This window comes from Arthrobacter sp. R3-55, assembly GCF_054161505.1.
Genome location: NZ_CP096423.1, coordinates 3,552,255 through 3,607,230, shown reverse-complemented (window position 1 = coordinate 3,607,230; position 54,976 = coordinate 3,552,255). Strand labels below are relative to the sequence as shown.

Annotated in this window: 58 protein-coding genes and 1 pseudogene (2 of these 59 only partly in view); 30 read left to right on the top strand and 29 right to left on the bottom strand. The window is 62.5% G+C overall.

What is annotated here, in order from left to right:
• On the top strand, positions 1-195 hold the 3' portion of the coding sequence (locus M1D51_RS16505) for a CBS domain-containing protein (protein ID WP_172322066.1). The gene continues 240 nt to the left of window position 1, outside the view; the window shows 195 of its 435 coding nt (coding positions 241-435); its start codon lies off the left edge, out of view; it ends in the stop codon at positions 193-195.
• 37 nt (positions 196-232) lie between these two features.
• Here the strand turns inward: M1D51_RS16505 and M1D51_RS16500 are convergent, their stop codons facing one another.
• Complete coding sequence (locus M1D51_RS16500) at positions 233-529, bottom strand: hypothetical protein (protein WP_172322067.1); 297 nt, start codon at positions 527-529, stop codon at positions 233-235.
• Positions 530-617: 88 nt separating this feature from the next.
• On the opposite strand from M1D51_RS16500, the gene M1D51_RS16495 reads away from it, so the two are divergent.
• Complete coding sequence (locus tag M1D51_RS16495) at positions 618-3,152, top strand: Tex family protein (protein WP_458107259.1); 2,535 nt, start codon at positions 618-620, stop codon at positions 3,150-3,152.
• A 117-nt stretch (positions 3,153-3,269) separates the two neighbouring features.
• On the opposite strand, the gene M1D51_RS16490 is transcribed toward M1D51_RS16495, so the two are convergent.
• The 3 genes from M1D51_RS16490 to M1D51_RS16480 all read right to left on the bottom strand — a co-directional run bounded on the left by M1D51_RS16490 (position 3,270) and on the right by M1D51_RS16480 (position 5,683).
• Positions 3,270-4,310 carry an alpha/beta hydrolase gene (locus M1D51_RS16490; RefSeq protein WP_458107258.1) on the bottom strand — a complete coding sequence of 347 codons (1,041 nt, stop codon included), beginning with the start codon at positions 4,308-4,310 and terminating at the stop codon, positions 3,270-3,272.
• Complete coding sequence (locus M1D51_RS16485) at positions 4,307-4,669, bottom strand: DUF1622 domain-containing protein (protein WP_458107257.1); 363 nt, start codon at positions 4,667-4,669, stop codon at positions 4,307-4,309. Before M1D51_RS16485 ends, M1D51_RS16490 begins: the two co-directional genes overlap by 4 nt.
• A 102-nt stretch (positions 4,670-4,771) precedes the next feature.
• Positions 4,772-5,683 carry an MSMEG_6728 family protein gene (locus tag M1D51_RS16480; protein ID WP_458107256.1) on the bottom strand — a complete coding sequence of 304 codons (912 nt, stop codon included), beginning with the start codon at positions 5,681-5,683 and terminating at the stop codon, positions 4,772-4,774.
• 83 nt (positions 5,684-5,766) lie between these two features.
• Here M1D51_RS16480 and M1D51_RS16475 point away from each other — a divergent pair, with 83 nt between their 5' ends.
• The 3 genes from M1D51_RS16475 to M1D51_RS16465 all read left to right on the top strand — a co-directional run bounded on the left by M1D51_RS16475 (position 5,767) and on the right by M1D51_RS16465 (position 8,234).
• Entirely contained in the window at positions 5,767-6,798 is a 1,032-nt protein-coding gene (locus tag M1D51_RS16475; protein WP_458107255.1) for an adenosine deaminase, read from the top strand.
• A gap of 147 nt (positions 6,799-6,945) precedes the next feature.
• Positions 6,946-7,854 carry a pullulanase X25 domain-containing protein gene (locus M1D51_RS16470; protein ID WP_458107254.1) on the top strand — a complete coding sequence of 303 codons (909 nt, stop codon included), beginning with the start codon at positions 6,946-6,948 and terminating at the stop codon, positions 7,852-7,854.
• Between the two features lie 95 nt (positions 7,855-7,949).
• Positions 7,950-8,234, top strand: coding sequence for an acylphosphatase (locus tag M1D51_RS16465; RefSeq protein WP_458107253.1), 285 nt, complete (start codon positions 7,950-7,952; stop codon positions 8,232-8,234).
• A gap of 4 nt (positions 8,235-8,238) precedes the next feature.
• Here M1D51_RS16465 and M1D51_RS16460 read toward each other — a convergent pair whose 3' ends face one another.
• From M1D51_RS16460 to M1D51_RS16445, 4 genes are read right to left on the bottom strand one after another with little or no spacing between them, the layout of a single operon-like run.
• A complete protein-coding gene (locus tag M1D51_RS16460; protein WP_458107252.1) occupies positions 8,239-8,640 on the bottom strand; it encodes a type II toxin-antitoxin system VapC family toxin in 402 nt (133 codons plus the stop codon).
• Entirely contained in the window at positions 8,637-8,903 is a 267-nt protein-coding gene (locus tag M1D51_RS16455) for a type II toxin-antitoxin system Phd/YefM family antitoxin (protein WP_026548047.1), read from the bottom strand. Before M1D51_RS16455 ends, M1D51_RS16460 begins: the two co-directional genes overlap by 4 nt.
• Before the next feature lie 44 nt (positions 8,904-8,947).
• Positions 8,948-9,832, bottom strand: coding sequence for a PfkB family carbohydrate kinase (locus M1D51_RS16450; protein WP_458107251.1), 885 nt, complete (start codon positions 9,830-9,832; stop codon positions 8,948-8,950).
• A 33-nt stretch (positions 9,833-9,865) separates the two neighbouring features.
• Complete coding sequence (locus tag M1D51_RS16445) at positions 9,866-10,639, bottom strand: GntR family transcriptional regulator (RefSeq protein WP_458107250.1); 774 nt, start codon at positions 10,637-10,639, stop codon at positions 9,866-9,868.
• A gap of 135 nt (positions 10,640-10,774) precedes the next feature.
• Here M1D51_RS16445 and M1D51_RS16440 point away from each other — a divergent pair, with 135 nt between their 5' ends.
• Together M1D51_RS16440 and M1D51_RS16435 are read left to right on the top strand one after the other, a co-directional pair.
• Positions 10,775-12,259, top strand: a complete 1,485-nt coding sequence (locus M1D51_RS16440) for an MFS transporter (protein WP_458107249.1) — start codon at positions 10,775-10,777, stop codon at positions 12,257-12,259.
• Between the two features lie 124 nt (positions 12,260-12,383).
• Positions 12,384-13,385 (top strand): nucleoside hydrolase, encoded by a 1,002-nt coding sequence (locus tag M1D51_RS16435; RefSeq protein ID WP_458107248.1) that lies wholly within the window; start codon positions 12,384-12,386, stop codon positions 13,383-13,385.
• A gap of 83 nt (positions 13,386-13,468) precedes the next feature.
• Here M1D51_RS16435 and M1D51_RS16430 read toward each other — a convergent pair whose 3' ends face one another.
• Entirely contained in the window at positions 13,469-14,221 is a 753-nt protein-coding gene (locus M1D51_RS16430) for an ArsR/SmtB family transcription factor (protein ID WP_458109603.1), read from the bottom strand.
• A gap of 510 nt (positions 14,222-14,731) precedes the next feature.
• Between M1D51_RS16430 and M1D51_RS16425 the strand changes: the two genes are divergently transcribed.
• From M1D51_RS16425 to M1D51_RS16405, 5 genes are read left to right on the top strand one after another with little or no spacing between them, the layout of a single operon-like run.
• Complete coding sequence (locus tag M1D51_RS16425) at positions 14,732-16,807, top strand: beta-galactosidase (RefSeq protein WP_458107247.1); 2,076 nt, start codon at positions 14,732-14,734, stop codon at positions 16,805-16,807.
• Positions 16,807-17,787 carry an ABC transporter permease gene (locus M1D51_RS16420; protein ID WP_172322080.1) on the top strand — a complete coding sequence of 327 codons (981 nt, stop codon included), beginning with the start codon at positions 16,807-16,809 and terminating at the stop codon, positions 17,785-17,787. Before M1D51_RS16425 ends, M1D51_RS16420 begins: the two co-directional genes overlap by 1 nt.
• Positions 17,788-17,843: 56 nt before the next feature.
• On the top strand, positions 17,844-18,713 hold the full coding sequence (locus M1D51_RS16415; protein WP_172322087.1) for a carbohydrate ABC transporter permease: 870 nt from the start codon (positions 17,844-17,846) through the stop codon (positions 18,711-18,713).
• Between the two features lie 5 nt (positions 18,714-18,718).
• Positions 18,719-20,368, top strand: coding sequence for an ABC transporter substrate-binding protein (locus tag M1D51_RS16410; RefSeq protein WP_458107246.1), 1,650 nt, complete (start codon positions 18,719-18,721; stop codon positions 20,366-20,368).
• An 8-nt stretch (positions 20,369-20,376) separates the two neighbouring features.
• Complete coding sequence (locus tag M1D51_RS16405) at positions 20,377-21,123, top strand: DUF624 domain-containing protein (RefSeq protein WP_458107245.1); 747 nt, start codon at positions 20,377-20,379, stop codon at positions 21,121-21,123.
• Here the strand turns inward: M1D51_RS16405 and M1D51_RS16400 are convergent.
• The 4 genes and pseudogenes from M1D51_RS16400 to M1D51_RS16385 all read right to left on the bottom strand — a co-directional run bounded on the left by M1D51_RS16400 (position 21,120) and on the right by M1D51_RS16385 (position 25,799).
• Positions 21,120-22,457 carry an amidohydrolase family protein gene (locus M1D51_RS16400; RefSeq protein WP_458107244.1) on the bottom strand — a complete coding sequence of 446 codons (1,338 nt, stop codon included), beginning with the start codon at positions 22,455-22,457 and terminating at the stop codon, positions 21,120-21,122. The genes M1D51_RS16405 and M1D51_RS16400 overlap by 4 nt on opposite strands.
• Before the next feature lie 382 nt (positions 22,458-22,839).
• Positions 22,840-24,833, bottom strand: a pseudogene (locus tag M1D51_RS16395) (DUF222 domain-containing protein).
• Positions 24,834-24,876: 43 nt separating this feature from the next.
• The gene (locus M1D51_RS16390; RefSeq protein ID WP_458107243.1) at positions 24,877-25,371 is read right to left on the bottom strand and encodes a DinB family protein; all 495 of its coding nucleotides are present in this window, start codon (positions 25,369-25,371) and stop codon (positions 24,877-24,879) included.
• Positions 25,368-25,799 (bottom strand): VOC family protein, encoded by a 432-nt coding sequence (locus tag M1D51_RS16385; RefSeq protein ID WP_172323652.1) that lies wholly within the window; start codon positions 25,797-25,799, stop codon positions 25,368-25,370. The genes M1D51_RS16390 and M1D51_RS16385 overlap by 4 nt, the downstream gene beginning before the upstream one ends.
• Positions 25,800-26,059: 260 nt before the next feature.
• On the opposite strand from M1D51_RS16385, the gene M1D51_RS16380 reads away from it, so the two are divergent.
• From M1D51_RS16380 to M1D51_RS16370, 3 genes are read left to right on the top strand one after another with little or no spacing between them, the layout of a single operon-like run.
• Positions 26,060-26,425: a hypothetical protein gene (locus M1D51_RS16380; RefSeq protein ID WP_458107242.1), complete on the top strand. Its 366-nt coding sequence runs from the start codon at positions 26,060-26,062 to the stop codon at positions 26,423-26,425.
• 54 nt (positions 26,426-26,479) lie between these two features.
• A complete protein-coding gene (locus M1D51_RS16375; protein ID WP_458107241.1) occupies positions 26,480-27,169 on the top strand; it encodes a hypothetical protein in 690 nt (229 codons plus the stop codon).
• A 59-nt stretch (positions 27,170-27,228) separates the two neighbouring features.
• Positions 27,229-27,855, top strand: a complete 627-nt coding sequence (locus M1D51_RS16370; RefSeq protein WP_458107240.1) for an SDR family NAD(P)-dependent oxidoreductase — start codon at positions 27,229-27,231, stop codon at positions 27,853-27,855.
• 159 nt (positions 27,856-28,014) lie between these two features.
• Here M1D51_RS16370 and M1D51_RS16365 read toward each other — a convergent pair whose 3' ends face one another.
• Both M1D51_RS16365 and M1D51_RS16360 read right to left on the bottom strand, forming a co-directional pair.
• Positions 28,015-28,527 (bottom strand): GNAT family N-acetyltransferase, encoded by a 513-nt coding sequence (locus M1D51_RS16365; RefSeq protein WP_458107239.1) that lies wholly within the window; start codon positions 28,525-28,527, stop codon positions 28,015-28,017.
• A 130-nt stretch (positions 28,528-28,657) separates the two neighbouring features.
• Entirely contained in the window at positions 28,658-31,018 is a 2,361-nt protein-coding gene (locus M1D51_RS16360) for a glycoside hydrolase family 3 N-terminal domain-containing protein (RefSeq protein ID WP_458107238.1), read from the bottom strand.
• A 202-nt stretch (positions 31,019-31,220) separates the two neighbouring features.
• Here M1D51_RS16360 and M1D51_RS16355 point away from each other — a divergent pair, with 202 nt between their 5' ends.
• From M1D51_RS16355 to M1D51_RS16340, 4 genes are read left to right on the top strand one after another with little or no spacing between them, the layout of a single operon-like run.
• The gene (locus M1D51_RS16355) at positions 31,221-32,327 is read left to right on the top strand and encodes a Gfo/Idh/MocA family protein (protein ID WP_458107237.1); all 1,107 of its coding nucleotides are present in this window, start codon (positions 31,221-31,223) and stop codon (positions 32,325-32,327) included.
• Between the two features lie 26 nt (positions 32,328-32,353).
• Positions 32,354-33,367 carry a DUF6807 domain-containing protein gene (locus tag M1D51_RS16350; RefSeq protein ID WP_458107236.1) on the top strand — a complete coding sequence of 338 codons (1,014 nt, stop codon included), beginning with the start codon at positions 32,354-32,356 and terminating at the stop codon, positions 33,365-33,367.
• Complete coding sequence (locus M1D51_RS16345; protein WP_458107235.1) at positions 33,354-34,115, top strand: cupin domain-containing protein; 762 nt, start codon at positions 33,354-33,356, stop codon at positions 34,113-34,115. The genes M1D51_RS16350 and M1D51_RS16345 overlap by 14 nt, the downstream gene beginning before the upstream one ends.
• A gap of 24 nt (positions 34,116-34,139) precedes the next feature.
• On the top strand, positions 34,140-35,162 hold the full coding sequence (locus M1D51_RS16340; protein ID WP_458107234.1) for a LacI family DNA-binding transcriptional regulator: 1,023 nt from the start codon (positions 34,140-34,142) through the stop codon (positions 35,160-35,162).
• Positions 35,163-35,257: 95 nt separating this feature from the next.
• Here the strand turns inward: M1D51_RS16340 and M1D51_RS16335 are convergent, their stop codons facing one another.
• A complete protein-coding gene (locus M1D51_RS16335; protein WP_458107233.1) occupies positions 35,258-35,707 on the bottom strand; it encodes a hypothetical protein in 450 nt (149 codons plus the stop codon).
• A 265-nt stretch (positions 35,708-35,972) separates the two neighbouring features.
• Here M1D51_RS16335 and M1D51_RS16330 point away from each other — a divergent pair, with 265 nt between their 5' ends.
• On the top strand, positions 35,973-36,710 hold the full coding sequence (locus M1D51_RS16330) for a GAF and ANTAR domain-containing protein (RefSeq protein ID WP_458107232.1): 738 nt from the start codon (positions 35,973-35,975) through the stop codon (positions 36,708-36,710).
• Positions 36,711-36,717: 7 nt separating this feature from the next.
• On the opposite strand, the gene M1D51_RS16325 is transcribed toward M1D51_RS16330, so the two are convergent.
• Positions 36,718-37,485, bottom strand: coding sequence for a tyrosine-protein phosphatase (locus M1D51_RS16325; protein WP_458107231.1), 768 nt, complete (start codon positions 37,483-37,485; stop codon positions 36,718-36,720).
• Positions 37,486-37,630: 145 nt separating this feature from the next.
• On the opposite strand from M1D51_RS16325, the gene M1D51_RS16320 reads away from it, so the two are divergent.
• The gene (locus M1D51_RS16320) at positions 37,631-38,995 is read left to right on the top strand and encodes an MFS transporter (RefSeq protein ID WP_458107230.1); all 1,365 of its coding nucleotides are present in this window, start codon (positions 37,631-37,633) and stop codon (positions 38,993-38,995) included.
• A gap of 25 nt (positions 38,996-39,020) precedes the next feature.
• On the opposite strand, the gene M1D51_RS16315 is transcribed toward M1D51_RS16320, so the two are convergent.
• Together M1D51_RS16315 and M1D51_RS16310 are read right to left on the bottom strand one after the other, a co-directional pair.
• The gene (locus M1D51_RS16315; protein WP_458107229.1) at positions 39,021-40,124 is read right to left on the bottom strand and encodes a hypothetical protein; all 1,104 of its coding nucleotides are present in this window, start codon (positions 40,122-40,124) and stop codon (positions 39,021-39,023) included.
• A gap of 149 nt (positions 40,125-40,273) precedes the next feature.
• Positions 40,274-40,486 carry a hypothetical protein gene (locus M1D51_RS16310; RefSeq protein ID WP_458107228.1) on the bottom strand — a complete coding sequence of 71 codons (213 nt, stop codon included), beginning with the start codon at positions 40,484-40,486 and terminating at the stop codon, positions 40,274-40,276.
• A 189-nt stretch (positions 40,487-40,675) separates the two neighbouring features.
• On the opposite strand from M1D51_RS16310, the gene M1D51_RS16305 reads away from it, so the two are divergent.
• The 3 genes from M1D51_RS16305 to M1D51_RS16295 are packed head-to-tail and all read left to right on the top strand — an operon-like array spanning position 40,676 to position 43,195.
• Entirely contained in the window at positions 40,676-41,671 is a 996-nt protein-coding gene (locus tag M1D51_RS16305) for an NADP-dependent oxidoreductase (protein ID WP_458107227.1), read from the top strand.
• Between the two features lie 28 nt (positions 41,672-41,699).
• Positions 41,700-42,551, top strand: a complete 852-nt coding sequence (locus M1D51_RS16300; RefSeq protein ID WP_458109602.1) for an alpha/beta fold hydrolase — start codon at positions 41,700-41,702, stop codon at positions 42,549-42,551.
• A 41-nt stretch (positions 42,552-42,592) separates the two neighbouring features.
• The gene (locus M1D51_RS16295; protein WP_458107226.1) at positions 42,593-43,195 is read left to right on the top strand and encodes a TetR/AcrR family transcriptional regulator; all 603 of its coding nucleotides are present in this window, start codon (positions 42,593-42,595) and stop codon (positions 43,193-43,195) included.
• A 20-nt stretch (positions 43,196-43,215) separates the two neighbouring features.
• Here M1D51_RS16295 and M1D51_RS16290 read toward each other — a convergent pair whose 3' ends face one another.
• Positions 43,216-44,403, bottom strand: coding sequence for a TerC family protein (locus M1D51_RS16290; RefSeq protein WP_223944851.1), 1,188 nt, complete (start codon positions 44,401-44,403; stop codon positions 43,216-43,218).
• 180 nt (positions 44,404-44,583) lie between these two features.
• Between M1D51_RS16290 and M1D51_RS16285 the strand changes: the two genes are divergently transcribed.
• Positions 44,584-45,027, top strand: a complete 444-nt coding sequence (locus M1D51_RS16285; protein WP_458107225.1) for a hypothetical protein — start codon at positions 44,584-44,586, stop codon at positions 45,025-45,027.
• The gene (locus M1D51_RS16280; RefSeq protein ID WP_223944853.1) at positions 45,024-45,329 is read left to right on the top strand and encodes a winged helix-turn-helix domain-containing protein; all 306 of its coding nucleotides are present in this window, start codon (positions 45,024-45,026) and stop codon (positions 45,327-45,329) included. The genes M1D51_RS16285 and M1D51_RS16280 overlap by 4 nt, the downstream gene beginning before the upstream one ends.
• Before the next feature lie 50 nt (positions 45,330-45,379).
• On the opposite strand, the gene M1D51_RS16275 is transcribed toward M1D51_RS16280, so the two are convergent.
• From M1D51_RS16275 to M1D51_RS16260, 4 genes are all read right to left on the bottom strand, one after another.
• Entirely contained in the window at positions 45,380-46,450 is a 1,071-nt protein-coding gene (locus tag M1D51_RS16275; RefSeq protein WP_458107224.1) for a hypothetical protein, read from the bottom strand.
• 64 nt (positions 46,451-46,514) lie between these two features.
• Positions 46,515-47,090 (bottom strand): hypothetical protein, encoded by a 576-nt coding sequence (locus tag M1D51_RS16270; RefSeq protein WP_458107223.1) that lies wholly within the window; start codon positions 47,088-47,090, stop codon positions 46,515-46,517.
• Positions 47,091-47,180: 90 nt separating this feature from the next.
• Positions 47,181-47,420, bottom strand: coding sequence for a PLDc N-terminal domain-containing protein (locus M1D51_RS16265; RefSeq protein ID WP_458107222.1), 240 nt, complete (start codon positions 47,418-47,420; stop codon positions 47,181-47,183).
• A gap of 108 nt (positions 47,421-47,528) precedes the next feature.
• A complete protein-coding gene (locus tag M1D51_RS16260; RefSeq protein ID WP_458107221.1) occupies positions 47,529-48,362 on the bottom strand; it encodes an FG-GAP repeat domain-containing protein in 834 nt (277 codons plus the stop codon).
• A 388-nt stretch (positions 48,363-48,750) separates the two neighbouring features.
• Here M1D51_RS16260 and M1D51_RS16255 point away from each other — a divergent pair, with 388 nt between their 5' ends.
• Both M1D51_RS16255 and M1D51_RS16250 read left to right on the top strand, forming a co-directional pair.
• Complete coding sequence (locus M1D51_RS16255) at positions 48,751-49,101, top strand: hypothetical protein (RefSeq protein ID WP_458107220.1); 351 nt, start codon at positions 48,751-48,753, stop codon at positions 49,099-49,101.
• A complete protein-coding gene (locus M1D51_RS16250; RefSeq protein ID WP_223944857.1) occupies positions 49,098-49,292 on the top strand; it encodes a hypothetical protein in 195 nt (64 codons plus the stop codon). Before M1D51_RS16255 ends, M1D51_RS16250 begins: the two co-directional genes overlap by 4 nt.
• Before the next feature lie 42 nt (positions 49,293-49,334).
• Here M1D51_RS16250 and M1D51_RS16245 read toward each other — a convergent pair whose 3' ends face one another.
• Positions 49,335-49,928, bottom strand: coding sequence for a PhoX family protein (locus tag M1D51_RS16245; RefSeq protein ID WP_223944858.1), 594 nt, complete (start codon positions 49,926-49,928; stop codon positions 49,335-49,337).
• A 30-nt stretch (positions 49,929-49,958) separates the two neighbouring features.
• Positions 49,959-50,462, bottom strand: coding sequence for a MarR family winged helix-turn-helix transcriptional regulator (locus tag M1D51_RS16240; RefSeq protein WP_458107219.1), 504 nt, complete (start codon positions 50,460-50,462; stop codon positions 49,959-49,961).
• Between the two features lie 201 nt (positions 50,463-50,663).
• On the opposite strand from M1D51_RS16240, the gene M1D51_RS16235 reads away from it, so the two are divergent.
• On the top strand, positions 50,664-51,464 hold the full coding sequence (locus M1D51_RS16235; RefSeq protein WP_458107218.1) for an EamA family transporter: 801 nt from the start codon (positions 50,664-50,666) through the stop codon (positions 51,462-51,464).
• Positions 51,465-51,537: 73 nt separating this feature from the next.
• Here the strand turns inward: M1D51_RS16235 and M1D51_RS16230 are convergent, their stop codons facing one another.
• A complete protein-coding gene (locus M1D51_RS16230; protein ID WP_458107217.1) occupies positions 51,538-52,119 on the bottom strand; it encodes a hypothetical protein in 582 nt (193 codons plus the stop codon).
• 424 nt (positions 52,120-52,543) lie between these two features.
• Between M1D51_RS16230 and M1D51_RS16225 the strand changes: the two genes are divergently transcribed.
• Complete coding sequence (locus M1D51_RS16225) at positions 52,544-53,707, top strand: TRAFAC clade GTPase domain-containing protein (protein WP_458107216.1); 1,164 nt, start codon at positions 52,544-52,546, stop codon at positions 53,705-53,707.
• Positions 53,708-54,064: 357 nt separating this feature from the next.
• On the opposite strand, the gene M1D51_RS16220 is transcribed toward M1D51_RS16225, so the two are convergent.
• Together M1D51_RS16220 and M1D51_RS16215 are read right to left on the bottom strand one after the other, a co-directional pair.
• Positions 54,065-54,757, bottom strand: coding sequence for a DUF6308 family protein (locus tag M1D51_RS16220; protein WP_458107215.1), 693 nt, complete (start codon positions 54,755-54,757; stop codon positions 54,065-54,067).
• A gap of 28 nt (positions 54,758-54,785) precedes the next feature.
• Positions 54,786-54,976: the 3' portion of a sigma-70 family RNA polymerase sigma factor gene (locus tag M1D51_RS16215; RefSeq protein WP_458107214.1), read on the bottom strand. It continues 2,320 nt past the right edge of the window; only the last 191 of its 2,511 coding nucleotides appear in the window; the start codon falls outside the window, past its right edge; the stop codon is at positions 54,786-54,788.

The following is a 54,976-nucleotide window of genomic DNA, read 5'->3' as shown; positions in this document are numbered from 1 at the left end:
GTGGACGCCGATGCCTCCGTGGACGAGGCCGTCACCATGATGGAGGAGCGTCAAGTACGCCGCCTGCCCGTCATCAGCGATCACAAGCTGGTAGGCATCATCAGCCAAGGCGATATTGCCCGCAACCACTATGCCGAACAGCGCCTCGGCGAAATGGTGGAGCACATCTCCGCCAAGGAGCGCATGTCCCACTGAGGACGAGCACCCAATCCAGCCGCCGCGAGGCCCTCCTTTAGAGGAAGGCCTCGCGGCCCGTTCCTTCACGCATGACGAGTTCGCCTTCTTCGATGGAGACGATCAGGCTCTTCGGTTTTCCCACGAGCTTCCTCGTTGCGCTAAGTTTCCGGCTCCTTACTTCCACCCCTACAGTGGCGCCCTTCGCGGGCAGTTCCACGGTGACTTCATCGGCCATCCCCAGAAGCATCTTGGTGGAGATGCCACGCTCGGACGCGGCTTCCTTGCCGTTGACGGTCACGGTCACGTCGTCGGAATCAAACCCGTCCTGAAGGATGATGAGCAGTTCCTGCATGCTCCAACTACAGCACTAACAGCGCCCGCGGGATAGGCCTCCGTGGTACCTGCCTTCGGAAACTGTCGGCCGGGTGAGGCAAACTGTCATGGTGACTTCAAATCTCCAACACCAGTCCGTCGACTCCGCCATCCATGCCCAGATCGCCGCCGAACTCGGCGTCAAGGCCTGGCAAGTCAAAGCCGCGGTGGAACTGCTCGACGCCGGATCCACCGTCCCCTTCATCGCCCGCTACCGCAAGGAAGTCACCGGGACGCTCGATGACACCCAGCTGCGCGACCTCGAGGAACGGCTCAGATACCTGCGTGAGCTCGAGGAACGGCGCAAGGCTGTCCTGGAGGCAATTGCCGCCCAAGGCAAGCTGACCCCGGAACTGGAAGCCGCCGTCGTCGGGGCCGATACCAAGGCGCGCCTGGAGGACATCTACCTCCCCTTCAAATCCAAGCGCCGTACCAAAGCCCAGATCGCCCGGGAAGCCGGGCTGGAGCCGTTGGCCGATGTCCTGCTGGCCAACCCGCAACTGGACCCCACCACTGAGGCCGCCAAGTACCTGAACGCCGAGCACTTCATCGACGACGCCGCAGCGGCGCTCGCAGGAGCCCGCGCCATCCTGGTGGAGCGCGTCGGGCAGGACGCCGACCTCGCCGAGGACCTGCGCGAACGGCTCTGGAAGCAGGGCCGCATGGTGTCGCGGGTCAAGAAGGGCATGGAGGCTGAGGGCCAGAAGTTCAAGGACTACTTCGAATTCACGCAAGTGCCCGCCGGAATGCCGTCTCACCGAGTGCTGGCGCTGTTGCGTGGTGAAAAGGACGGTGTCCTTGAGCTGGACCTCGCCGAATCAGACCCCGCCGACGACGACGCCCTGGCCGCCGCCCGCGGTAAGTACGAAAACGCTGTGGCCAAGTGCCTCGGCGTCTCCCAACAAGGGCGGCCCGCTGATACGTGGCTGATGCAAACCGCGCAGCTCGCCTGGCGGGGCCGTATCCTGGACCGGCTGACCACCGACCTTCGCGGACGCATGTTTGCCGACGCCGAAGATGAAGCGGTTCGGGTCTTTGCCGCCAACCTGCGCGATGTCCTGCTGGCCGCACCTGCCGGCAACCGGGCCACGCTGGGCCTGGACCCCGGACTCCGGACCGGCGTGAAAGTGGCCGTGGTGGACGGCACAGGCAAAGTGGTCACCACGGACACCATCTACCCGCACGCGCCGGCTAAAAAGTGGGACGAAGCCCTGGCCACACTGGGCCGGCTCGCCAAGCAGTACAACGTGGAACTGGTGGCGATCGGCAACGGAACAGCCTCACGCGAAACGGACAAGCTGGCCACCGAGCTCATCAAATCCCTCGAAGCTGCCGGTTCCAAGGGAGTCCAGAAGCTGGTGGTGTCCGAAGCCGGAGCGTCCGTGTATTCGGCCTCTGCCCTGGCGGCTTCTGAACTCCCGGGGATGGACGTCTCCTTGCGAGGAGCAGTGTCCATTGCCCGGCGTCTCCAGGACCCCTTGGCCGAACTGGTCAAGATCGAGCCAAAGTCCATCGGCGTGGGTCAGTACCAGCACGACGTCACTGCAGCGAAGCTGGACCGTTCTCTGGATGCCGTGGTGGAGGACTGCGTGAACGCCGTGGGCGTGGACGTCAACACAGCGTCTCCGGCGTTGCTAAGCCGGGTTGCCGGTGTGGGGCCTTTGCTGAGCGAAAACATTGTGGCGTATCGGAACGAGAACGGGCCGTTCGCCAAGCGCAGTGACCTCAAGAAAGTGCCCAGGCTAGGCGCCAAAGCGTTCGAACAGTGCGCCGGCTTCCTCCGCATTACCGGGGGAGCGGAGCCGTTGGACGCCTCCAGCGTGCACCCCGAGGCATACTCCGTGGCCCGCAAGATCCTGGTAGCGGCCGGCGGCGGTCCCGCTACTTCCCTGGATCCGCAGGCCTTTGTGGACGGCACCTTCGGCCTGCCCACCGTCAAGGACATCATGTCCGAACTGGAAAAGCCGGGGCGCGATCCCCGTCCTGCTTTCAAGGCGGCATCGTTCTCTGAGGGCATCGAGAAGATCTCCGACCTCAGGCCCGGCATGATCCTTGAGGGGACAGTCACCAACGTGGCAGCGTTCGGCGCGTTCGTGGACGTGGGAGTGCATCAGGACGGCCTGGTCCACGTGTCCGCCCTGTCCAACAAGTTCGTTTCCGATCCCCGCGAAATCGTGAAATCCGGCCAAGTGGTCCGGGTCAAGGTCCTGGAGGCCGACCCCGAACGGAAGCGGATCTCCCTGACTTTGAGGCTCGACGACGAACCCGGCACTGCAGGCGGACGCGGCCCGGGCGGGCGTGCTTCGGGCGAGGGCGCTTCGGGTGGCAGGACTTCGGGCGGGCAACGTGGGGGCCAGCCGGGCCAGCGCGGTGGTCAGCCCGGGCAACGTGGGGGTCAGCCGGGCCAGCGCGGTGGTCAGCCCGGGCAACGTGGGGGCCAGCCCGGTCAGCGCGGTGGTGGCCAGTCCGGTCAGGGGGCGACGCGGCAGGGACAGAGTGATCGCGGGCAGGGCGGCTCGCGGCAAGGAAGGCCCCAGCAGTCCCCGGAACCCGCGAACACTGCCATGGCAGAAGCTCTCCGCCGGGCCGGACTCGGGAAGTAGCGCCGGACTCGGGAAATTACTGCGGCCGCGCAGGCCACGAATCCCCGCCTTGTTCGCCTGACAGGCCGCACTACGGTGAGTCGGGCGAACAAGGGCGGGTTCGTCCGGCGCGCGTGGCTACAAACCCGCGGTCCTGGCTTCCCACAACACTGCATCCGAAGGTTGCAAAGCCATGGGAAGCCAGCGCCCGATCCGTGCGAAGGCCTCCCTTCGGATGGGTTCGGGTGACAGGAAGATGTCGTGGAAGGCGTTCGGAAGCCGGCTGATGATGACGGTGTCCGCCAAGGACAGTGAACGGTGGGCCACGGCGTCCACGTTGAGGGCGACGTCGGCGGTGAGTGCATCAGCGGACCACTTGGGCTGCAGGTAGCTCTTGTCCGAGAGAAGCACGAGCACTGGGACGTCGATCCCCAAGCCTGCCGCGACGGTGGCTTGGCCGCGGAAGACGGCGTCGAGGAACGCCGGCGTGATGGGGAAGCCCCGGTCCGGCCGCCACTCGAGGTTGTAGTCCCATTCGCCGTCGAGGGTGGCAGACACAGCGCGGGTATAGATGCCCGGATCTACAGGAGGCAGTGGCGCCAAGGGGTGGAGACGGGCGTGCAGCCCCACCAGGGGAGCGATCGCGCGCCGGCCGAGCTCGGTCGCCTGGAATTCCAACCAGGGGCTGTTGAGGATCAAGGCCGACGCTGTTCCAGGATGGCGGGCAGCCCACAGGCTGAGCGTGAGTCCGCCGGTGGAGTGGCCCAGCAGAATGAGCGGCCGATCCTCGCCGGGAACACCGGAGCGGCCCATGGCTGAGAGAGCAGCTTCGATGTCGGCGTCGTAATCGCTAAGGCTGGTGACGAAGCCCGGGACGAGCCCCGGGCTCAGGCTGCGCCCGTAGTTGTGCAGGTCCAGGGCGTAGAAGCGTGCACCGGCCCGGTGCCAGAATTCGGCCACGTGGCGTTGGAAGAAGTAGTCGGACCAGCCGTGGACGTAGAGGACATCGGCGTCGAAGCCAGGCCCGTCTGCAGCGTCCAGCCACGGGGCGTCGTCGCCCAACTCCTGAGTGCCAGCGCCGAGGTACCTGACCAAGGTGGCGACAGCACCGTCGTCGAGCTCCAGCGTTTGTTGCTCAAAGCCGTCACCAAGAATGTCCGGGATCCACGGCCGGGTCATGCTTCCTTTTCCTTCTGCCATGGCCAGCGGCCGGTGATTTCCAGCTCGAGGGAGAAGCTCAGGAAGGTCCGGATGAGCACAATGATGGCCAGGACTCCGACGCTCTCGAAGGTGGGAGTGACAGCGACGGTGCGGATGATGTCGGCGGCCACCAAGAGCTCCAGGCCCAGCAGTATGGACCTGCCCAGCAGTTGCCGGTAGGAGCGGTACGGAGAGAAGGGAGCCAAGCCACGGGCCCGTTTGGGCTGGTACCCGCGAAGGGCGATTGGAACCGAAACCAAGGCTCCGACCACCATGACTGCCACTCCGGCAAAGTCCATGTACCGGCCGACTTCTTCAATGATGTGCTGGAAATCCATGAAACTCCCTGCCTAGGTGCGGGCTACCGCCGTCGAATCCTGGCCTTGTTCCCCTGTCAGGCCGCACTACGGTGTGACAGGCGAACAAGGCCGGGTTCCAAGCTACAGCGCAGGCGCCGGGACCGGGAAGAACACCCGGGGATCCTGCAGGAGCGCGGGGTAGTCGAAGTCCGAGCGCTTGATCACGTTGGTGACCTCGAAGTTACGGGCAAAGCGGCCGTCCACCGTGATGGGCCGGCCCTGGATCAGGCCGACAGCGAACGTTTGTCCGCCGTCGAACGGAACGGCCAGCTCTGTCTTGCCGGGCAAGGTGTTGAAGGCCTGTTCCTGTGCCTGGCGCTTCCGTGTGGGCTTCTTCTCGCGGGGCGCCACCGGACGCTTCTTGGGACCGCCCACTTGGCGGCGGGATTTCTCCTCGGCGTACACAAACTGGTATTCGTCGGGGTCCGCGGGGGCTGCCTTGGCCTTGCCGTGCGGCGGCATGCTGACGGTGGTGAGCTGCTCCGGGCGGAGGTCTTCGACGTTGGAGCGCAGGATCAGGAGGCGATCCTCTTCAGGGTCCACCGGGTGGAACTCGTGCTTGGGCTCAGGCCACACATATTCCAGTTTTTCCTCGGTGCCGGGAAAAATCTGTGCGTAGTGCTTGGGATCCTTGCTGAGCAGCTTGGAGCGGTGGCTGAGGTGCAGGTCCTCGTGACCGAGCCACGGCGGCATGACGATCCGGGAGGCATAGTCCGGGTGGGCTGCCTGCGGGGCGAACTCCGCGATGTTCGCGCGCGTGTTGTCCGGGTGGCCGCGTTCCATCCATTCGTCGGCCATGGCCAGGCCGTACATGGTGAGTGCCGGGACGTGGCCCATCCACATGCGCACGGCGGGGTGGGACTGCCAACCGTACTCCGGGATCACCAATGCGCGGAGGACTTGGAGTGCTTCGACGCGCTGCTTGCCGAGCCTTGAAGTGTCGAGGGCTTTGGCACTCTCACGGAAATCGGCGAAGGGGAGGAAAGTCTGCATCCTTTCAGTTTGAGGGTGCCGGGCGCGAGAACCAAGTTGAGTGCTCCGGGACACGTGCCATTGTTGGGGCCTAGAGTTGCAGGGTGGAAACTTTTGACGAGAAAACTGTCACCACGGCGCCCCCGGTTGCCGAACTGCACCTGCACATCGAAGGGACTCTCGAGCCAGAGCTGATCTTTGCCCTGGCTGAACGTAACGGCATCGAGCTGCCGTACCAAGACATCGCCGAACTCCGGGAAAAGTATGAATTCACGGACCTGCAATCCTTCCTGGACCTGTATTACGCCAACATGGCTGTGCTGCAGACGGAGCAGGATTTCACGGACATGACGCGTGCCTACCTGAAGCGGGCTGCCGCCGGGGGAGTGCGCCACGCGGAAATCATGATGGACCCCCAGGCCCACGTCTCCCGGGGTGTGGCGCTGGAGACCTGCGTCAACGGCGTGGCCAACGCCCTGGCCACTTCAGAGGAAGACTTCGGCGTCTCGACCCTCCTCATCGCAGCGTTCCTGCGGGACATGTCCGAGGACTCAGCCTTGGAGGTATTGGACCAACTTATTGCCATGCACGCACCGATCGCGGGCATCGGGCTGGACTCCGCTGAGGTGGGTAATCCGCCGTCGAAGTTTGAGCGCCTGTACCAGCGCGCCGGCGAGGCCGGACTGCGCAGGATCGCCCATGCGGGCGAAGAAGGCCCCGCCAGTTACATCACCGAGGCGTTGGACGTGCTTCACGTCGAGCGGATCGATCACGGTATCCGCTGCATGGAGGACACCGACGTGGTGCAGCGGCTGGTTGCCGAGCAAGTCCCGCTGACTGTGTGTCCCCTGTCCAACGTGAGGCTCCGCGCCGTGGACAAACTGGCCGACCACCCGCTGCCTGAGATGCTCGCCATCGGCTTGAACGTCTGCGTGAACTCGGACGATCCCGCCTACTTCGGTGGTTATATGGACGACAACTATAAGCAGTTGGTCAAGGTCCTGGAATTCTCCGTGCCGGAGCAGGCCACGTTGGCTGCCAACTCCATCCGTTCCTCGTTCGCCAGTGATGCCCGCAAAGCGGTGCTGCTGGATGAGGTCACCGAGTGGGTCAAGTCCTCCGTGACGCCCGCCTGAAAGCCGCCAGCTGAGACCTGTACATCACTTGCCGTGTCCCGAATGTCACACTCGGTCACGACACACGGTGTTTACCTTCTGCAGTCGCGGGAATTAACAATTCATTGGCAAACTGCAAAGAGAGTATTCACCCGTTGAAGGAGAAGCATGGGCGCAAACACCGCCGAGAACACCAACCTTCGTCTGAAGGCCGTACTGGACATCCTCGCCGAAAGCGTGTGGTCCGAGACAACCCTCAACGCCGGCGAAGTCCTGGCCGAAGCGATCGTCCGCGTACCTTTCAATGAACACGAGGCCGAACTGCTCAGTGGCGGCATCCCGCGTGGGCACAAGACCCTGACGTCGGCATCGGCCAAGCTGGTCAAGGCCGGCTGGCTGGTCAAGGGCCGTTCGGGCTGGACCATTCCGGAGGACGGCTTGCGTGCCACCGTGGCCTTCCCGGATGCGGCAGCTTTCGGAGCAGCGCTCGACGCCGGAACGCCGGTTCCAGCCGATGTGGCCGTTCCGACGGCCCCGCCGGTGAAGCCTGCGGCGAAGAAGGCAGCTACCAAGCGGGCTGCAGCCAAAAAGGCGACCGATCCCGCGGTCGCCGCAACCGACGTCGCGGAACCAAAGGTTGCAGCAGCAAAGGTGTCCGCGCCCAAGGCCAGGGCCGCTACAGCCAAGGCTGCGCCCGCGGAGAAGGCTGCGGCACCGAAGAAAACCACGCGTAAGGCGCCGGCCAAGGCAGCGGCGAGTCCCGCCGTCGAAACCTTGCCGCAGCCGGATGCGGTGGCGGTGGCCGGGGACTTCAACAAGATCCTGGGTGCTCCCGAAGATTGGGCGCCGCAGTACGACGAAGCGCAGATGGAGTTCAACCCGCTGGTTCAGGTGTGGACCATCACTGCTGAACTTCCTGCAGGTTTTTACACGTACAAGATCGCGCTGAACCGTTCGTGGGATGAGAACTACGGTGCGTTCGGTGCCCGTGATGGCGCCAACCACGAGTTGAACCACGACGGCGGCCCCGTCACCATCACGTACAGCCACGCCACACGGGACATCGTAGTCAGCTAAGTTCCTTTGCCGGTTCGAAACCTGCCCTTGTTCGCCCTGCGAGCCGTTGAACGGTGAGCGGGACGGACAAGGGCGGGTCTGGTTAAAGTGGTTCCATGACTGACGAAGCCCAGCGCGTCACTGCCCGCATTACCGGCGTTGTTCAAGGCGTGGGTTTCCGCTATTGGACTGCCCGGAAAGCGGACGAGCTGGGGCTGAGGGGCACGGTCCGGAACAGCCTTGACGGCTCCGTGGAGTTGGTGGCCGAGGGCAATGCCGCGGACGTGGACCGCATAGTGAAATGGCTCCACTCCACCCGCGCGCCCGGCCGCGTGGAGAATGTTGACGTTGAGCTCTCCGAAACAACAGGGGAGTTCAGCGACTTCCGGATTGTCGACTAGCGGGTCAGTCGCTGCTACGCCCCGGCGACGTGGTGGTCAGGCCTGACTCTGTAGCGGCCAGAAGCAATTCATGGTCATAAGCAACCAACGTGTCGGTCTGGAGCCGAATGGCTGTCGACAAATGAATGGCATCCGCGCTGGGAAGTTGTCCCGGAAGGGCAGCTGCATACATGAGATCTGATCGGGTTACGTCCACCAGATTGATGCCAGCCAAAACGGCATTGACAACGTCGAACGGCATGTTCCTGCGACGGGCCGCGCAGTGAAGCTCTGTGTAGAGGAGCATGGAGGCTACCAGGTGGCCTCCGGAGGCTGCTACCTCTACCAAGTAAGCGGCAGCGGCCGAGGACTCGCGTTCATTGACCACCAACTTCATGGCGGCCGAAGTGTCGACGTAGGCGATCACCGATCGCCACGCAGATCGGCCAGGATCTCGGCTGTGGTCATGTCGCTGCTGATGCGAGGCAGAAGAGTGAAGTCCACAGGCGACTCACTGGCGGGCCGGACGCTGCCTGCTTGGAGCAGCCGCTCAAAAGGCGAAGCTGATGGAGGAATAAGGGTAGCCGTCACCTCGCCATTGTTGGTGACGTCAATGACTTCCCCATTCTTGACCCGTTCCAGAATCTTACTGCTCTGGTTGCGTAGCTCCCGGTGCGGAATAGTTGTCATGTTTTGCCTCCGTAGCAATCGTAGCACGCAGGTTTTGGATCCCCTCAGGCCGGCCGGCCAACAGAACTTGTCGCCTCGATGTAATGCTCCAGCGGCTTCAGGGCAGGCTGCGAGGCGCTGTCCCTGACGGCGTCGGCACCAACTGCATTGGCTGCAGCGAGGGCGTGTGTGTACTCAAGACCGGACGTCAGTGCCAGGACCAGCGCGGCACAGAAGGCGTCCCCGGCTCCGATGGTGTTGGCAATGTCGTTCACCCGCAGGGCCGGAGCCTCGGCGACCCGTTCGCCGTCGACAAAGATGGCCGAACCGTCGCCACCGTAAGTCACGGCAACCAGCGGAGCGTCGCGAAGGGCGGGGATCAGCTCATACTCCGTCTCGTTCACAATCACCAGGTCACAGAGCTCCAGAAGTCCGGGAATGAGCGGTGCGGCAGGGGCGGCGTTCAGGGCAAAGAAACCCGATGTGCGGCGGGCAGTTTCGAGCACCACGTCCTGGTCCACTTCGAGCTGGCAGAGGACGGCCTCGTTGTCGGCGAACAAGACACCCTCCACGCTCACCGTCGCGTTGGCGCCGGGGCACACCATAATTTGGTTCTCCCCCTCGCTGTCCACCAGTACCAGCGCAGTGCCAGTTGCCGCGTCAACCCGGGCAATGTCCTGGACGTCGACGCCGGCACCCGCCATCGCGCTGATGAGGCCGAGCCCGGCGTCGTCCTGGCCTACAGCCCCCACCATGCGGGAGGAACCTGCAAGCCGGGCCGCGGCCACGGCTTGGTTGGCGCCTTTTCCGCCGGGCTGTTGGCGGAGAACACCGCCGCCCACTGTTTCACCGGGGGAGGGGAGCCGGGTGGCTGTGGCGGTGATGTCGAGGTTGATGCTGCCCACGACGGTCAGGGACGAGGGCGCGGCAGACTGAAGGGACGTGCTCATGGAAGGTCCTTTACGGAAGTTCGGGGAGGGAAATCAGGAGGATTGGATGACGGAGAGGTGGCCGGCTTTGGCAGCCACCAGGCATTTGGCGAGGTAGAACGCATTGCCGTTGCGGCGGACGTATTGGGTGAGGACCAGCACGGGGTCGGACGGTCGCAGTCCCAGCAACTTTGCACGGCTGGGTCCGGCGGTGCTGAGGCTGATCTGGCATTCGCCGGGGCCAAGGGCTGCGCCCGGGAGGCCGCTGAGGACTTCCAGCAGCGTTGAGGCGGAGAGTGTGGGAGCTTCTGCGGCCTCGGCGAGGGCTTCGGCTTCCGGTATGCCTTGGGCCACGTTTTCCTGCAGGTGGGCAACGGGTTCGCCGTTGCGGATGAGCACGCTTTCCCAGAACCACACGTCCTCGTCGGGCTGGACGCCAATGCCTGGTGCCACGAATTCCGACGCCGGTTGTTTGATGGCCGCTACCCGTTTGACCTGGATGTCTTGCTCGGTTCCGCCAAGGAGTTGATCGAACGGGCGGATGTGTTCAATGCCGATCCGGGGGAGGGAGTCGGCAACAAAGCGGCCCACTCCGCGTCGTGCCCGGGTGAGGCCGTCTTCTTCGAGCAGCATCAGCGCTTCCCGGATCACGGTTCGGCTGACGTCCATCATGGAGCCCAGTTCCGTCTCTGTGGGGAGCAGGGATCCCGGCGGCAGGACTTTGGTCCGGATGGCTTCGGCGATGCGCGAGTAGGCTGCTACGCGCAAAGGCTGCCCGGGCTGGGCGGCGATGGGTCGTGACAGGAACTGGACGGCGTTGTCGGTCAAGGGTGCCTCACTTGAGATGGGTTACGGACACTGTACCGGATGACTGTGATAGGTTGCACAAGCTCGTAATACATGCTTGTATAACAACTCACATCTCGTGGCGCCGCCCCGCGCCCTCGGACAAAGGAGTTTGATGTGAACATCCCCACCGCGGCAGGACCCCAAGCTGAAGATTCGCAGACGGCAGACGCGCTTGCTGCAGACCCGCAGGCCCTGTCAGCAACGGAAACACCAGCCTCGAAGTCGGACGAAGGTCGCTTCCACGGCAAAGCCGCCGCGCTGCTGATCACTACGCTGGTCCTGGCAGTGCTGGCCTTCCAGCTCAATGCCAGCATGATCACCCCCGCGCTGCCCCACATCGGTTCCTTCTTCGGAGAAACTCCGGAAGCGGTGGCCCAAGTGCAGTCAATGTTCTTCCTGGCCGGCGCCATCGCCGGCCCTGTGATCGGACGGTGGAGCGACTTCATCGGACGCCGCAACGCACTCCTCCTGGTCCTGGCCATCATGGGCGCGGGAACCGTGCTGTGCATCTTCGCACCCACCTTGCCATTGCTGGTCGCGGGCCGCTTTATGCAGGGCGTCTCCAGCGCCATCTTTGCGCTCTCTTACATTGTTCTCAACGAGTACCTGCCCGCCCGGCTCTTTGGTACGTCCATCGGCATCATCGCGGCCATCAACGGCGGCGTTGGCGGGGTGGACGGCTACTTCGGCGGGCTCATGGCCGAGACCCTGGGCTTCCAGTCGATCTTTGTTGCCGTCCTGGTCCTGGCCGCGATCGCCGTCGTGTGCGTCATCAAAGTGGTTCCCGGCGGAAAATCCGCTGTCGCTCCCGGCCGGATGGACTGGTGGGGCGCAGGCTCGCTGTCGGTGTTCCTGGTCTTCATCACCTACTTCGTGTCCACGGGCTCCTCGGCCGGCTGGACCTCACCTGCAGCACTAGGCCTGCTCGCGGGCAGCATCGCTTCCTTCACCGCCTTCTGGCTCATCGAGAAGAAGCGCGAAACGCCGCTGGTTGCCGTCCACCATCTTCGCTCCCGCCAGGTTTGGCCGGTCATTGCCACTACCGTGCTGACACTCGCCGGAATCTTCGCCATCATCAACTTCACCGTGGTGCTCCTGAGCCAGGACAAGGCGAACGGCTTTGGCCTTTCCGCATCTGTTGCCGCCCTGCTGTTCCTCACACCTGCAGCACTCATCGGCGTCTTCGCCGCACCGCTGGCCGGCTGGATCGCCGACCGCCGCGGCTGGATCAAGACCGTCCGCGTCGGCACCGCCACCAGCCTTGCCTGCGCAATCGTCGCTGCACTGTTCTCGCACAACCAGGTGGCTGTCCTCATAGCCATCGCCGCCCTGGGCATCTTCTACAACGGCTTCTTCCTCACCGCCATCAACGGCCTGTCCGTGCTGCTCTCGCCCAAGGAAGCGCCCGCAGCATTGCCGGGAATCAACGGGGCCTCGTTCGGAATCGGGGCGAGTCTCGGCGTCGTGATCGTGGCTCCCTTCGCGGGCCAGGGCACCGCTGCCGGATACTCCACAGCCCTCTGGATTTCGGTGTCCATCACGGCACTTGCCTTCGTCGTCAGCCTCTTCATCGCGGCACCCAAGGGCGAAAAGATCTAACGCACGACGCCGGCACCAGGCTTAGGCGCTTGGCGCGCCCCACATGCCACTCCGCACGCCCCACGCGCCCCACACACCACTCCGCACACCAAGCAGTCAGCTACACCTGAAACGAGAGACCACCATGACCCAGTCCGCACCCTTCTTCCTCGACTGCGATACCGGCATAGACGACGCCCTCGCCCTGGCCTACCTCCTGGCTTCCCCGCGGGCTGACCTCGTGGGCATCGGCACAGTGAGCGGCAACGTCAGTGCTGCCGGTGGCGCCCGGAACACCCTGGACTTGCTGAACCTGGCCGGCCACCCGGACATTCCGGTGGCGATCGGTGCGCACGATCCCCAGGTTGGTACTTTCCACGGCGGCGCCCCGCACGTCCACGGTGACAACGGCATCGGCGGGGTGGACCTCGTTCCCTCCCACCGCGAACCCGTCACGGCCACTGCGGCGGAACTGTTGGTCCAGTTGGCGCACCGGTATGCGGGGGAGTTGCGCCTCGTGGCCATCGGCCCGCTGACCAACATAGCCGAAGCCTTGCGGTTGGAACCCAGGCTTCCTGAACTGATCGCCGAGGTCACCATCATGGGTGGGGCGGCGCTGGCTCCCGGAAACATCACGCCGGTTGCCGAGGCCAACATTGCCAACGACCCCGAGGCTGCCGCCGAGGTCCTGGCTGCGGACTGGAACGTGACGCTGGTACCCCTGGATGTCACCATGACCAACGTGCTGGAGGAAAACCACCGCCAGGAACTGCTCGCCACCGAGCACCCGGTCTCGCAGGCACTGGGTGAAATGCTGGGCTATTACTTCGGCTTCTACGTCGATATTTTCGGCCGGGCGTGCTCTGCCATGCACGATCCCCTTGCTGCGGCCATCGCCGTCCAGGGAGTTGAACTCACAGTTGCGCCAACCGTCCGCGTCCAGGTGGACACCACCAACGGACCGGGCCGCGGCCAGACAGTGTGCGATCTCCGGGGACTCTATGCCGGGTACCCGGATCAGCGTGGCGCGCGTTGCCGCGTGGTCCTGGAAATCGGCGAGGACTTCGCGCCTCATTTGTTGGGAACCTTGCAGGCGGCCTGGCTTACGGAATCTGAAGCAATAAGGGCAGTGGAACCCGTCGCCTGACTGGCGGAAGAGTGAGGAGGACGACGACGGCGGCAGCGGACCGCCGTCGTCGTTCGCCTTTCAGCGGCTGGTATCCAGGCTGCCTACGCGTACATTAGCGAGCCGGGGGTGGTGAGGGTTTCGCCGGTTTCCAGCCAGGTCTTGAGGCCGGAGAGGATCATGGGCCAGCCGCCGTAGAGTTGGTCGTTTGCGCCTTCGCGGAGCTGATCATGCGTGACGGTCAGGTGGCAGGAGTCGCCCACAGCTTCGATCTCCCAAGTGACGCGCGACGTACCCTCGGCCTTCACGTCATCGCCCCAGAGTGCCCGCATGGTTTGGACGAGCCGGCGTGGGGGATCAACCTCGATGTTCTCGCCCTCGCCCAGCGGAGCATCGGCCTTGGGGTTGCGCATTTCGAAGCGACTGCCCGGCGTCCAATCCGAGCTCAGCGTGTTCCCAAACTGGTACTTGCTGCGGATCTCGCTATTGGTGATGGCTTCCCAGAGCCGCTCCGGGGTGGTCTTGATGTAAATCTCGAAGATCTTTTCCATGGGACTTTCCAATCTGGATTTGAGGTCGCTGAGGGCAGCGGCCCATGGTTCTGAGTATTTACTCACCCAGCGGTCGTGGATGAGGCGGATGGGTACCGGGTTCAGGAAGTGCAGCTTTTCGCGCCCCCGACGGCGGGTGACCACCAACCCTGCATCCTCGAGCAGCTTGAGGTGCTTGGCGATGCCGAAACGGGTCATCTCGAACCGGGCTCCCAAAGCGGAGGCAGACTGGCCGTCCTCGCGGAACAGTTCATCCAGCAATTCCCTGCGGGTGGGGTCTGCCAAGGCCTTGAACACGGTGTCCATGGAGTCAGAATAGGTGACCTTTTGGTCACGTGTCAACGGGTTCACGGACGTGGGCCTTGTGCGTGGGAAGCGTGCGGGATGGCGCGGCGAGATCGTGGGAAGCGTGCGGGGGTGGCTCGGCGAGATCGTGGGAAGCGTGTGAGATCGCCGTTCCTGTCCCAGTGATTCCGAAGGCTTCCCGCGAACTCGGCATGCGCCCGGCAACGTAGCTTGCCCGGCAACGTAGCACCCCACCTGAGATGCGCGGCTACGACCCAGCGCGGCTCCGATAGTTTCCATGAAGAGTCGGAAACTTAACTGAATTCAGGTTCATTTCCACCCGTCGTTACTGCGATCCAACGGCCCGAAACCCCGTCAATCCCGTGGCCACACCTTATTTTTCGTGTCTCCAGGTTACTCGCGGGTTTCCGATACTCACCTGTTGTTATTGCGTAAACTTTACGATAGTTTCTCTGTGTGATGTGCGTCGCACTGTTGTTCAGGGCGACGAAGGCCGAGTGAAGGACAATGATGACCATCCACCCTGAGGACTTGCGGACAGCCGAGGTGCGGCTGCGGCAACTGCACCAACGAATAGGCGGGATAGCCTACGGCGGGGATTACAACCCCGAGCAATGGCCCCGCGAAGTGTGGCTCGAGGACGCCAAGCTCATGCAACAGGCCGGGGTAAACCTGGTGACCTTGGCGGTCTTCTCGTGGAGCCGGCTGGAAACCAGCGACGACGTTTTTGATTTCGGCTGGCTGGATGACGTCATGGACCTCATGCACTCTCACGGCATCGGCGTGGATCTGGCAACACCGGACGCCGTACCGCCGGCCTGGTTGGTGGAGCAGCACCCGGACATCATGCCGGAGCGGCCGGACGGCAGTATCTTCGGATTCGGATCCAGGCAGCACTTTGACGTCTCCCACCCGGTATACCGGGCCAAGTCATTGGCGCTGGCGGAGAAGATGGCCGAGCGCTACGCCAGCCATCCTGCGCTGCGGATGTGGCACGTCGGCAACGAATACGGGCCTGTGTCCTACGGTCCGTGGGCGGAGAAAGCGTTCCGCGAGTGGCTCCAGCAGAAGTATTCGTCGTTGGATGAGCTCAACCAGGCCTGGAGCACTACGGTCTGGGGCCAGATCTACACCGACTGGAACCAGGTCCGCGTCCCTGCCCAACCCCGCACTTGGTCCAACCCGTCACGACGCCTGGACTTCCACCGCTTCACCTCGGACAGCATGCTGGAGCATTTCAAGGCCGAGCGGGATGTCCTCCGCCGGCACAGCCCTGACCTGCCGATCGTCACCAACTTCATGCGCTTTTACAAGACCAACGACTACTGGGCGTGGGCGGCCGAGGAAGACGCAGCAGCGCTGGACATTTACCCGGACCCGCGGGAGGAAGACGCGCACATTGCGGCGGCGCTGAACTTCGATCTCATGCGTTCACTCCGTCACGGCCAGCCGTGGATGGTGATGGAGCAAGCTACCGGCGCGGTCAGCCAGTGGTCCGTCAACGTCTCCAAGCTTCCGGGCAAGATGCGCCTCGGCTCATACCAGGCCATAGCCCAGGGCGCTGATTCCATCCTGTTCTTCCAATGGCGCCAGGCCAAGGGCGGCACGGAGCGTTACCACTCGGCCATGGTGAACCATGCCGGACCCAACACCCGGATTTTCCGGGAAGTCTGCGAGCTCGGCCAAGAACTGAAGTCCCTCGGAGATCTGACGGGCACCAGGTCCACTGCCAAGGTGGGCATCGTGTTCGATTGGGATTGCTGGTGGGCCTTGGAGCTCGGCAACTCACCGAGATCGGACCTGAACTACGCGGAGGAAGTGCTGCGCTTCTATCGGCCACTGTTCGATGCCAACATCACCGTTGATTTCGTCAACGCCAACAGCGACCTTTCCGGGTACACCCTGGTGATCATGCCGGCGTCGTACCTGCTGACTGATGACGCCGCCGACCGGTTTGAGAACTACGTGTCCGACGGCGGACGGCTGGTGGTCTCCTATCTTTCGGGCATCGTGGACCAGGACAACACCATCCGGCTGGGTGGCTACCCCGGGGCATTGAGGAACGTCCTGGGCGCGTGGAGCGAGGAAATGCACCCGCTCGCCGGAGCGGATGAGCAAGTAAAGCTCTCAACGCCCGACGGCGGTACCTCCTCCGCGAGTTACTGGACCGAGCACCTGCACGCTGAATCGGCGGAGGTCCTGGCCAGCTACTCCTCGGGCCGCCTAGCCGGCGCTCCGGCCGTCACCCTTAACTCCTTTGGACGCGGCACCGCACTGTACGTCTCGGCCCGTGTTGATGACGGATTGCTGAACCAGCTCCTCAAGGACCAACTCCGGGCGGCCGGGGTGGAGCCGGAACTGAAGACGCCCGCGGGAGTCCAGGTCCGGCGTCGTACTGGCATCACAGCTGAAGGCACCGCCGGAAGTTTCCTCCTGGTGCTCAACCACAACGACGCTCCCTCCAGCGTGGACGTGCTCGACGGCGGCACGGACCGCCTCAGCGGACGCGCGGTCAGCGGGCTGGTTGAGCTCCCTGCCAACGGTGTCCTGATCCTGGACGAAACTGCGGGACGGGCGGCGGACTGATGGCACTACGACTCGATGTTCCGCCCAAGGCAGTGGCCGGCCCCGAACCGGGCACCGGCAAGAAGCGCCGCGACAAGCCCGGAAGCTGGAAACTGGCCCTCAAACGCGACTGGCGCCTGTACACGTTGCTGGCGCTGCCCCTGCTGTACTTGCTGATCTTCAGGTACCTGCCCATGGCCGGGAACGTGATTGCCTTCCGGCAGTTCCAGCCCGGCGGCAGCATCTTCGGCGAGAAGTGGGTGGGTTTCAAATACATCACCCTGTTCATCAACGATCCCAGCTTCTGGCAGGCCTTCCAGAACACCATCATCCTGGGTGTACTGACCCTGGTGTTCTGCTTCCCGATGCCCATCATCTTCGCCCTGATGCTCAACGAGCTGAGATCGCAGAAGTTCAAGAAGTTCGTCCAGACCGTGGCCTACCTGCCGCACTTCATGTCCGTGGTGATCATCGCCGGCATGATCCTGCAGAACTTCTCCATGACCGGCACCGTCAACCAGATCGCGGAATCGTTGTTCGGAACCACCGTGAACTTCACGCAGGATCCGGGCTGGTTCCGCCCCATGTACATCAGCTCCGAGGTGTGGCAAACCATGGGCTGGGGCGCCATCCTCTATCTTGCAGCGCTGACACGGGTGGATGAATCCCTGTACGAGGCAGCCAGGATCGACGGCGCCAACCGCTGGCAACAGACCTGGCACGTGACCCTCCCGGCCATCAGGCCAACCATCATCACCTTGCTGATCCTGAACATCGGCACATTCATGGCGGTGGGCTTTGAGAAGATCCTCCTCATCTACAACCCGCTCAACTACGCAACCTCAGACGTCATCTCCACCTACCTGTACCGGGTAGGCCTGGAATCCAGCAACTTCAGCTACGCGGCCGCAATCGGAATGTTCGAATCCGTCATCGGCCTCACGCTGATCCTCTCAGCGAACGCGATCTCCAAGCGCCTCGCAGGAACGAGCCTGTGGTGAACAAAACAGCTACTGCGATCAAGGGCGGCGCAGCCCAAGGGGTCCTGATAAAGGACATGAAAGTCTCCCGTGCCATGCGCATCTTCCGGGCGTTCAACCTGGTGTTCCTGCTGCTGGTGGTCTTCCTGACCGTGTACCCGTTCCTGAACATCATTGCCCAGTCGTTCTCCAGCGAAGGCTTCATCAACGCGGGGCAGGTCAACCTGTTTCCCATGGGCTTCAATACGGAGACGTACAAGCTGATCCTGGCCGACTCCACGTTCTGGAACAACTACGGCAACACCGTCCTGTACACCGTGGTGGCGACGGCCATCTCCATGGTCCTCACTACTGCATTCGCGTACGCCATTGCCAAGAAGGACCTCAAAGGAAGGAGCGTCTTCATTGGCCTGGCCGTGTTCACCATGTTCTTCAACGGCGGCCTGATTCCCAACTACGTGCTCATCAGTTCTTTGGGCATGCGGGACTCCATCTGGGCTGTGGTGCTGCCGAACGCCATCAGCGTGTTCAACCTGCTCATCATGAAGTCCTTCTTCGAGAACATGCCGCGCGAACTGGAAGAAGCAGCATCGATTGACGGCCTCACGCAATACGGGGTGCTGTTCCGGGTGGTGCTGCCGCTCAGCAAGGCGATCGTGGCCACCATGGTCCTGTTCTACGCCGTTGCCAACTGGAACTCCTGGTTCCAAGCCTTCCTCTACCTCGACAATCCTGACCTTTTCCCGGTCACCATTTACCTGCGCAACATGATCGCCGGAGTCACCACAGCGGGCTCAGCCGGCGGAACAGCGGAGAACGTCGGCCAGATCGCCGCCAACATCCAATCGGTCACCATCGTCCTGACCGTCATCCCCATCCTTTGCGTCTACCCCTTCGTGCAGAAGTACTTCTTCTCGGGCGTCATGCTCGGTTCCGTCAAGGAATAACCCTTATGAAAGGACATCCAATGATCCACAAACCTGAGCTCCGGAGACGAGATTTTCTTGGACTCGCATCCGTTGTCACCATCGGACTCATACTGACCAGTTGCGACGCCGAGACCACCGAAAAGGTGGACACCTCCAAGTCCCGCAACGGTGCGATGGACAGCTTCGGCGTCGGTGACACGTTCAAGGCGACGGTGCCGCTGACGTTCACGTTCCTGTTCTCCGACCAGCCGACCTACCCGTACAAGAAGGACTGGCTGCTGTTCACCAAAATGGCCAGTGACAACAACGTCACCCTGGAACCCACCATCGTGCCCAACAGCGACTACGAGCAAAAGCGCAGCCTGCTCATCAGCTCCGGCAGTGCCCCGGAAATCATCGCCAAAACCTATCCGGGACAGGAAGCGGCGTTCGTTTCCGCCGGGGCCGTCCTGCCCGTCAGTGACTATGTTGACCTGATGCCGCACTTCCAGGAAAAGGTGAAGAAGTGGAAGCTCGAGCCCGAGATTGAAGGACTGACCCAGGAAGACGGCAAGTACTACGTCCTCCCGGGCCTCCACGAGGAACTCTGGCCCGACTACTCCCTGTGCTTCCGCAAGGATGTGCTGAAAAAGGAAGGCCTCGAGGAGCCCACAACGTGGGACGAGTTCCGGGAAGTCCTGCGCTCGCTGAAGAAGGCCTACCCTGACGTGGTGCCCTACTCCGACCGGTTCAAGGGCGACAGTGTCCTGAACATCTCCAGTGCGGCTTTCGGGACGCAGGCGGGGTGGGGGCTGGTGGACGGCCTGCAGTTCGATGAGGACAAGAAGGAGTTCGGCTTCGCCGCCGGTTCGGACAAGTTCAAGGACCTGGTGACCTACTTCAATTCGCTGGTTTCCGAGGGCCTGATGGACCCCGAAAGCTTCACCCAGACCGACGATTCAGCCATCCAAAAGTTTGTGTCCGGCAAGTCGTTCGTCATCAGCGCCAACTCCCAGAATGTCATTACCTACCGCACCTCCATGGAGCAGTCCCTGGGCAAGGGCAACTTCGAGATCGGCAAGATCACGGTTCCCGGAGGCCCGGAAGGTGACGTCATTGGGGGAACCCGGCTGGAGAACGGCATCATGCTGAACTCCTCCGTGAAGGACAAGGACAGCTTTGTGGCACTGATCCAGTACATCGACTGGTTGTTCTACAGCGACGCCGGACAGGAGTTCAGCAAGTGGGGTGTGGAGGGAACCACATTCACCAAGTCCGGAGGCAAACGTCAGCTCGCCTCCGACATCAACTTCCAGGGCCTCAACCCCGCAGGCACCAAAGATCTCCGGGTGGAGTACGGCTTCTCCGGTGGCAACTTCGCCTACGGTGGCGCCACGGAACTGTTGCACTCCACGTTCAATGAGGAGGAGCTGGCGTTCCAGGAAGCCATGAAGTCCAAGAAGCCGCGCCCCGTGCCCCCGCCCGTGCCGTTCAACGATATTGACCGGGAACAGGCAACCCTGGCTTTGACCCCGCTGAAGGACCACGTCAAACAAAACACCCTCAAGTTCATCACCGGACAGCGTGCCCTCAGTGAGTTCGACGCTTACGTCAAGGAGCTCGACAGCAAGGGCCAGAGCAAATACGTGGAGCTGGCCAATAAGGCATACAAAGCCTACGCGGACAAGAAGTAGCTCTCCTGATGGCTGCGAAGGAGGCACAGTTCGGTTCCGGTCCCTTATTCAGGGTGGCCGGGGTTGTGTACGGGGTCATGGTGGGCGGGGCATTGCTGGTGCTGGCCAACGTGCTGGTGGTGCTCATGCCCTTGCTGTCCGGGCTGGTGGGTCCTGCCGCCTTGTTGGGTTTCGTGCTGGTGGGCCCGTCAGTGGTGGCTTCCTGCTACGCCTTTAACCGACTTATCGCCGGGGCGGACACGGGGGTGTTCCACGACTTCTTGAAGTCGTACCGGAGCAACTTTGGCCAGGCCTTAGTGGTCTGGTTGCCCTACGCAGCCCTCCTTGCAGTCGTCGTCGCGAATCTCACCAGCCTGCCGGGCAGCAACCTTCAAACTGTTGCTGCCCGGATCGGGCTGGTGGGGTTCGGCCTCGTGGTGGGCACCGCTGCTGTTCACGCGATGCTGTTGCTGGCCCGCTTCGATTTCCGGAGCGTGGACATCTATCGGTTGTCGATCTACAGCATTGGAGCCCGGAGACGGGTGGCCCTCGGGAACGTAGGGATCCTCTTTGTTGCGGGGTTCGTGCTGATCTCCACCAGCGTGTGGTTGCTCCTGTTTGTGGGCGGCCTAATCCTGTACCTGCTGTGCTTGAACTCCCGGCCGCTACTGGCGTTGGTAGAGGAACGGTTTACCGTGGCTGCAGACGGTTGCCCAGCCGGCTCCCCGGCCGGTTCCTCAGCCAGTTCCTCAGCCAGTTCCTCACCGGTGGCCTAAAGGCTGGTGCGCACCACAACACCTTGGGCGATCACTGTGCTGACCTTTTCCAGGGCCGAACCATCGGTCAGGGGATCTGAATCCACCACCACGACGTCCGCCATGGAGCCGCGGACCAAGCGACCAACATTTTCGCCACGGCCCAGCAAACGTGCCGCATTGGTGGTGGCTGCCTGCAAAGCTTCCAGGGGTGTCAGTCCTGCTTCGGCAAGCAAACGCGCTTCGGTGCCAATGGGCGTCACATCCGTTCCGAAGGAATCGGTGCCGGCCACGATCGTGACTCCCGCGTCCTTGGCTGCCCGCACTGCGGCCTGAAGAATGGGTGTGTACTCGGTTCCGCGCGCGGCCAGGATGGGGTTGGCGGAGCGGGCCATGCTGGTAATGGCGTCCATGGTGGGTGTGAAGAAGGTACCGCGCCGGGCCATTTCCTGGATGGTCTTTTCCGCCATGAAGACGCCGTGCTCAATGCTGCGAACCCCGGCCCGTACAGCGCCGTCGATTCCTTCGGCGCTGTAGGCGTGGCAGAGGACACCGGCTCCCTTGGCGGCCTTGACGATCGCTCCGAGCTGGTCCACGTTGTAGACCAACTCACGGGGATCCTGTTCAGGAAGGCCAGCCCGCGGATTAGCGCGTGTTTTGATGACTTCGGCGCCCCGTTTGAGGTTGATGCGGGTGAGGTACGCGAGGTCCTGCGGTTCCGTCACGCCACCACTGAGAGTTGCCAGTGGCGCCAAGTCCGGATCAGCCAAAAGTGAATCCCCTTGATCCGGTGAGATAAACAGTCCCGCCGGCGTCATCCTCGGTGAGAGACCAGGCGCCCACGATGGCAGGGCGGCGAGGGCAATGTCCTGGTAAAACGTGCTCGAACCGCTGCGTACGCTGGTGGCTCCGCCTTGCAGGAGGGCTCGGGCATCGGCCAGAGCGTTGGCGTGGACGTGGGCATCGACGAGTCCCGGGAGGACCCATTTCCCCGAAGCATTGAGTTTGCGGGCACGGTTCGCGACTGCGGCAACAGCCTTCCGCGTTTCGTCCCGGGACCCGACGGCGGCGACCTTGCCGCCGTCGAGCACTACCACTCCATCGGCCACAGCATCGCCGGTTTTTGGGTCCACGACGGTTCCGCCCTCGATGATGAGCGCTTGGGTGTTCAATGGCCGGCCCGGGTAGTTTGGAGCCGACTGCGTGTTGTCGGCGAGGGCAGCCGGCGCTGAAGCCAGCTGCGCGGCAATGCCGGCCACGGAGATTCCGGCCAATGCTGCAGCTCCGGCGAGGATGCCACGGCGGGGCAACTGACCCTCGGGTTTGGGTGCTGAGGTGTGATCGTGAAGGCACATGATTGGACTCCTGGGGAACGAACTGCTTGGCCGCTACTTGCCTGCAGCTAAGCGTTTGGTATTCCAGAGTGCCTTAGTCCCGATGTGTGACGCAAGCAATATCTGCAAATTTCTCTCTTGAGTTTTTGGCTTGGTATGCCAAAGAGCAGTACTCCGAGGCACCGCGTGCCCAGCATCGCCGGCTTCGGTGCAGGCTTCTACCAGCGGGCGGTTGATCTTGTACGCCGGCGCCCCGCTGGTCTCCTCGGTGGCATTCGTAGGTCGCATGTCGCGGGCACGGGGAAGCGGCCCGAAAGCAAACATCGCGTCGCTGGCCCTCCCAAAATTCGACCCCCAAAAGTTGACGCTCACCCAAGGTCGCGGCGCATCCCGTGCAAAACCCTTATGTTCTGTGGGGTGTGTGGTGGTGGTTGCGTCGGGGTGTTTGTTGGGGGTCGATGTGGGGTGGGGGGATGAACTACGGGACGCCGGTTGTCATGTTGATGCGCCATTGTTCTTTGTGGATGAGGTGGTGGTGGTGGCTGCAGAGCAGGGTGCCGTTGTCTGTCGAAGTGGTGCCGCCGTTGGACCAGTAGGTGGTGTGGTGGGCTTCGCACCAGGGTGCGGACATGGTGCAGTCGGGGAAGGCGCAGCCGCCGTCGCGGGCGGTGATGGCTTTGCGGATGTGGGGTGGGAAGATCCGGGTGGTGCGGCCGATGTCCAGGACGCGGGAGTCGCTGCCGAGCAGGACGGGGGTGATGTCGGCGTCGCAGGCTATTTTGCGGATGGTGTTGGGGTGGATCGGTCCAAGGAATGTTGCGGTGCCGGTGCCTGTCCTGGCGTCATTGCCGGGCGGGTTGTGTTGGGTGAGTTGATCGAAAAGTTCGTTGTAGTCGATGGTGACGGTGAGTTGGGGTCGGAGTCCGCCGTTGGAGGGTAGTTCCCCGGTGGTCATGGCGAGGCTGCAGGCACCGGTGAGGCCGTCCAGGAGTTTCTGGGCACGGGAGCGCCGGTCAAGGTCCGGGCCGCCGCTGGCATCAGTGCCGGCATAGGGCCCATGACAGTGCCGAAGCCCGTGGTGGTCAGGCGTGGGTTGGTGGCGGTGTTCATGGTGGTGGTGAGGGTTTCGTATTGTTCGGCGGTGGCGAAGATTTCGATGTGGTGCAGGCCGTAGCGGCGTCGGCGGCGTAGGAACGCGCCTTGGTGTTGGCGGAGGACTTCCTCGGAGGGTTCTGGGCCGTCCTGGTCGATGGATTCGGTCCAGCGTTTGGCCATGGTGGTGACGAAGTCCGGGTCGGTCTCTACCGCGGTTTTGGTCAGGGCGTGTTCCATCCGGGTGATGGTGGCGTCGTCGGTGAGGTTCCTGACGTTGTCCAGGGCACTGCTGATGATCGACGCTGAGCGGGAGGGCAGTTCTCCGGAGGCCAGGGCTTCGGCGAGGATCATGCGGCGGGCGGGGATGTCCTGGCCAATCATGCCGGGTTGGGGGAGGACGTCCGGGGCGAGGGCGAGCCTGCGCCGGGCCTCGCCGATACCGATCCGCAACCGTGCCCGCAGGAACTGTGCCGCGTCCCGGTACCCGTCATCCACAACACTGGCCCTGGACCCGGCTGCCGGCGCCTCAGAACCCGCGCCGGAACCAGAGCCCGCGCTGGAACCGGAGCCCGCGCCGGTACCAGAGCCCGCGCTGGTACCAGAGCCCGCGCTAGTACCAAAGCCCGCGCCGGAACCAGAGCCCGGGCCGGTACCGGAGCCCGCGCCGGAAAAAGAACCCCCGCCGGAAAAAGAACCCGCGCCGGTACCGGAGCCCGCGCCGGAAAGAGAACCCGCGTCAGCCCCCGGCACAGTTTCAGTCCAGCCCGTCCGCCACTCCGACGCAGCCGCCGAGGACCCCGGACTGGCCTGTAATGCCTCCGTCCGGGCCCGTTCCACCGCCTGCGCCGCGACAACCTGCAAGTACTCCACCGACCGGGCGATCTCCTCCACCCTGCCGGCAAAATCAGCAGCCTCAACAAACGCAAAAAGAGAAGCTTCGTCGGCAGCGGACAACCGCGCTGAGCCCAGAAGTGCCGCGCTGTCATTAAGAAGCGCCGCCAGGTCCGGCCCGGCAACCGAAAGGTGTTCGGGCGCCACGGTGTCGAGACGTTTGATCGGCTGGACGGCCGGGATCATTCCGAGGGCGGGAGCGTCGGCTGTCGGAGTGGACTTGGCCTTGCTGTTGGGCACCCCAGCGCCGTGGAAGTGGCCGATTAAGGTGATGGGCGCCGTCGAATCCTTGAACCCGGCCTTTACCAAATCCGGCTTGCTCAAGATGCGCCGTGACCGGATGGCGGCAAGGGCAGCGACAGCAGGGGACGATTCCGCCCTCAGTGCTGTCGACTGCCCTGTTTCTTCCATAAAAACATCGTGTCAGGGGGGTCTGACATTTTAGGGTCCCCGGCTACCGAGTGATCTGCTCCCGCAGAATATCCGCATGCCCGCAATGCTGGGCGAGCTCGCGGAGCATGTGGAGGTATACCCATCTAAGGGGCAGCGGCCCGCGACGGTTCCCGAGCACAAGGTCATCGAGCCCAAGGGATGAGGCCGCCTCCCTGGACTCCGAGCAAGCGTCCGCATGGGCGCGTTGAATGATGGCAATGGTGTCGTGATCTTCCAGGATGAAGGACTCATCAGGCGTCGCCGGGATGCCGATCTCTGCCCGGGATCGGCAGGTGATGGCTTCGTCGAACCATACCTTCTCCACGAAGGTTGCATGCTTGACCAAGCCCAGGAGGGTAGTGCGCGAGGCGACCAGCCGCCGTCGTGCTTGCTCTTCAGTGAGCCCGTCGAGGCACTCGTTGAGGGCCCGGCGGTGCTCGTCCAGGAAGGTGTCGAACTGGGTCCGGGCGTCCTGGTTGATGACGTCCTCAGTGAAAGTGTGCGGTAGTGCGCTCATCCGAAAACCACCGTTCCGTCGTCGTTGATGTTCCAGCCGGGGTTATGGGCGATCTCCCAGATGATGCCGTTCGGATCCTTGACGTGGCCGTGGAAGATCCCGCCAAATGCGCCTGCCTGCGCCGGTTTCAAAACCGTCGCACCAGCCGCCGCCAGCGCCTCGATGGTGCTGGACACCTCAGCCGCACTGCCCACGTTGTGGGAGAGCGTCACTCCACTCACGCCCTGCGTCGGGGTGCTGGCACCGAGGTCCTGATCGAATTTGTCGGCATCGAAAAGGCCGAGCATCAGCCCCGGCGCTATCTGAAAGAAGAGAATCTCGCCGGGTACGTCCATCGCCGGATCCCACCCGAGTCCGTCCTTGTAGAAGGCCCGCGCGGCATCGAGGTCAGGCGTGGCGAACGTGAGGAAGTGCAGTCGCTGGTCCATAGGGGAAGCCTAGCGGGAAGGTACGACGGCGTGACGCACCTGGGGCGGTTGGTGCATCGACGTTGGCGGAGCCCTGCAACGATTCGGGAGCCATTCGATGCCGACAGTGTCCGTTGCTCGCCGGAAGCGTCAACAATGAAGGCATGGCCAAACCAGCGCAGCCCAGGTGCCGCAGCACAGAGTCATGGATTCTGGCATCGGCGCTTTTCCTCACGATGGGGGCCGCCGGATGTAGCCCTTCCTTGGGTTCACTGCCGTGCATGCCTCCCGATTATCAGGTGTCCCCTTCGTCGGCCGGGCCGGGTGACGTGGTCACAGTTTCGGCGCCAGAGGCGAAATGCGATCCCCGCTATGGATCGGACGCGCAGGTTCGTATTGTCTTGACGGATGCTTCCGGAGAAGACGTCCTCAACACCTTGGCTCCCATGTCTGATGCAGGCGGGTTCACGGTCAAGGTTAATGTCCCATTGATCTCCTCTCCAGGTCTCATGGCTGTGAAGGCCGAGCCCTTTGGCGTCGACTGGTGCGATGACACGGGCACGAACAACCGGGCGAACCAGGGTGAGGTCGAGCTTGAGAGAGCCTCCTGCGCGGAGCCCTCCAAGCCGCTGACCATCACAAAGTAGCCAACTTGGCCGGTCCTGTTGAGGCCTGGTCCAAGCCGGTGGGAGGATGGAGCAGTGGAACCCCTCTTCGACTTCCTTGGCAGTTACTGGTGGCTCATTTTCCCTATCGGCGGGATGGCTGGTGGTTGGGCACGCTCGTGGTCCAAGGCCAGCGAGGAACGGCACCGCCGCAAAGTGGAGTTGTTGAAGTTGCAGAACCAGTTGGCGGTGCACGAGGAAGCGAACCAGGCCGAGGTCGTGTCGCTGATTGCCGCGCACGATTCCGTGAACCACAGATGGCTCGACTATGAGCTGGACGTTGGAAACCTCATTGATTTCCCGCTCATGACCGATGTGCGCGAGCCGCTCACGGTCGCCTTCCTGCGCGCCAAGAAGGAGGCGGACGGCTTGCGCCCCGCCAGGCCCGAGGAGATTTCGACGCCGGCCCGGCTGGCTGAATACCGCGCGGCCGTCCACAGCTACGAACTCGCTTTCGATGTCGCCGAGCGGGAGGCCCGACGCATCAAGGACGGCAACTTCAGTGGCCCCGAACGCCAACGGCTTGCGACGGCGAGGAAGCTGCTGCGCATCGCCGAAGACACTGCCGCCACCCCTGCCGAGCGGCAAACCGCGTACAAGCGGGCCCGCAAAGAGCTCGACGGCCTGATTGTCCTGCCGGAGGCGACGGTTGCCGCGCTCGAGAGCAAAATCATCAGTATGTTGGATTCCCGCAAGGACCCGGACACGGACGTGCGGTTCGCTTGACGCCACGCAGAAGGCTCGCCGTCATTACCGGGGCCGGACGCGGTCTGGGGAAGTCATTGGTGGAAGAATTTTCCGACGCCGGATGGGCGGTTGTCGCGCTCACCCGGACACCCGCAGAGTGGGCCGGCCGGCAGCATGTCACCGCAATCACCCACGATGTCCGGCATGAGCCATCTCCAGAGCTACTCTCAGCCATCGGGGACAGCCACATCGATGTGCTGATCAATAATGCTGCCCAGGGAGCCCGGCATTCCAACCTTGGTGACATTGCAGCGGAAGGCGTCATGAACGCCGTCGACGTCAATGTGGCAGGCCCTTTGCGTCTGGTGCAGGCCGTCCTTCCGAACCTGTTGGCCGCGCCGGATCCGGTGATCATCAACGTCACGTCCCGCCTGGGCTCAGTGGCAGCGCAGGCCAGGGGCGACTACTCGGACCTTTCCACGAGCTACGCCTACAAAATCTCCAAGGCTGCGCAAAACATGCTGACCATCTCCCTCGCCCAGGACCTCGCCGGCCAGGTGCGGTGCTGGGCAGTACACCCGGGGAAGCTGGCCACGGGGATGGGGCAGTCCGATGCTTCCAAGGATCCTCGGGTGGCGGCCCGTGAGTTGAGGGAATTGGTGGATTCCGGAGACCGTGTGTCGCCTCGGTTTGTCTCCCTTGGGGCGCCCGACCTCGCCTGGTAGCGGGGTGGACTGCTGCATTTCGGCACTTCCCTGCTGTGGAGGCGTGGCTTCCTGACCTTCTTTGAACCCGGATAGGCCGCTGTGCAACCGAAATTGGGTGCATTACGGCCTATCGGAATCCAAAGTGGGTGGTGACGGTACACCCTGATGGCATATCAGCTAGGTCAACTCAACGCCCATCACGGTCCGCACAATGTGTTCGCCGCCGGATCCGCCCCCATCATCTTCAAGGTGCCGCATCCCCAGCCGCTCAGCAACCCGGCGTGAAGGCACGTTCTCCGGATGGATGATGGCCACAAGGAGCTCCACCCCCAGGACATCCCGCGCAAGATCCCGGCACGCCAAGGCTGCTTCCGTGGCGTACCCCCGGCCCTGCAGCTCGCGGAGAACGTGGTAGCCCACCTCAAGTTCGGACCGTCCATTGACCTGTTGCCAGGTCAACCCGCAGTCCCCGACAAATCCGCCGTCGTGCGTTTCAATAATCCACAACCCGTACCCGTGGCGGGCGTAGTTCGTCTGGTTCCATTCGATCCAGGCAGCCGCTTCGTCGCGGGTTTTGGGAGCGGGGTAGTACGTCATCACCTCGGGATCACTGAGCATCGAGTTCATCACGTCCAGATCAGCGAGTGTCATTTGGCGGAAACGTAGCCGGGGCGTGGGGTGGGGGAGCATCCCCGAAGCCTACCCGTGGTCGGGCTGTGCCTTCACCACCCACTTTCGGCCCGGCGGCCCCCATAAACAACCGCTATTGGCTGCATTAGCCCCCGCATGCAGCCCAAAGTGGGTGGTGGCCGTACACCAGTCAGGGGAGGGGCCGCACCTCCACCGGCGTCAGCATCTCCCGCTCGAACCCCACCACCCGGCGCGGCCCGTGCAGGATCACCTCATGTGTATGGGCGTCGGCGGTGCTGGAGGTGGCCACGTGCAGCTTCACCAGCCCGGGCGTCACCATGCGCTGAAGGTCCAGGCCTGTGAAGGAGGTGCGGTCGGCGTGAACCGCAAAATCCACGACGGCGGACGCACCGGCTTCCAGCTCGACGCGGGCATAGCCGATCAGCTCGCGCACGGGACGGACCACTTCGCCCACCGGATCTTCCAGATACAGCTGAACAACTTCGGCGCCGCCACGGGAACCGGTGTTGGTAACCGTGCAGCTGACCGTGACGGAGTCCGACGTCGACATGGTGGGCGCGCTGCACTGATGCCCGGTCAACTCGAACGTTGTGTAGGACAGGCCGTGCCCGAAACCGAACAACGGCGAGGGGTCCAGCGCGCTGACGCCACTGGGACCAGCGAGCTTGGAATGCAGGTAGGTGCCCGGTTGGCCGCCGGGGGAGCGTGGCACGGAGACGGGGAGTTTGCCGGACGGATTGACTACGCCGGTGAGCACGTCCCAGAGTGCTTCGGCTCCTTCTTCGCCCGGGAAGAACCCTTGGACGATCGCGTCGGCGCGGTCAGTGAAGTCGCCCAAGGCGTAGGGGCGGCCGCTCAAGACAACCACCACGGCACGCGTTCCGGACTCAGCACAGGAAACGAGGATACGGTCCAGCATCCGGTGCTGATCACCGGGCAGGCGGAGGTCGGCGGCGTCGTTTCCTTCACCCGAGGTGCCCCTGCCGAACAGGCCTGCGTTGTCGCCCACCACCACCACGCACGTGTCCACGGAGGCTGCCACCTGGCAGGCTTCGGCGATCTGTTCCTCGGTGGCGGCCTCGCAGTTTCCGGTGACCGACGTGGCCACTGATCCAAACCGTTCTGAAGCAACGCCTGCCACGGATGGAACGGAGATGCCCATGGGCACTTCCGGGTGTGAGGCTCCCACATGGGCGTCAAAGGAGTAGCAGCCCAGCATGGCGAAGGGGTCATCGGCCAAGGGACCCACCACACCCAGTGAACCGACGTGCCCGAGCGGGAGCGCCGGAGCGCGGTCGAACTCCCGGTTGCTCAGCAGCACCAGCGATTGGGCGGCCAACTCCCGCGCCAGCGAGCGGTTCGGAGCGGGATCTAGGTCGATCGTGCCCGGTCCCGCAGGATCAGACAACACCGCCGGGACGGGGGAGAAGTCCGTCGACAACAAGCCGACCTCCGCCTTCTGCTTCAGCACGCGACGCAGGGCTTCGTCCACCACGGATTCCTCCAGCGCGCCCTCGCGGACGCGGCGCAGCAGCGGCTCGCCGAAGCAGTTCACGGTAGGCAGTTCAACATCGACGCCGGCACTCAGGGCCAGCACGGCGGCGTCACCGGAATCTGCGGCCACGCCATGGGTGACGTCCAGGAAGGCAACGCCGAAGTAGTCGGCTACCACCGTCCCGGTGAAACCCCATTCCTCACGAAGCAGCCCGGTCAACAGTGCGCGGTTCGCGGCGGCCGGTACGCCGTCGACGTCGGTATAAGCGTGCATTACCGAACGGGGAGCACCGTGGCGGATCGCCATTTCAAACGGTGGAAGCATGACGTCGGCGAGTTCCCGGGGTCCCATGGAGACGGGCGCGTGGTTGCGGCCGGCTTGGGAGGCTGAGTAGCCCACAAAGTGTTTGAGCGTTGCAACGATGCCCGTGGATTCCAGGCCCTGGACGTAGGCAGTGGCTACGGTTCCCACCAAGTAGGGGTCCTCGCCGATGGTCTCCTCCACGCGGCCCCAGCGGAGATCCCGCACCACATCCAGCACCGGGGCCAGGCCTTGGTGAACGCCCAGGGACCGCATGCTCGCGCCAATCCTGGTCGCCATCTCCTGCACCAGGGACGGGTTGAAGGTGGCGCCCCAAGCCAATGGAACCGGAAATGCCGTGGCCTTCCACGCGGCCAGGCCCGCCAGGCATTCCTCGTGCACTTGGGCAGGGATGCCGAAACGGGAAGCAGCCATGATCTGCTCCTGCGCGGCGGCCAATCGACGGGCGCCCTCAGCCGGTTCAAGGGGAACAGTGCCGTACATGCGCGTGATCTGGCCCAGCCCGTCAGCGATCATCTCGTCCCAGGAACGGGCGTCCCCTGCCATCTGATTTTGCAGCGGAGCCACGGAATCGCCGTCGGTGGAGGCGTTGACCCATACTCCCGCCAACTGGGCGAGCTTTTCCTCGAGGGTCATTTCACGGATGAGGTGCTCTACGACGTCCGACGCCGGAACGCGGGCAAGTGCTTGCTGATCGGCGGCGCCGGTGCTCACAGGCTTCTCCTTGGATTCTGCTGATGATTTTTAGAAACTATCAGAAATACGTATTTAGTTTCCATAGTCCCAAACCCTTGACTTGGTGAGCTCAGGCTTCATAGCGTTGAGCCCTGAAGCGGAATTGGCCAACTTGAGGGCGCAGATAGTCTCAAGACAAATTAAGAAACTTTCGGAAATGAATCCCAACGGAGAGACTCACATGCAGACGTACAGAGTGGCCCTTGTCGGCACCGGCGGCATCGCGGCAGTCCACGCATCCAATCTGGCGCGGACCGATCATCGGGCGGAGCTGGTGGCAGCGTGCGATGTGGATGAGGCCCGCCTGGAGACCTTCGCCGACGAGCACGGCATCGCGGGCCGATACCAAAGCCTCACCGAGCTCCTGGCCGAGGCAAAGCCGGACATCGTGCACCTCTGCACGCCGCCCATGATGCACATCGACCAAGCGATTGAGTGCCTCGAAGCCGGAGTCCATGTCCTCTCCGAGAAGCCGCCGGCGCTCAGCCTGGCCGACTTTGACCGCCTCAACGATGCCCAAGCCAAGGGCGGCGCACAGTTCTCCTGCGTCTTCCAACACCGGTTCGGGGACGCCTCGGCTGCTGCCCGCAACTTGATCGGCGGCAGCGACTTCGGCCGCCCGCTCGTAGCCCGCTGCGACACCCTCTGGTACCGCCCGGACGAGTACTTCGACCTGCCGTGGCGTGGCACGTGGAAGGCTGAGGGCGGGGGACCCACCATGGGCCACGGCATCCATCAGTTCGATCTCCTGCTCCACCTGCTGGGACCGTGGGAAGAGGTCACCGCCATCGCTTCACGGCAGGCCCGCGCCACCTCCACCGAGGACTTCTCTGCCGCATTGGTCCGGTTCGAGAACGGCGCCGCGGCCACCGTCATCAACTCCTTGCTCTCGCCGCGGGAAACCTCGGACATCCGGATCGACTGCGAATTCGCCACCATCGAACTCAGCCACCTCTACGGATACGGCACCAAGGACTGGACCATCACCGCGGCCCCCGGACATGAGGACGCCGTGACCGCCGCATGGACCGCGAAGCCGTTGGAGCGCGGCAGCGGCCACTCCGCCCAGTTCCTTGCCATGTATGAAGCGCTCGACGCCGGATTGCCGCTCCCAGCCGGCGCGGACTCTGCGCGGCAAACGCTGGAGTTCGCTGCCGCTATTTACGCCTCGGCCTTCACCGGCCTGCCCGTGCGACGTGGCGAGATCGTTCCCGGCCACCCCTTCTATGAGGGCATGGACGGCGAGGGCCGCGGCACCCGCGTCCTCGCCTCCACAGCCCGCGCCTGAAACCACACCCCACAACGGAGACCCTGATGACCACCACCGCCCAGACCACCACAGCCCAGACCACCACAGCCCAGCCCACCACGGCCCAGACCACTGCGGCCCAGACCGACACCGTCAGCTACACGGATGATGGCAGTTCCCTGACCTTCACGGTCGGAACCCAGGACATCGCGACGTACACCTACCGTCCCACGGATGACCAGTACGAGAGCCCCCGTCCCTACTTCCACCCACTCACCACCTTGGAGGGAGACGAGGTCACTATTTCCAGGCCGTGGGATCACGTCTGGCACAAGGGCCTCTCCTGGGCGCTGCCGAACGTGGGCGAGCACAACTTCTGGGGCGGAGCCACCTATACCCGCGAGACCGGCTACGCGAACCTGGACAACAACGGGGCCATGAACCACGAGGGCTTCACCAGCATTGAGGACACCGGGGCCGGGATCACTGCAGCGGAGGCGCTTCTCTGGACCGCTCAGCCAGCCGAACCCGGGCAGCAGGGCGCACCCCTGATCCGCGAACAACGCCGATTCGCCATTCAACTCCTTCCGGCTGGCAACGCATGGACGATCCTCTTCGAAACCACCATGGAGAACGTCTCCGGCGCTGAGATCGGGATCGGCAGCCCCACCACCGAGGGCCGCGACAACGCCGGCTACGGCGGTTTGTTCTGGCGCGGACCCCGGTCCTTCACCGGTGGCGAGTTCCGATCCGAGAACGGGACCGGTGCCGACGAGTTCATGGGCACCCGCTCACCATGGATCGCCTTCACCGGCCAGCACGATGTCACCTGCCGGAAGTCCAGCATCCTGTTCGTCGAGGACCAAGCCAACCCGGGTGCCTCCAACCAGTGGTTCGCCCGCTCGTCCATGTTCGCCTGCCTCGGTTCGGCGCCCTTCTTCAGCGAAGTAGTCCCGCTCAAGGAGGGCCAGCCGCTGACGTACCGGTACGCCGTCGTGATTGCTGACGGCGCGTTGGAAGACCAGCAGGCCGCAGCGCTCGCCGACGCTGCGAAAACAGCGTTGGATGCCTGGGCCTGAGATGTGCACATCGTTCCCGGGTGCAACCGCCGTGTCCGAGGTCAGTATTTACGAGTGGCCCGGGTTGGACGGCGCGGCCGGCGGGTCGCCGCACCTGCACACTGCCTCCACCGAGGCGTATGTGGTGCAGCAGGGCGTCGGGCGGTTGGAGACCCTGGATTCCCGGGGCTTCACCTCCACTGCGCTGACGCCCGGAACCGTGGTGTGGTTTACGCCGGGCACCGTGCACCGGGCCATCAACGATTCCGGCGATCTCAGGGTGCTGGTGGTCATGCAAAATGCCGGCCTGCCCGAGAATGGCGATGCCGTGATGACCTTCCCGCCCGAACACCTGGTAGATCACGACGCTTACCTGCGCGCCGCCGCACTGCCGTCAAAGAACGCCGACGGCGGTGACGCGGCTGCCGAGGCGGCCGCGCGTCGTCGTCGTGACCTGGCGTTGGAGGGATATCTGGAACTGAAAGCCGCCGTGCTGGAGTCAGGTGTCGCGGCGCTCGCAGACTTTCATGCTGCCGCAGTGCGCTTGGTGAGCGGGAAAACCGAGCGCTGGCGCGGATACCTCAGTGAAGGTGCGGAGCGGCAGGCGGGGCTGACCGGACAGCAGTTGCTGTCTCTTGAGTCCATGGAAAGTTTCTACATGCAGGATGCGAGGACTACGATGGGCGAACGGAAAACCCGCAGGATCTATGGCATGTGTGGCCGGATCCAGGCGTGGGAACTTTCCGAAACTGTCATCTCCGGGACGTGATTCCCGGCCGGGAAGGTAGGGACCATGGTAACCAAGCAGGACTCGGGACGGGCGACGATCAGCGAGATCGCCCGGGAAGCCGGCGTGTCCGTGCCCACGGTTTCCAAGGTCCTCAACGGCCATGCGCACGTCGCGGCAGCCACCCGCGCGAGGGTCGAAGAAATCATCGCCAAACGCGACTACGCCCGCCGCCCCGCCAAGCGCAGCAAGAAGGCCGGGCTCATTGACCTCGTCTTCCCGGGCATGGGTTCGGAGTGGGCGTGCGAGATCATCGAAGGCGTGGAGCGGGTGGCCCAGGAAGCCGGGTACGGCACTGTGGTCAGCAGCTTGTCACTGGACGGCTCGAGGATCCGGCCGTGGCTGGCGAACCTTGCGGAGCGAAAGTCCGACGGCGTGCTGCTGGCCGTGTATGAACTGGACTCGAAGCAGATCCAGCGCATCAAGTCGCTCGGCATCCCGGTGATCCTGATCGATCCTGTGGGCCAGCCGGGGCCCGATCTTATGACCGTGGGCGCAGCCAACTGGGATGGTGCTTTCTCGGCCACCGAGCATTTGCTGAAGCTTGGCCACAAGAGAATCGGCATGATCGGCGGCCGTGACGACCTCCAGTGCAGCAGTGCCCGTGAAGACGGGTACCTGGCCGCTTTGCGACGTGGAGGCGTGGATGTTGACCCGTCCTTGATGGTGCCCGGTGATTTCTCCACCGAGTCGGGGGCGCGGGGGACCGAGGCTTTGTTGGCACTTGCCGACCGGCCCACCGCGATTTTCACCGGCAACGACGCCCAAGCCCTCGGCGCCTACCGGGCTGCTCGCTCGGCAGGCCTCCGGATCCCCGAGGACCTCTCCATCATCGGCTTCGACGACATCCCCGCCGCGGAATGGATCGAGCCCGGCCTCACCACCATCCGCCAGCCCGTGGTGCAGATGGCCGAAACGGCCATGCGCGCGCTGCTCCGGCACCTTGAAGGTGACGAGGAGTTGCCGCAGCGGATCGAGCTGGGCACGGAGCTAGTGGTGAGGGGCTCGACGGCGGCGCCGGTTTCCTAGCCGGGTCTACCTAGCCCCGAGCCTCCCAGCCCCGAGCGGTCTTAGCCGGGCCTCCTGACAGAGCCGCCTTAGCCGGGATTCTTAGCCGGGTCTACTTAGCCGCGACCCATGCTCGTCGACGGATCCCCGCCGCCTTCGGAGGGGTCCGCGCGCAGGTCGTCGGGATCGTTCTGTGGCAGTCCTGCCGGGCCTGACACGTCACCTGAGGCGGCCGAAACGTCAGTGTCCGCGTCGCTGTCGCGGCGGGTGTCGGCGTCGTGGGTTGTCTCATGCGAAGCGGTGCCATGCGAGGCGGTGCCATGCGAAGCGGTGCCATGCGAAGCGGTGGTGCCCTGGCCGTGGCCGGCCGTGCGCGGGTCATCATTTTCGCCGGGCACGTCCGAGTCCATGGAGTTGGAGCCTTCGCTGATGGACGAGTGGACCTGGATGTCGTCGTCCTTCTGGCCGGGCTCGGGGACGCGGCCGTCGTTCACGGGATCGGACGTGCCGGCCAGATCTTCCATGGCGTTTTCGGCCGTCTTGCGGATGCTGTCTTCTACGCCCATCAGTTGACTCCTTTGCATCAATGGCCTGATACCAGGCCGGGCTTGCATAGTAAGCCTACTTACTTCTTTGGTGATGCGAAACCCTCGGCGGGGTTGACAAAAGAGCTCCTCCAAGGTTGCGTTCCCGCAGGTCAAAACCTTTCGAGCCGCACTTTGTACCGTTGATCGTTGGACGATAAGGTATTGCCAGACCGTTTTGCAGAGGGCGGCAATTTTCGCTCCTTTGCTGTCTGCTGGGGACGCATTTCAGTCAGTAGGAACGTGCATGGTCAACCCCCGCCCTGAGCAGGAAGCTCTCCAGAATGGATACTTTTTGGATCTAGTCCTGGGCAGTGAAGATGTCGAAGCTTTTCTCGCCGATCTCGCGGCCTTCTCGGCCGAGAGCCTCTCGCATCCCGATTCCCCCGTCTTTTGCGGAATCACCGTATTGCGCCGTAAGAAGGCAGCCACCGCGGCCAGCAGTGATGACCGCGCGCAGGCAATGGACGAACTTCAAAACGACCTTGAAGGCCCCTGCCTCACGGCCATGGATGAGCTGACTCCCGTTCTGGTGCCTGACCTGCTGCACGAGCGCCGCTGGCCGGAATACGTCGCGGCGGCGTCGCACCATGGACTGCGGTCCATCCTCAGTGTCCCCCTCCTGGTGGAGGGTGACACCCGAGCGGCCCTGAACCTTTACTCGGAACGGATCAATGCGTTCAGCGAGTTGGACATAGAACGTGCCGAAGTGTTTGCCTCGCATGCCTCCAAGTCGTTGCGTCTGGCCCTGAAGATCGCCCAGCTCAGCGATGCCCGGAACGACCTCGCCGCGGCCATGCAGTCCCGCACCGTGATCGACCTCGCTGTTGGAGCGATCATGGCGCAGAACAAGTGCAGCCAGGATGAGGCCTTCACCATCCTCCGCACCGCCTCCAGCAACCGGAACATCAAGCTGCGGCACCTGGCCAAGTCGATCATCGCGGCAGTCTCCTCGGGCTCGGTCACTACGCACTTCGAGGAGTAGCAGGCAGTCAGCTGGCCGGTACCACCAGGCGCTCACGCAGTTGGGCGATGGTGGCGTCGGACAGCCCGGCGCGCCGCACCGGCTCCAGTACGCTTCCGTGCCGCTCAATCAGCAGTGACTGCATCGTCTCCATGGACTCGGCGTGGGCGCCCATCATGGCACCCATGCCCTTGATTGCTTCCTCATCCAGGACGCGGTCCGGCATGAGCCCGCCCAAAATTGCCCGAAGCCTCGGGAACAGCTGTGGCAGGCGGGTGGCGGTGACGGCGTAGTCGGCCGAGATGGTTTCAGGTGCAGCGCCCAACGCAGAAAGCACGACGGCGGCGAACACTCCCGTACGATCCTTGCCGGCTGCGCAATGGAAGACGGTGGCGCCATCGGCCATGGCCACCAGCGTCACGCCCAGGGCGAGTTGCCGGGCCTGGGTTTCGAGCAGGTTGGCGTACCAGGCGCCCACGTGAGCCGGGGTGGTGGCGGCCGTCATCATGTCGTGGCTGATGGTTTCCGGCGACGCAATGGACGCCGTCAAGGCGAGGTGGTGGTAGCTCACGCCGGCCACGGTCAACGGACCCCGCCCGGTGAAGAGTGCCTCCTCCGGTGAGCGGAGATCGATCACTGAAGTGACGCCGTCGTCGATCATTTGCTGGGCGAAAGCCGCCGGCATTACCGAGACGTCGTCGCTGCGGAGCAGCACGCCGGAGCGGGTGGTGCCGCCGGATACCGGAAGCCCGCCGAGGTCGCGCAGATTGACGGGGGAGAGGTCCAGAGTTTCCAAAGGTGATTCCTAGCTTGTCCGGCGCAGTGTGTGAGCCACATGCTACAGGTGCTTTATGGGAGCATCCTCCCAGTAAGCGGTCGCGAAAGTCCGCTTTGTGACCCCGTTTCGTGACCCAAGGCAACCATGGAGCACACTGGGTTGGGTGACCGTCAAAAAACCCCGCCCCGGCCTCGCGATCTTTGCGCTGAGCCTGGGGACGGCGCTGAATCCGCTGAACTCATCCATGATCGCCGTCGCGTTGGTGGTCTTGCGGGAGCATTTCGAGCTCGACGTCGCCACGGTCACCTGGGTGATCACCTCCTTCTATCTCGCCTCCGCCGCCGGCCAACCGCTGATGGGGCGCCTGGCCGATCGCTTTGGCCCCCGCCGCCTGTTCATGTTCGGCATGGCCTTGGTGGCGGTCACCTGCACCATCGCACCGTTCCTCCCCAACTTCGCGCTGGTCTGCGTGGCCCGCGCGCTTATGGCCGTAGGGACCGCGACGGCGTACCCGTCCGCCGTCGTGATGGTCACCGAGCTGAGCAAGCTGGCTAACTTGCCGTCCACGCGACCCTTGGGCCGGATCCAGATGGCAAACACGTCCGCCGCTGCCGTGGGACCGGTGGTGGGTGGGCTTTTGGTGAGCCTGGTCGGGTGGCAGGCGCTGTTCGCGATCAACGTGCCCATCGCTTTGCTGGCCATGTTCGTGGTGTACAAGGTGGCGCCCGTGGATTCCGGGCGCGAGACCGGAAAGCTCGGTCAACTGATCCGCGATTCCGATATCCCCGGCATCCTCGCGTTCGTCACCTCGCTGATGCTCGCCATGATGGCCCTGCTCAACGTCATGCCCGGTTACCGCTGGTACTTGCTGGGGGCCGCCACGGTGATCGGCGCTCTCTTCGCCTGGCGGGAGCTGCGCTTCCAGCCCCCGTTCCTGGACCTTCGCCTGCTGGGCCGGAACCGGCCGCTGCTGCTGGTCTACTTGCTGTTCATCGTGTTCAGTGGCGTCTACTACTTCGCGTTCTTCGGCCTGCCGCAGTTGCTGCAGGAGGCCGGAAATTACGACGCCGGTGTGGTGGGCCTGCTGATGCTGCCCCTCGCGGCGTTGTCGGTGGTGGTGACGCCACTGACGGTGAGGTTCATTGAGCGGTACGGTGTTCGGTCCGTACTGATCACCGGCGTCCTGATTCTGACGGTTGCGGCGGGAACGCTGGGTTTCCTGACCATGACGCTGTGGGCTCCGCTCGTGTTCGTATTGACGGCGCTGATGGGTGTTCCGTATGGCGTAGTAAGCACCGCATCCAATCAGGGCCTGTATGTTTCGGCCCGTCCCGAGGAGCGGGGCGTTGCCGCCGGGATTTTCCAGACCTGCCGCTACCTTGGTGCCATCACGGCTACCGTGCTGATCGGCGTGCTGTACGGCCCGGGCGTGAATCAGGCGAACTGGGGGATCATGGTCCTGGTGATGCTGGGGCTCAGCGCCGTGGTGCTGGTGCTGGCTGTCATGTGGCGGAAGCCCACGGTTTAGGAGCGCTGAGAGAGTCGAGCGCGCATCACGACCCTCGCCGCTGCTCCGCAATCCACGTGTGATTCACAATGGCTGCCGCGAAACTCTTGGACAAGGTGGCACTGTCCGGCCCGCGGTAGAGGTCCCTCTGAAAATACGGAGACTTATCCGTGTGGGGCCCGCTCTTGTCGATTTGCTTGACGAGCTCGGAGAGGTAATCGTGTCCGCCGGTCCGGTAGGAGTCGGTCTCGCCTTGGTCCAAACGGATCAGGGCCGAGGAATCCACCATCGAGTTGCGCCAGTACCTTGCTTCCAGGAACAGGGAGCCTTGCTGTTCCACCAGGAACCATGAGCCGGGCTGGTGGTCCACGTAGTGCATGGCGTCGCGGTCTTGGGCGAGCCTCAGTTCATCACCCCACTGCTCAACCGGCGGGATGGCTTCGAGGGGTCGCTGCCGGGCTTCGTTGAATACGGTGTATGTGAAGGTGGCTGGTGACTCGCGATACAAGGTCAGGCAGATGATTCGCTTGCACGCCGGGCAGCTGAGTTGGCTCTCCACCCGTTCCATGAGCCGGGATGCGTGGAGTGCTTGGAGGTCGGCGAGCGGAACCCAGCGAACGCTCTCAGTGATCAGTCCCGCGGCTGCGGCGCTGGCGAGCGCGGCGACGGTGTTCTCCACGTCGACTCCGCTGCCCGGGGCCTTAGCTCGAACCAGGAGATCGCTGCAGCTGGGGCAGTCGTCATCCTCAGGGCGGCAGGCGCGTTGCGGAGCCTCCACTGTGAAGCTGATGCTGAGGAGGTTGCCGGGGTCATTCCAGCCGCGATTGTTCTTGAAGCTTGGTTCGGCGTACGCGCCGTCCAGCATGAATCCCATGCCGCCGAGGGTGCGGGGCGCGTCGATGGCGGCTTTGAGGTCGGCAAGGGTGGCGTTCTTGTCCAGACCCGGGATCCACTGGGAAAGATTGAACCCGTTCGGTGCGAACCCGGTAGGTGCTGCGTGCAGCGCGACTGCCACGACGGCGTCGTCGTGCATGATGATTTCGCTGCCAGAGGCGAACTGCAGCCGCCGCGAAAGGTAAGCGGGTTCGCCCACCAGCCGTTCCTTGGCTGCCCCCGGGTGACCGCCGAAGGCATCGATCAGCCGCTGCACGGTTGGATCCTCTTCGCGCCCCACCAGGGCCTCAACGATCAGAGGTAATCGTGTTTTAGTGCGCCATCGCTCTTTCGCGCCGTTATTTTTCCGCCATCCCACCCGACCATTATGTAGTGCGGGCCAGCGGTGAACCGGGCGCCTGCCGGCTATGCGCCGGTGTGCTGGGCGCAGTGCTCGCAGCAGAACATGCCGGTTTCGTTTTCCACGCCGTGGCCGAGGATGCGGCAGCCGCAGTGTCCGCAATTGGGGGCCATCGCGTGGATGGCGCATTCGAAGCTGTCGAAGGTGCCGGTGCGCTCGCCTTGGGTGATGGTGAAGGTCTTGTCGTAATCGTTTCCGCACGTATCGCAGGTTGCCATGGTGATTCTCCTTTGAGGTTCGGGATCCGGCTCCCGCTGGAGGGTAGGAGTCGGGTTGTTCTTAAGCTAAGCATGCTTACTTTTCTGCAACAAGGTCCTTTCGGGGAGCCCTTCGGGCAGCCCCTTGCTTAATTTACTGAGTACACTCATAATTGAGTCCGGTCAGAAATTCTAATCAGGAGAACCCGCATGAAAGCCTTCGTCCTCAACCAGTACAAGGAACCGCTGCAGCAGATTGACGTCCCTGAGCCTGTGCTCGGCGAGCACGATGTGCTGGTCCAGGTCCACGCAGCCGGCCTGAATCAGTTGGACGAGAAGATCAGGTTGGGGGAGTTCAAACAGATCCTCCCGTACAAGCTTCCGCAGGTGCTGGGCCATGACGTTGCCGGTGTAGTTCTGCAGGTGGGCCCCCAGGTGCGGTCCTTCAAGCCCGGCGATGAGGTCTTCGCCCGACCCGGCAACGAAAGCATCGGCACATTTGCGGAGCGCATCGCCTTGGCCGAGGAAGACCTGGCCATCAAGCCCAGGACTATCACCATGGAGGAAGCGGGTTCGCTGCCGCTGGTGGCTTTGACGGCCTGGCAGGCACTGGTGGAGCGCGGCAACGTTGGCCCCGGCCGGAAGGTCTTCATCCATGCCGGTGCCGGGGGAGTGGGCTCCATTGCCATTCAGCTGGCCAAGTACCTGGGCGCGACGGTTGCCACCACGGTCAGCGCAGGGAACAAGGACTTCGCCCGTGAACTTGGCGCGGACGTGGTGATTGACTACCGCACCGAGGACTTCGTGGAGATCCTTCACGATTACGACCTCGTGCTGGACAGCCTCGGCGGCGAGAACCTGGAGCGGTCCCTGAAGGTTTTGAAAAAGGGCGGCAAGGCTATCGGCATCGCTGGGCCGCCGGATGCAGGCTTCGCCCGGCAGCTCGGCGGAAACCCTGTACTGCTGGGTGCGATGACGCTGCTGAGCTCGGGCATCCGCCGCAAGGCCCGCCGTTTGGGCGTCAGCTACGAGTTCCTCTTCATGCACGCAGACGGCAACCAGCTGAGGGAAATTGCCGCGCTCATCGATGCCGGGGAGATCAAGCCTGTTCTGGGCCGGGTGGTCCCGTTCGATCAGACGGCCGATGTCCTTGCTGCCCTGGAAAAGGGCGGCGTCCGTGGCAAGACCGTCGTCAGCCACGTTTAGCCACCACCAACCACCCGATAGGACAAACATCATGAGTGAGCAGCACAACCAGAGCTATCTGCAGGTTCCTTCAAAAACGGTGACGGCCGGCGATGTTACGTACGCCTACCGCGAGATGGGGCCCAAAGGCGGGGTGCCGGTCATCTTCCTGATTCACCTCGCCGGGACCATGGACAACTGGGATCCGCGGATCATCGATCCCATCGCCGCGAAGCACCACGTCATCACCTTCAGCAACCGCGGTGTGGGTGCGTCCACAGGCAGTGTTCCGGACAGCATCGACAGCATGGCCGATGACGCCGCTGCCTTCATCCAGGCCCTCGGCTACCCGCAGGTGGATCTCTTCGGATTTTCCCTTGGCGGCATGATCGCCCAGTCGTTGGTCCTCAAGCACCCCAGCATGGTGCGCAAGATGGTGCTCGCTGGCACAGGCCCTGCAGGTGGCGAAGGCATCCAGAACATCATCGGGACCACGTACTACGACGTTCTCCGGGGAACCCTCACGCGGCAAGACCCCAAGGAGTTCCTGTTCTTCAATCGGAACGTCGCAGGCAAGCCTGCCGCGCGGGCCTTCATCAGCCGGCTCAAGGAACGCACCACCAACCGCGAGGCGCCTATCAAGTTCGGCGCATTCCAGACGCAACTGAAAGCCATCCGCCGGTGGGGATTATCGCCGTCGGCCGATCTTGGCGTCATCACCCAACCGACGTTGATCGCCAACGGTGACAACGACCGCATGGTCCCCTCGGTACTTTCGAGCGATATGCACCGGCGGATTCCGGGCAGCGAACTGGTCATCTATCCCGACTCCGGGCACGGCGGCATCTTCCAGTTCCACGACCGCTTTGTTCCCGTAGCCCTCGAATTCCTGGGCCGCTGATGTGGCGCCCGCTGATGTGGCGCCGCTGATACGGTAGCTCCATGCAGCCTGCGCCCCAGACCCTTGGCCGACGTGAGCGGAATAAGCAGGAGAAGCTTGACCGCATCACCGCGGCAGCCCGTGAGCTTTTCACCCAGTACGGGGTGGATGAGGTCACCACCCAGCAAGTAGCTGAAAAGGCCGACGTCGGTTCGGGAACCTTGTTCCTGTACGCGAAGACCAAGGCGGAGCTGCTTTTGTTGGTGCACAACGTCAAGTACGCCCAAGCGCTGGCCAAAGGCGTGGACGCGGCGTCCGCTGAAGCGGAGGTGCTGGATGCGGTGATGGCCATCATCCGGCCCATCATTGAGTGCAACCGCGTCCAGATCGAGAACGGCCGGACTTACCTCAAGGAAATCGTCTTCGGAGATCCCTCCGAGCCGCACCACGCAGAAGCGCTGTCCCTGACCATGCGCACCGAAGAAGCCATTGCCGAGGTCCTGGGCCGCGACAAGAATTTGCTCGCCCGAGACACTGCCAAGCTGGCGCGCATCGTCTCCTCGATCATGTTCATCAGCATGACGTCCTCGGCCACCATGGAAATGACAGACGCCCAGGTTGGCGACGAGATCCGGGATCAGATCAGCGTGCTCCTGGGCGCCTGAGGTCTTAGCCGTGGCGGGATTTAGCGGTTGAGGAATGCCTCGTGCTGGCGGTGGGCTTCCTTGACCTGCTCGCGGATCGTGTCCACGTCCTTGGCCTTGTTGCGGTACTTCAGCGGCATCTGGACGATCTGGGCCTCTTCCGCAGTGAGTGCTCGGTAGATGCGTTCGCGCTCGTTCGCGTCTGCGGTGTAGTCGAGGTCCAGGTAATCGACGGCGTGGCGGCGGGCGTTGTTGATGGCCGTCTGGGCCTTGCCCGCCGGGCTGATCAGTGAGAGCACCACGGTGACGATCAGGACGCCGATGATCACGCTCAGCGAGAGGCCGGTGCTGATCTCGATGACGTTGACGTGCTCGCCGTCGTTGATGAACGGCAGGTTGTTCTCATGCAGGGCGTGCAGGATCAGCTTGACGCCGATGAACGCGAGGATAGCTGCCAGGCCGTAGGAGAGGTAGATGAGGCGGTCCAGCAGGCCATCGATCAGGAAGTAGAGCTGGCGCAGGCCCATTAGTGAGAACGCCGTGGCGGTGAAGACGATGAATACGTTCTGGGTGAGGCCGAAGATTGCCGGGATGGAGTCGAGGGCGAACAGGATGTCCGTGCCGCCAATGGCCACCATTACCAGGAGCATGGGAGTCAGAGCACGCTTGCCGTTGACGGTAGTGAAGAGCTTGTCGCCGTCGTACTTATCCGTAGTGTGGAAGAGCCTTTTGGCGAGCCGGATCATGAAGTTGTTCGCTTGATCGTCACCGTGGTCGCCGGGCTTGAGCAGGTTGCCGGCCGTGAGCAGCAGGATGAGGCCGAAGATGTAGAACACCCATGCGAACGAGTTGATCAGCGCGGCACCCAGGAAAATGAAGCCGGTGCGGGCGATCAGCGAGAACACGATGCCGAAGAGCAGGACTTTCTGCTGATCCTCACGTGGCACCCGGAAGCTGGCCATGATGATCAGGAACACGAACAGGTTGTCTACCGAGAGGGCCTTCTCCGTGATGTAGCCGGCGAAGTACTCGGACCCCATTTGGGCGCCACCGAAGACCAGTACCAGGATGCCGAAGACCACGGCCAGGCCCACGTAAATGGAGGACCAGATGGCCGCTTCCTTCAGGGAGGGGACGTGTGCCTTGCGGATGTGGAAGAAGTAGTCGAAGGCCAGAAGCGCCAGAATGACGACGATGGTGATGCCCCAAATGAGGGGAGAGACGGTCATATGATCCTGCTTTCGTGAGGCGCGCGAGTGGTGTTGCTCACCGAGGGTCAAACTCTTTGTCTAAATTTACCGGGAGTGGTGGTTTGCGCGCTAACTAGGCTGTCATGGGAAAGTACTTGACAACTTGGAAAGTACTTTCTTAGGGTGTGATTATTGATCCGCACAACTTTGGGGGAAACCATGAATGAGGCCACCGGCAGCATGACACCAGCTGAGGCACGCGAACTCCTTGCGAGGGCCGACTCAGTGGGTGCTTCATCCATCAACGCAGCGGCTTGGCCCGTGGCCGTCATGTTCACCAGCCTGGCCATCATGGGCTCGCTGCTGATGATCGGGATGCATATTGTGACTCACACGGGATACGGCGCTGCTTTGCTGGCAGGCTCCGTAGGCGCCTGGGGAGCTATCACTGCGAGCATCTGGCCTATGTTCCAACGCTCCACCAAGGCCGGGTACACCAAGCGGTTCCTGACCTCTCTTCTGGGGTACTTCGGGCTCTATGTCGTGGCCCTCGTGTGCGGCGCTATCTTCTTCCCGACCGGCAACCTCTGGTTCTACATCCCGGCCGCCATCGCGCTGGCCGCCATTGGCCTCGCCGCCGCCTTCCGCGAGCTGCGCGCATGAGCACCCCGGCGGAACACCCGCGCCACCAGCTCAACGAGATAGTGCACTCACCGGTCCGGTTCTCCATCATGGCCGCGCTGGCCAAGGCGGAGTCGTTGGACTTCAAGGACCTGCGAGACGCCATCCAAGTCAGCGACTCGGTGCTGAGCAAACAGTTGGCCATCCTGGAGAAGGCTGAGTTTGTGAAGATCAAGAAGAGCTTCGCCGGGAAGTTTCCGAGGACTTCCGCGAGTTTGACGGCCGTGGGGCGGGACGTGTGGGCGGCGCACCTGCAGACGCTGCGGGAGATTGCGGGCGGCTGACTGCTTGCGCTCCGTGAAGGGTACGACGGCGGCTGGTTGCGTGGGTGGGTTCAGCCTGCCGGGACCATCTGCCACAGGTCCTGGTTGTGTGGCCGGTGCCAGAACTGTCGCGGGCCTTCCGTTTCGCGGGCCACGTCCGTGAGCCAGATGGTGCTGCCGGGATCCCAACCGGCGATGACGCTTGCGGTGTCTTCGTTTGTTTGTAGGGCCCGGCCGGCAGTGCTGAGGTAGCCGGCGACGGTGAGGTGTACGGCATCCCATTCTTTGGCGGCCCGTTCCCAGTCGGGGATGACCCAGCGGCCGTGGCGGCCGGTGGTGCGGAACCAATCGTGACGACGGGACGCAGTGACCTCCAAGGGGAAGTCCCTGCACAGCTTGATCCAGTCCTCTTCTGTGCTGATCTCCAAAATCCGGCCTGTTCCGGCGACGGGGATAACGGTGGCTTCCTCCCACCCGAGGGAATCTTCAACCAGGCTGAGACCGTCGGGGATTCGCGCCACCGTGTGGATCAGCCCGTGAGGGATCGACCACCATTCGCCACTGAAGTTGGCGTGAGGGTCTTGTGGCCGTTCCTTGGCCGCGCGGATTTCTTCGGCCCGTTCCTTTTGTGCCCATTCGGACAGGGTGTGTTGAGGGTTTCGAGGGAGCGGTGCGGGATCTGCTTCTGCGCGCCAGTCGATGGCCCATTGTCCGGGCAGGGCCTTCTGGTCCCACCACTGAGTTGCGGGTTTTCCTTTCAGGCTCTTGGCGATATGCGCCAGGGACTCTGTGATTTCCTGGGTGGCGGCGAGGACGTCTTCGCCGTCGGGCTCCTGCCAGTACCTGGCGGTATCCACTGCGCGTTGAAGGGCGTGGTGAATCAGTTCGTCCGTGATATTCCGAAGTTCCAGGGACGTGATCAATGCTGCGAGCTCATCCACAGTTGGCTCCGGTGGGGGAGGCGGTGCCTCTGCGGAGGGATTCATGGTCAAGAGTTTTCGTGACGTGCCGGCGCCGGGATCGAGGTTATACCCGAGGTGGAAGACGGCGATCCGGATGTCCTGGTCCATTTCCATGGCGAGTTCAAGGCAGAGGCGACGCCCTCGGTGGCCTTGCAGCAGAATCTCGGTGTCAGGCAGCATCAACCCATCCTTGCAGCATTCAGTCGGCGGACGGAGCTTGCTAAAGCCAGAGACCAGGCGCCGTTTATATCCACCAGTAAGTCGCGGAGGGGTTGATCTCGGCCGCCATTGTCCAGAACAGATCCCAGTCCTTGTCGAAAAGACCTTCGCTGTTCTTGAAGAAGATTCCTCGTGAAAAGGCAGTCTCGATCGTCGTCAGCATCTCCTGGATGGAACGGTGCTTCAGTTCGTTGTTGACGTTTTCAAAGTCGTAGTCGTATACAGGCTGCTGATCGATTCGCGCGCAGTCCACGAATATGTAGCCACCGAAGTTGTCCTCGAGAATCGGGAACCATGAGGGATTTCCCTCGAACTCGTTAACGAACAGGTCGTACGTTCGTAGCGCTTCCTCAAAGGTAAACAAGTAGTAACCCGGCATGAGCCACATATCGTTCAGCGAAATATCGGGGCCCACCTCGGTCCCGTCGTGCCATGCAAAGAGCGCGATGAGCTCGTCTCCCGCACGAAGATCACGTGCAGTGAGTTCGTCGACGACGGCATTCGGGGGCAGCCCCGGTCTTAGGTACTTGGCTGCCCCTAACTCAAGCCGATCCAGGTGGCCGTCGATGAGTGCCATCAAAGTGGAAAGTTCCTGGGTCATTCACCAAATGTCACACAAGTTCTGACCGGTAAGCCTCGACACTCCGGATGTTGGCAAACGGCAAACAGTAATTGGTGCTCGGCCCAGCACCTAGAGCGTCCTCCGTAGCGGGGAGCCGCTGGCTGAGCCAGTCAGCCGCGGCTTCGCGTACAGCCACACCACAACACCGAACAGCGGTACCACGAAGAACAGCAGGACCCACAGGATCCGGGCAATCTGATCGAGCCCGTCCTGCCGCAGGACATCAAAAATCGCCCAAATGTTCGCTCCCATCACGAACACCGCGGACAGGCCCGCCAGCAGCACCAAGATCCATTCCCAAGCTTCCATGTCATCCCCCTGAACCAGCAGCTTCCATACAAAGTAGCACTGGCGCTGCAAACGTACGACGCCGGAGCCCGCCTTGGGTGCCGGCCGTTGACTGACGCTTGGGTTGGGTCAGATGAGCGCGGTCATGACGTTCCAGCCTTCCCCGATCTTCTTTCTGGGTTCGAGGTGACGGCTGCCGACGCCAGGGTAGAGCCAGAGGTCTCCGTTGGCGTCGCGGGCGATGATCTGTGAGTAGCCGGGGTAGTTGCCGTCGAATCTTCCGGTGGCGATGATCGCCGTCATGGCATTCCAGCCCTCGCCCACCTGCATGCGGGGCAGCCACCCGCCCTTGCCGTCGCCAGGGTAAAGCCACAGTGCTCCGCTGGTGTCCCGGGCCATGACGTCCCGCTTGCCGTCCTCGTTGAAGTCACCGCGCCCGATCAAAGCTGTCATCACATTCCAGCCGACACCAATTTGGCTCCGGGGTTTCCAGCCGCCGGCGTGGTCCCCGGGGTACAACCAAAGGCGGCCTTCCGCGTCGCGGGCGATGACGTCGGCACAATAGTCGCCGTCGAAGTCGCCCGGACCCATGATGGCGGTCATGGCGTTCCAGCCAACGCCCACCTTGGTCCGTGGTTTGAGATATCCGTATCCGCCGGGGTAGAGCCACATGTCGCCATTGATATCCCGGGCCAGGATGTCGTCGTTGAACTCGCTTTGGAATTTGCCCGCACCGATGATTGCAGTCATCACGTTCCAGCCCTCGCCCATCTTGAAGCGGGGCTTCTTCCAGCCGCCCTGGCCGTCACCCGGATAAACCCAAAGGTCGCCGGCAGTATCTCTTGCCAGGACGTCGTCGTTGTATCCGGTGTTGATGTTGACGTAGTCCCAGTTGTTTGCCGGGACGTTCGCTGCGCGTATGCCCGGTGGGTCTGCCTGTGTTGGAAGGGCGGTTGTGCCCAAGAGCAGTGCCGCGACCGCGGCCAGAGTTGTCCCTACGAAAAGTGGGCGCCTTCGATTGTCGGGTGTTTTGTGGCAGGAATTCTTGGTCGACTTTGATCGGAACATCACTGTTACCCCCATTAGCAGCATCGTCATCACGCGATGCAACGGAGCCTAGTCCTGCTGGGTGGCTTTTGTTAGGGGTGGGAGGTTCGGACTTTTGACGGTCAGGGTAGGAGCACCTAGACGCTGTGTTTGAGCACTCATTTTCGGGCTTTTCGCTACCTAATTCAGCCCTGACAGCACCTAGTTTCGCGGATTCTGACACCTAGAGGGCGATTTGTGGGCTCAGGCTGTGGGAGTCAAAGCAATTCCGTTTTCAGGGGGAGAGTTTGTGCCGGCAACGACGATGAAGACCAAACAGTACTCGATTACGTTGTCACTCATCCTGGGGGCGAGTGTGGTGTCTGTGGGGCTGGTTCCTGAACCGATGATCTTCGTCGTCGGCATTTTGTTGTTGATGCTCCTCCTTGCCGCAGCCCTGCACTACAAGAAGTGGGGGTGGGTGCCGTCCGATTCGGCGGAAGCGGGCATGGCCGGACTCAGCGCTGGTTGCGTAATGGTGACCACGTTGGCGTTGCTTCTCAGGGGACACCCGTTGAGTTTTGTACTGACCCCTCTTCTCAGCATTGCTGCGATCCTCGGAATGTACCGTGAGCTCACCACGCGCGGGCGCCTTATTTGCAGGAGCAAGCGGTGAAAAGGGCTCCGCATCCACTCCAAGTAGTGATGTTCTTCGTCATGGCCGTCAATTTCGCGGTTTGGCAACCTTTCGCATGGTGGCGTGCCGGTGCTGCTGTTCTCATGCTGGGTTTCGGTTGCTACGGCGTTTATGAGTTGCGGCGGCGCAAACGTACGGCATCCCGGCAGGAGCCCAACGAGGTTGAGTGACCCAGATGGCCCGTGGACTGATGTCCGCGGGCCATCTCGTTGTTAATGGGTGTTTCCGTCTGGGCGAAGGCGATTCTGCAGATCGGGGTCACCGAAGCCGGCCACAAAGCCGAAGTCGTGCTCTCCGTTGTCCGGAGGAAGATCGCGCTCCAGTTTTAGTGCCGTCGTCGGCGTGAACAGGGTTTTCGCGATGCCGCTTTCACTTTCGAAGGTGAAGGACCCGAAGATTGTCCGGTCTACTCGGTGCCTCAGGAGGAGTGTCGTGTCCGAGCCGTTCACTTCACAAGCGACAGGGTGGTAGTCGTCCAGTTGCCGACCCCAGATGGGTAGGGAGAGCGGGAACGAGAGCTGTACAGCTTCAGGAAACGAGAACGGGATGCGGTCTATGGAGAGGCCGTAAGGATCATCGACGCCGTCGGTCTGGATGATCAGTCTTCGGGGGTCGAAGGTTCGGGTCCGTCCGTCCGGCAGTTCCTTCGCGGTCCACATGAAAACCCTCGGGTGCACCGAAATTGCATGCCTCATCACCAAGTGGTTGCCGCTCTGGCAATACGAGGTGCCGGTGTAGGCGCTTGCCTGTCCGCCGCCCAGCGCTTTACCGATTGCCATCGCCAGTTGCTCAGAGGAAGTGTCCACGCCTCATCCTCGCATGGGCGACACGACCGCTTAGGAGGGTTCGCCGTCGTTGTTTGTCAGCAGGAACTTGCGCAGCAGGCTTGCCAGTTGTGCCTGCTCAGTCTTCGAGAGGCCCTCAAGCATCTTTTGTTGGTTCGCGACGTGGTGCTCCACCACGTCGTCCACGAGGGCGAGCCCTTCGGGCGTGAGGCTGATGAGGAGTTGCCGGCGGTTCTCGGGGTTTGTTTCGCGATGTACCAGGCCGCGGTTTACGAGCCGGTCCACGCGGTTAGTCATGGCCGCAGAACCGATCATGGTGAGGCTGGCGAGTCGTCCCGGCGTCAGCGGCGCCTCGGAAGCCGACCTGCGCAGTGTTGCCAGGACGTCGAACTCCCAGGGCTCAAGCCCGAACTGGTTCATGAACTTCTGCACCTCGAGCGAGGCCAGGCGACTCGCCCTGTTGAGCCGGCCCAGAACGCCCATGGAGCTGACGTCCACGTCGGGTCGCTCCGTGTTCCACTGCTCAAGAATCATGTCCACTGCGTCGCGGTCCATCGTCCTCCAATGCTTGACCCCAAATAGTACAGCACCTACATTGTCTTACATCAAATAGTTCGACATCGAAATGTATGGAAGTGAAAGATGAGCACATCTGCAGCGGTTGCCAGCAGGGCTGGAGTTGGGGCGTCCAAGGCGTCCCCTCGCGACCTCTTTATCACCGCTCTTGCCCCAATGGTCTGGGGTTCCACTTACCTGGTGACCACGGAGTTCCTCCCCGCCGATCGGCCGCTACTGGCCGCGACCGTGCGGGCACTGCCAGCTGGGATCGTGCTGATGTTGGTCACCCGAACGTGGCCGCGGGGGAGTTGGTGGTTCAAGGCCGCAGCGCTGGGCGCGCTCAACATCGGGCTGTTCTTCTTCCTGCTGTTTTTCACCGCGTATCAACTGCCGGGCGGGCTCGCAGCGCTGGTCATGTCCATCCAGCCCTTGTTCGTGCTCTTCCTCGGCGTGCTGTTGCTGGGGGAGAGGATCCGCAAGGCGCACATCATTGCCTGCGCGGTGGGAGCCGCAGGTGTCGGCTTGCTCGTCCTGCGATCCGACGCGTCGCTGACTTTTGTAGGTGTGCTCGCCGGGATGGCCGCGGCGCTGAGCATGGCGGCCGGCATAGTTCTAACGAAGCGCTGGGGAAGGCCCGACGGCGTGGGGCTGCTTGGGTTTACCGGCCTGCAGTTAGCGATGGGTGGGGTGATGTTGCTCCCCGTGACGCTGGTTGTTGAAGGGCTGCCGGGGGCGATTACTGTGCCTAACCTGGCGGGCTTTGCTTACCTCAGCGTGGTTGGTGCGCTGGCGGCATATGCGGTGTGGTTCCGTGGGATTCAGCGGCTGCCGACGATGGTGGTGTCGTTCCTGGGATTCCTGAGCCCGCTTGTGGCTACGGTGCTGGGGTTTGTGTTCTTGGGGGAGTCGTTGTCGGGGTGGCAGTTGGTGGGTGCGGTGCTGGTGCTGGGGGCGGTGTTTCTGGTGCAGCGGTCGGGGGTCGGTGCACGTAAAAACTGATGAGATGAGGCGCTCTGGTGGGAGTTGGAAATGAGGGCTTGACGGCGGAGAAGCCAAAAGTTGTTGGCGGGTGTTACTGAGGCTTGCCTGGGCTCACATCAGTTGCCAGGCCAGGCACTCTATCGGCGTTTCTCCTCGCGACTTCGAGCTTGAGCTGGTCTAGTTCTTCCCTCAGCAGGTCCACGGCGGAGCGGTATTTGTTGAAGGTCGCGGCCCTGCGTTTTGCGATTATCTGGTTGATGATCGTTGCGAAAATCATGAGCGGTAAAGACCAGAGCAATGCCCATCCGGCTGTGACCATGAACTCGAGTGCAATGGGCAGAGCCTCCTTGAATGCGAGGAAATCGTTAACCCCGCTGACGACTGCCTGAAGTGCGGCATCCAACGGCTCAAGGAACTGCCCAACTAAAGGTGTCTCCTTAAAGGTTGGAGCAGTCAGAGACGTAGCTTCCGCGGACCATCGAGAATCTGCGTAATGATTCAACACGTAGAGGCCCGCGCCGACATTGAGTCCTGCGAAGAGCAGCACTGCTCCAAAGACTGTTGAGTGGATCTTAGCTGGACGCCAGAGCGCGGCCCCGAACGCGAAAAGGGCCGCAACAGCCCAAACACCTATCTGGAGCTGCTCGAGGCTCAGGCCGTTCAAAAGATCCAATGGAATGCATGCCCCCTAGTAATTGCACCGATCAGTTTCGGCAGCAGTGATAGTATCCCAGCGCTCTACAGTCAGGAGTCATCCAAGTCGGCGTGATTCGGAATATTTCGAACGCGATTCGAATATCTTGTGAAAAACTGTGGTCGACTGTCTTAGACGAACCCGAGGCGCCTGCAGAGTTACTTGGAGCAGTTCGCAGTGAACGTTCGGCCAGATCGGAATCCGTGTCTGCAGAATGGGTGACCACACTCGTCTGCAGGTCTTGTCGGACGGGCAGCCTAGAGACTCATCGGGGATAACAGGCCCGCTTGCCATTCGAGATCTAGCCGCGGCCTGTTCGCGATTGACTTTCTGGCGGGATGAAGTAAGTCAGAGATTTCGTCATACCGCGGGAACTTTATCTTGGATATCGTAGGCTGCACATATGCAAATCAGCAGAGCCCTAGAGCAGCACATCGCCGTCTTCGGCGAGAGTGGCAGTGGAAAAACCGTCATGCTTTCCTCATTTTACGGTGCAACGCAGGAGCCGCAGTACTTGCAGAACAGTCTGTTTCATGTCTTGGCAGACGATCTTGGGCAAGGAGCTCGGTTACATCGAAACTACTTGGGCATGCGTGACTCTGCGAGGCTGCCCCTACCCACCCGATTCTCAGCCACCTCCTATTCGTTCTCAGTCAAGCTGAAAGAGGAGGCTGACTCCAAGTCCACAAGGACCAAACCCTTTGAGGCTCTTCGCCTTGTTTGGCACGACTATCCTGGGGAATGGTTTGAAGAAGCCGTAAGCGGCCCTGAGGAAGCCCAGCGACGGGTTGATGCATTCCGATCATTGCTAGGGTCGGACGTTGCGCTGCTAATGGTGGACGGCCAACGCCTGCTGGACAATGCCGGAGCAGAAGAACTCTACCTGAAGTCATTGCTGGCTAACTTCCGCAACGGGTTACTGTCGCTCAAGGAGGACTTGCTGGAGGACGGCAAACCACTTGTCGAATTTCCCCGCATTTGGATCATTGCGCTTTCCAAATCAGATCTGCTGCCTGGTCTGAATGTATTTCAGTTCAGAGATCTCATCGTGGATAAAGCCTGCGATGAGGTTGAAGAGCTGCGTAAGGTGTTGAGTGGTCTGGTGGAAGCAAGCGACGCTCTCTCCGTCGGCGAAGACTTTGTGCTGCTTTCCTCCGCGAAGTTCAACTCTGACAGGATCGAAGTCACCGATAATGTCGGCATGGAGTTGATCCTGCCCGTTGCCTCCATTCTCCCATTCGAACGCCACGTACGCTGGTCTCGGACAATGCAGATCCCCGGCAAGGTAGCCGAGAACTTGCTTTCCGGTGCCGGAGCTCTTGCTGCCTCGCTCCTCGGTAGTCGGGTCAATATACCTGGTCCCATGGGTCCACTGGCCAAGTTCATTGGATTCGTACTCTCCAAGGAAGTATTGGACGACGCCGCCAAGTTGGCCGGAGACAAGCTCAGACAAGCCAACGCCGAAGCATTGGTCAAGAAGAACTACTTGGAAGCCACCTTGACTCGATTTCGGATGGATTTAGAGAATGGCGAAGCAAAGCAGATTCTCTTGAGGAGTCGGAGATGAAAATTATCTGGGCAACCCGCGGAAAAACATGGGGTTACAAGTTCCTACTGGACGGGCAATTTGCTGATCCGCTCCCAGTCTACGAGCGTGCGTTTTCGGGTGCTGAGGATGAGCCGGAGGTCTTCCGGCGCATAAAAGGCGGAGTCGCACTGCGCTTTCCAGATCCTGAGGGTAGGCAAGACTCTTCTGGTAGAGTGATACCGCATGAATTCATCATTCTCGGACCTTTAGCCGAGCGGGCCCGTTCCTTGGAAGATGGCCGCCGGCTGGTTTGGCCCATAGTCGCGGACCAATACCAAATAGCCTGGCAAATGCCTAAAGCACCCTTGGTTGAGGTCTGATGACTGGAACTGCGCACTAAAGAGGTTCACGCATTTCATTTTGTGCAGAACTGCGGTTCTTGTGCGTTCCGTGCATCCACAAAACGACATCCATGGTTCGTAGATCCGAGATCTGCTGAGCTATTCCTGACTCTTCCCGAATTTTCTGCAGCCGACGGGGGAGTCCGCTTCCGTCCGTGAGAAGCCTGTGCCATGTTTCCCATTGCCCGTTGCAGGTTTTGAGGCCCATTAAAGGACCCACAACGGAGTCATAAATTGGGATGATTCGCGGTCTCTTTCTTGCCATGATCTTGCTGGCTGTGGTCGGACCGATTCCCCAACGGTAGGTGTCGCTTCCACGGAGCAGACGCCACAGTTGAACTGCCGGACTCTGTGGGCCCAAGACCGAATCGAACTCGTCAGCTCGGAAAGCGGAGAGGTCCATATCCGTTGGGATTTGTTCGAGGAGTTCTGACACCTCAGAGGCGCGTGCTTCGAGGAGCCCGATCGCAGCTCGTGCAGTCACTTGGACGGACAAAAAGGAGACTGCGAGAACGTCGTCCGCTGTAATGACGTGCGCCACTTCGTTCCTGTCGCCACCACCCGCCCAATCGTCGAACCGGCTTCCGGTTTGAGGTAGTTCGTTTCGGTAGAGCTTCGTGTAGTACTCACGAACCAGCCCTGCAGCTGCATCAATCTGGTTCTGTGTGAGAATTTCTGGCAATGGCATGCTTGCTCCTCTTTCGGGACTTCTGAGATCAGGCGGATGCGGAATCTTCGCCAGCAGTTGTGACGCCGCCATAGTAATGTTCGCGGAGGCGCCGACAACGGTCGGGTTCTTTTAGGAGTACTAGGGTTTTAGCCTCAATCTGGCGAATTCGTTCCCGGGTGACGCCGTAGGTTCGTCCTATGGCATCGAGCGTTTTCTGTTCGCCGTCGGCAAGTCCGA

Excerpts from the sequence above, each read along its gene's own strand:
- M1D51_RS16500 (WP_172322067.1), bottom strand. The coding sequence starts at position 529 with ATGCAGGAACTGCTCATCATCCTTCAGGACGGGTTTGATTCCGACGAC.
- M1D51_RS16495 (WP_458107259.1), top strand. The coding sequence starts at position 618 with ATGGTGACTTCAAATCTCCAACACCAGTCCGTCGACTCCGCCATCCAT.
- M1D51_RS16490 (WP_458107258.1), bottom strand. The coding sequence starts at position 4,310 with ATGACCCGGCCGTGGATCCCGGACATTCTTGGTGACGGCTTTGAGCAA.
- M1D51_RS16485 (WP_458107257.1), bottom strand. The coding sequence starts at position 4,669 with ATGGATTTCCAGCACATCATTGAAGAAGTCGGCCGGTACATGGACTTT.
- M1D51_RS16480 (WP_458107256.1), bottom strand. The coding sequence starts at position 5,683 with ATGCAGACTTTCCTCCCCTTCGCCGATTTCCGTGAGAGTGCCAAAGCC.
- M1D51_RS16470 (WP_458107254.1), top strand. The coding sequence starts at position 6,946 with ATGGGCGCAAACACCGCCGAGAACACCAACCTTCGTCTGAAGGCCGTA.
- M1D51_RS16465 (WP_458107253.1), top strand. The coding sequence starts at position 7,950 with ATGACTGACGAAGCCCAGCGCGTCACTGCCCGCATTACCGGCGTTGTT.
- M1D51_RS16455 (WP_026548047.1), bottom strand. The coding sequence starts at position 8,903 with ATGACAACTATTCCGCACCGGGAGCTACGCAACCAGAGCAGTAAGATT.
- M1D51_RS16450 (WP_458107251.1), bottom strand. The coding sequence starts at position 9,832 with ATGAGCACGTCCCTTCAGTCTGCCGCGCCCTCGTCCCTGACCGTCGTG.
- M1D51_RS16435 (WP_458107248.1), top strand. The coding sequence starts at position 12,384 with ATGACCCAGTCCGCACCCTTCTTCCTCGACTGCGATACCGGCATAGAC.
- M1D51_RS16430 (WP_458109603.1), bottom strand. The coding sequence starts at position 14,221 with ATGGACACCGTGTTCAAGGCCTTGGCAGACCCCACCCGCAGGGAATTG.
- M1D51_RS16425 (WP_458107247.1), top strand. The coding sequence starts at position 14,732 with ATGACCATCCACCCTGAGGACTTGCGGACAGCCGAGGTGCGGCTGCGG.
- M1D51_RS16420 (WP_172322080.1), top strand. The coding sequence starts at position 16,807 with ATGGCACTACGACTCGATGTTCCGCCCAAGGCAGTGGCCGGCCCCGAA.
- M1D51_RS16415 (WP_172322087.1), top strand. The coding sequence starts at position 17,844 with ATGAAAGTCTCCCGTGCCATGCGCATCTTCCGGGCGTTCAACCTGGTG.
- M1D51_RS16410 (WP_458107246.1), top strand. The coding sequence starts at position 18,719 with ATGAAAGGACATCCAATGATCCACAAACCTGAGCTCCGGAGACGAGAT.
- M1D51_RS16405 (WP_458107245.1), top strand. The coding sequence starts at position 20,377 with ATGGCTGCGAAGGAGGCACAGTTCGGTTCCGGTCCCTTATTCAGGGTG.
- M1D51_RS16400 (WP_458107244.1), bottom strand. The coding sequence starts at position 22,457 with ATGTGCCTTCACGATCACACCTCAGCACCCAAACCCGAGGGTCAGTTG.
- M1D51_RS16390 (WP_458107243.1), bottom strand. The coding sequence starts at position 25,371 with ATGAGCGCACTACCGCACACTTTCACTGAGGACGTCATCAACCAGGAC.
- M1D51_RS16385 (WP_172323652.1), bottom strand. The coding sequence starts at position 25,799 with ATGGACCAGCGACTGCACTTCCTCACGTTCGCCACGCCTGACCTCGAT.
- M1D51_RS16380 (WP_458107242.1), top strand. The coding sequence starts at position 26,060 with ATGCCTCCCGATTATCAGGTGTCCCCTTCGTCGGCCGGGCCGGGTGAC.
- M1D51_RS16365 (WP_458107239.1), bottom strand. The coding sequence starts at position 28,527 with ATGCTCCCCCACCCCACGCCCCGGCTACGTTTCCGCCAAATGACACTC.
- M1D51_RS16355 (WP_458107237.1), top strand. The coding sequence starts at position 31,221 with ATGCAGACGTACAGAGTGGCCCTTGTCGGCACCGGCGGCATCGCGGCA.
- M1D51_RS16350 (WP_458107236.1), top strand. The coding sequence starts at position 32,354 with ATGACCACCACCGCCCAGACCACCACAGCCCAGACCACCACAGCCCAG.
- M1D51_RS16345 (WP_458107235.1), top strand. The coding sequence starts at position 33,354 with ATGCCTGGGCCTGAGATGTGCACATCGTTCCCGGGTGCAACCGCCGTG.
- M1D51_RS16340 (WP_458107234.1), top strand. The coding sequence starts at position 34,140 with ATGGTAACCAAGCAGGACTCGGGACGGGCGACGATCAGCGAGATCGCC.
- M1D51_RS16335 (WP_458107233.1), bottom strand. The coding sequence starts at position 35,707 with ATGGGCGTAGAAGACAGCATCCGCAAGACGGCCGAAAACGCCATGGAA.
- M1D51_RS16330 (WP_458107232.1), top strand. The coding sequence starts at position 35,973 with ATGGTCAACCCCCGCCCTGAGCAGGAAGCTCTCCAGAATGGATACTTT.
- M1D51_RS16310 (WP_458107228.1), bottom strand. The coding sequence starts at position 40,486 with ATGGCAACCTGCGATACGTGCGGAAACGATTACGACAAGACCTTCACC.
- M1D51_RS16305 (WP_458107227.1), top strand. The coding sequence starts at position 40,676 with ATGAAAGCCTTCGTCCTCAACCAGTACAAGGAACCGCTGCAGCAGATT.
- M1D51_RS16295 (WP_458107226.1), top strand. The coding sequence starts at position 42,593 with ATGCAGCCTGCGCCCCAGACCCTTGGCCGACGTGAGCGGAATAAGCAG.
- M1D51_RS16290 (WP_223944851.1), bottom strand. The coding sequence starts at position 44,403 with ATGACCGTCTCTCCCCTCATTTGGGGCATCACCATCGTCGTCATTCTG.
- M1D51_RS16285 (WP_458107225.1), top strand. The coding sequence starts at position 44,584 with ATGAATGAGGCCACCGGCAGCATGACACCAGCTGAGGCACGCGAACTC.
- M1D51_RS16280 (WP_223944853.1), top strand. The coding sequence starts at position 45,024 with ATGAGCACCCCGGCGGAACACCCGCGCCACCAGCTCAACGAGATAGTG.
- M1D51_RS16275 (WP_458107224.1), bottom strand. The coding sequence starts at position 46,450 with ATGCTGCCTGACACCGAGATTCTGCTGCAAGGCCACCGAGGGCGTCGC.
- M1D51_RS16270 (WP_458107223.1), bottom strand. The coding sequence starts at position 47,090 with ATGACCCAGGAACTTTCCACTTTGATGGCACTCATCGACGGCCACCTG.
- M1D51_RS16265 (WP_458107222.1), bottom strand. The coding sequence starts at position 47,420 with ATGGAAGCTTGGGAATGGATCTTGGTGCTGCTGGCGGGCCTGTCCGCG.
- M1D51_RS16255 (WP_458107220.1), top strand. The coding sequence starts at position 48,751 with ATGAAGACCAAACAGTACTCGATTACGTTGTCACTCATCCTGGGGGCG.
- M1D51_RS16240 (WP_458107219.1), bottom strand. The coding sequence starts at position 50,462 with ATGGACCGCGACGCAGTGGACATGATTCTTGAGCAGTGGAACACGGAG.
- M1D51_RS16225 (WP_458107216.1), top strand. The coding sequence starts at position 52,544 with ATGCAAATCAGCAGAGCCCTAGAGCAGCACATCGCCGTCTTCGGCGAG.
- M1D51_RS16220 (WP_458107215.1), bottom strand. The coding sequence starts at position 54,757 with ATGCCATTGCCAGAAATTCTCACACAGAACCAGATTGATGCAGCTGCA.